Annotated in this window: 54 protein-coding genes and 2 pseudogenes (1 of these 56 cut by a window edge); 25 read left to right on the top strand and 31 right to left on the bottom strand. The window is 68.6% G+C overall.

Annotated features, from left to right (window positions below):
- Positions 1 to 719, bottom strand: partial view of a hypothetical protein gene (locus V5E28_RS43655; protein WP_336215997.1) — the start only. The gene continues 1,036 nt to the left of window position 1, outside the view; the window shows 719 of its 1,755 coding nt (coding positions 1-719); the start codon lies at positions 717 to 719; the stop codon falls past the left edge of the window.
- A gap of 65 nt (positions 720 to 784) precedes the next feature.
- Positions 785 to 1,450: a hypothetical protein gene (locus tag V5E28_RS43650; RefSeq protein WP_336215996.1), complete on the bottom strand. Its 666-nt coding sequence runs from the start codon at positions 1,448 to 1,450 to the stop codon at positions 785 to 787.
- Between the two features lie 38 nt (positions 1,451 to 1,488).
- On the opposite strand from V5E28_RS43650, the gene V5E28_RS43645 reads away from it, so the two are divergent.
- The 3 genes from V5E28_RS43645 to V5E28_RS43635 all read left to right on the top strand — a co-directional run bounded on the left by V5E28_RS43645 (position 1,489) and on the right by V5E28_RS43635 (position 3,108).
- A complete protein-coding gene (locus tag V5E28_RS43645) occupies positions 1,489 to 1,842 on the top strand; it encodes a hypothetical protein (RefSeq protein ID WP_336215995.1) in 354 nt (117 codons plus the stop codon).
- Between the two features lie 142 nt (positions 1,843 to 1,984).
- On the top strand, positions 1,985 to 2,545 hold the full coding sequence (locus V5E28_RS43640) for a hypothetical protein (protein ID WP_336215994.1): 561 nt from the start codon (positions 1,985 to 1,987) through the stop codon (positions 2,543 to 2,545).
- Positions 2,546 to 2,934: 389 nt separating this feature from the next.
- Positions 2,935 to 3,108 carry a hypothetical protein gene (locus V5E28_RS43635; RefSeq protein ID WP_336215992.1) on the top strand — a complete coding sequence of 58 codons (174 nt, stop codon included), beginning with the start codon at positions 2,935 to 2,937 and terminating at the stop codon, positions 3,106 to 3,108.
- Positions 3,109 to 3,210: 102 nt separating this feature from the next.
- Here the strand turns inward: V5E28_RS43635 and V5E28_RS43630 are convergent, their stop codons facing one another.
- Positions 3,211 to 6,762 (bottom strand): hypothetical protein, encoded by a 3,552-nt coding sequence (locus tag V5E28_RS43630; protein WP_336215991.1) that lies wholly within the window; start codon positions 6,760 to 6,762, stop codon positions 3,211 to 3,213.
- A 13-nt stretch (positions 6,763 to 6,775) separates the two neighbouring features.
- Positions 6,776 to 11,491, bottom strand: a complete 4,716-nt coding sequence (locus tag V5E28_RS43625) for a hypothetical protein (RefSeq protein ID WP_336215989.1) — start codon at positions 11,489 to 11,491, stop codon at positions 6,776 to 6,778.
- 673 nt (positions 11,492 to 12,164) lie between these two features.
- Between V5E28_RS43625 and V5E28_RS43620 the strand changes: the two genes are divergently transcribed.
- Positions 12,165 to 13,865, top strand: coding sequence for a hypothetical protein (locus V5E28_RS43620; RefSeq protein WP_336215988.1), 1,701 nt, complete (start codon positions 12,165 to 12,167; stop codon positions 13,863 to 13,865).
- Positions 13,866 to 13,935: 70 nt separating this feature from the next.
- Here V5E28_RS43620 and V5E28_RS43615 read toward each other — a convergent pair whose 3' ends face one another.
- The gene (locus V5E28_RS43615) at positions 13,936 to 14,133 is read right to left on the bottom strand and encodes a hypothetical protein (RefSeq protein WP_336215986.1); all 198 of its coding nucleotides are present in this window, start codon (positions 14,131 to 14,133) and stop codon (positions 13,936 to 13,938) included.
- A 95-nt stretch (positions 14,134 to 14,228) separates the two neighbouring features.
- On the opposite strand from V5E28_RS43615, the gene V5E28_RS43610 reads away from it, so the two are divergent.
- From V5E28_RS43610 to V5E28_RS43600, 3 genes are read left to right on the top strand one after another with little or no spacing between them, the layout of a single operon-like run.
- Positions 14,229 to 15,011: a hypothetical protein gene (locus V5E28_RS43610; RefSeq protein ID WP_336215985.1), complete on the top strand. Its 783-nt coding sequence runs from the start codon at positions 14,229 to 14,231 to the stop codon at positions 15,009 to 15,011.
- Positions 15,008 to 15,277 (top strand): hypothetical protein, encoded by a 270-nt coding sequence (locus tag V5E28_RS43605; protein ID WP_336215984.1) that lies wholly within the window; start codon positions 15,008 to 15,010, stop codon positions 15,275 to 15,277. The genes V5E28_RS43610 and V5E28_RS43605 overlap by 4 nt, the downstream gene beginning before the upstream one ends.
- Before the next feature lie 11 nt (positions 15,278 to 15,288).
- Positions 15,289 to 15,723 carry a hypothetical protein gene (locus V5E28_RS43600; RefSeq protein WP_336215983.1) on the top strand — a complete coding sequence of 145 codons (435 nt, stop codon included), beginning with the start codon at positions 15,289 to 15,291 and terminating at the stop codon, positions 15,721 to 15,723.
- A gap of 4 nt (positions 15,724 to 15,727) precedes the next feature.
- On the opposite strand, the gene V5E28_RS43595 is transcribed toward V5E28_RS43600, so the two are convergent.
- The 5 genes from V5E28_RS43595 to V5E28_RS43575 form a co-directional block, all read right to left on the bottom strand.
- Positions 15,728 to 16,840 (bottom strand): serine hydrolase domain-containing protein, encoded by a 1,113-nt coding sequence (locus tag V5E28_RS43595; RefSeq protein WP_336215981.1) that lies wholly within the window; start codon positions 16,838 to 16,840, stop codon positions 15,728 to 15,730.
- A 150-nt stretch (positions 16,841 to 16,990) separates the two neighbouring features.
- A complete protein-coding gene (locus V5E28_RS43590; protein WP_336215980.1) occupies positions 16,991 to 18,052 on the bottom strand; it encodes a serine hydrolase domain-containing protein in 1,062 nt (353 codons plus the stop codon).
- 220 nt (positions 18,053 to 18,272) lie between these two features.
- Positions 18,273 to 18,821 carry a hypothetical protein gene (locus V5E28_RS43585; RefSeq protein WP_336215978.1) on the bottom strand — a complete coding sequence of 183 codons (549 nt, stop codon included), beginning with the start codon at positions 18,819 to 18,821 and terminating at the stop codon, positions 18,273 to 18,275.
- Complete coding sequence (locus V5E28_RS43580; protein WP_336215976.1) at positions 18,821 to 19,408, bottom strand: RNA polymerase sigma factor; 588 nt, start codon at positions 19,406 to 19,408, stop codon at positions 18,821 to 18,823. The genes V5E28_RS43585 and V5E28_RS43580 overlap by 1 nt, the downstream gene beginning before the upstream one ends.
- A gap of 352 nt (positions 19,409 to 19,760) precedes the next feature.
- Positions 19,761 to 20,390: a TetR/AcrR family transcriptional regulator gene (locus V5E28_RS43575; protein ID WP_336215974.1), complete on the bottom strand. Its 630-nt coding sequence runs from the start codon at positions 20,388 to 20,390 to the stop codon at positions 19,761 to 19,763.
- Between the two features lie 218 nt (positions 20,391 to 20,608).
- Here V5E28_RS43575 and V5E28_RS43570 point away from each other — a divergent pair, with 218 nt between their 5' ends.
- The gene (locus tag V5E28_RS43570) at positions 20,609 to 22,204 is read left to right on the top strand and encodes an MFS transporter (protein ID WP_336215973.1); all 1,596 of its coding nucleotides are present in this window, start codon (positions 20,609 to 20,611) and stop codon (positions 22,202 to 22,204) included.
- 110 nt (positions 22,205 to 22,314) lie between these two features.
- Positions 22,315 to 23,210, top strand: a protein-coding gene (locus V5E28_RS43565; RefSeq protein ID WP_442945969.1) for an IS5 family transposase whose coding sequence is annotated in 2 segments (ribosomal slippage) — positions 22,315 to 22,705 and positions 22,705 to 23,210 — 897 coding nt in all. Because the reading frame shifts where the segments join, the coding sequence is not laid out codon by codon here.
- 240 nt (positions 23,211 to 23,450) lie between these two features.
- Here the strand turns inward: V5E28_RS43565 and V5E28_RS43560 are convergent.
- Positions 23,451 to 24,887: a serine hydrolase domain-containing protein gene (locus V5E28_RS43560; protein WP_336215971.1), complete on the bottom strand. Its 1,437-nt coding sequence runs from the start codon at positions 24,885 to 24,887 to the stop codon at positions 23,451 to 23,453.
- A gap of 411 nt (positions 24,888 to 25,298) precedes the next feature.
- On the opposite strand from V5E28_RS43560, the gene V5E28_RS43555 reads away from it, so the two are divergent.
- Positions 25,299 to 25,457 (top strand): hypothetical protein, encoded by a 159-nt coding sequence (locus tag V5E28_RS43555; protein ID WP_336215970.1) that lies wholly within the window; start codon positions 25,299 to 25,301, stop codon positions 25,455 to 25,457.
- A 149-nt stretch (positions 25,458 to 25,606) separates the two neighbouring features.
- Here the strand turns inward: V5E28_RS43555 and V5E28_RS43550 are convergent, their stop codons facing one another.
- A complete protein-coding gene (locus V5E28_RS43550) occupies positions 25,607 to 26,779 on the bottom strand; it encodes a hypothetical protein (protein WP_336215969.1) in 1,173 nt (390 codons plus the stop codon).
- Between V5E28_RS43550 and V5E28_RS43545 the strand changes: the two genes are divergently transcribed.
- On the top strand, positions 26,759 to 27,283 hold the full coding sequence (locus V5E28_RS43545; protein WP_336215968.1) for a TetR/AcrR family transcriptional regulator: 525 nt from the start codon (positions 26,759 to 26,761) through the stop codon (positions 27,281 to 27,283). The genes V5E28_RS43550 and V5E28_RS43545 overlap by 21 nt on opposite strands.
- A gap of 374 nt (positions 27,284 to 27,657) precedes the next feature.
- Here the strand turns inward: V5E28_RS43545 and V5E28_RS43540 are convergent, their stop codons facing one another.
- From V5E28_RS43540 to V5E28_RS43530, 4 genes are all read right to left on the bottom strand, one after another.
- Positions 27,658 to 29,229, bottom strand: coding sequence for an ISL3 family transposase (locus tag V5E28_RS43540; protein ID WP_336216010.1), 1,572 nt, complete (start codon positions 29,227 to 29,229; stop codon positions 27,658 to 27,660).
- Between the two features lie 622 nt (positions 29,230 to 29,851).
- Entirely contained in the window at positions 29,852 to 30,169 is a 318-nt protein-coding gene (locus V5E28_RS49840) for a hypothetical protein (protein WP_442945966.1), read from the bottom strand.
- Positions 30,170 to 30,920: 751 nt separating this feature from the next.
- Positions 30,921 to 31,238 (bottom strand): DUF6223 family protein, encoded by a 318-nt coding sequence (locus V5E28_RS49835; RefSeq protein ID WP_442945965.1) that lies wholly within the window; start codon positions 31,236 to 31,238, stop codon positions 30,921 to 30,923.
- Between the two features lie 84 nt (positions 31,239 to 31,322).
- A complete protein-coding gene (locus tag V5E28_RS43530) occupies positions 31,323 to 31,958 on the bottom strand; it encodes an SDR family NAD(P)-dependent oxidoreductase (RefSeq protein WP_336216009.1) in 636 nt (211 codons plus the stop codon).
- Here V5E28_RS43530 and V5E28_RS49830 point away from each other — a divergent pair.
- On the top strand, positions 31,887 to 32,297 hold the full coding sequence (locus V5E28_RS49830; protein ID WP_442945968.1) for an isochorismatase family protein: 411 nt from the start codon (positions 31,887 to 31,889) through the stop codon (positions 32,295 to 32,297). The genes V5E28_RS43530 and V5E28_RS49830 overlap by 72 nt on opposite strands.
- A 123-nt stretch (positions 32,298 to 32,420) precedes the next feature.
- Here V5E28_RS49830 and V5E28_RS43525 read toward each other — a convergent pair.
- From V5E28_RS43525 to V5E28_RS43510, 4 genes and pseudogenes are all read right to left on the bottom strand, one after another.
- A pseudogene (locus V5E28_RS43525) lies at positions 32,421 to 33,587 on the bottom strand (IS630 family transposase); the annotation flags it as partial.
- Positions 33,588 to 33,967: 380 nt separating this feature from the next.
- The gene (locus V5E28_RS43520; protein ID WP_336215966.1) at positions 33,968 to 35,158 is read right to left on the bottom strand and encodes a MalY/PatB family protein; all 1,191 of its coding nucleotides are present in this window, start codon (positions 35,156 to 35,158) and stop codon (positions 33,968 to 33,970) included.
- A 202-nt stretch (positions 35,159 to 35,360) separates the two neighbouring features.
- Positions 35,361 to 35,759, bottom strand: coding sequence for a DUF6632 domain-containing protein (locus V5E28_RS43515; RefSeq protein WP_336215965.1), 399 nt, complete (start codon positions 35,757 to 35,759; stop codon positions 35,361 to 35,363).
- Between the two features lie 259 nt (positions 35,760 to 36,018).
- Positions 36,019 to 37,416 carry an MFS transporter gene (locus V5E28_RS43510; protein ID WP_336215963.1) on the bottom strand — a complete coding sequence of 466 codons (1,398 nt, stop codon included), beginning with the start codon at positions 37,414 to 37,416 and terminating at the stop codon, positions 36,019 to 36,021.
- Positions 37,417 to 37,508: 92 nt separating this feature from the next.
- Between V5E28_RS43510 and V5E28_RS43505 the strand changes: the two genes are divergently transcribed.
- Positions 37,509 to 38,087, top strand: coding sequence for a TetR/AcrR family transcriptional regulator (locus V5E28_RS43505; RefSeq protein WP_336215961.1), 579 nt, complete (start codon positions 37,509 to 37,511; stop codon positions 38,085 to 38,087).
- Between the two features lie 73 nt (positions 38,088 to 38,160).
- On the opposite strand, the gene V5E28_RS43500 is transcribed toward V5E28_RS43505, so the two are convergent.
- Positions 38,161 to 38,757 carry a TetR/AcrR family transcriptional regulator gene (locus tag V5E28_RS43500; protein WP_336215960.1) on the bottom strand — a complete coding sequence of 199 codons (597 nt, stop codon included), beginning with the start codon at positions 38,755 to 38,757 and terminating at the stop codon, positions 38,161 to 38,163.
- Between the two features lie 109 nt (positions 38,758 to 38,866).
- On the opposite strand from V5E28_RS43500, the gene V5E28_RS43495 reads away from it, so the two are divergent.
- From V5E28_RS43495 to V5E28_RS43465, 7 genes are all read left to right on the top strand, one after another.
- Positions 38,867 to 39,178: a hypothetical protein gene (locus V5E28_RS43495; RefSeq protein ID WP_336215959.1), complete on the top strand. Its 312-nt coding sequence runs from the start codon at positions 38,867 to 38,869 to the stop codon at positions 39,176 to 39,178.
- A complete protein-coding gene (locus V5E28_RS43490; protein ID WP_336215958.1) occupies positions 39,175 to 40,038 on the top strand; it encodes a hypothetical protein in 864 nt (287 codons plus the stop codon). Before V5E28_RS43495 ends, V5E28_RS43490 begins: the two co-directional genes overlap by 4 nt.
- 16 nt (positions 40,039 to 40,054) lie before the next feature.
- Entirely contained in the window at positions 40,055 to 40,363 is a 309-nt protein-coding gene (locus V5E28_RS43485; protein WP_336215956.1) for a heavy-metal-associated domain-containing protein, read from the top strand.
- A 660-nt stretch (positions 40,364 to 41,023) separates the two neighbouring features.
- On the top strand, positions 41,024 to 41,305 hold the full coding sequence (locus tag V5E28_RS43480; protein ID WP_336215955.1) for a metal-sensitive transcriptional regulator: 282 nt from the start codon (positions 41,024 to 41,026) through the stop codon (positions 41,303 to 41,305).
- Between the two features lie 26 nt (positions 41,306 to 41,331).
- Entirely contained in the window at positions 41,332 to 41,541 is a 210-nt protein-coding gene (locus V5E28_RS43475; protein ID WP_336215953.1) for a heavy-metal-associated domain-containing protein, read from the top strand.
- Entirely contained in the window at positions 41,538 to 42,536 is a 999-nt protein-coding gene (locus tag V5E28_RS43470; protein ID WP_336215951.1) for a hypothetical protein, read from the top strand. The genes V5E28_RS43475 and V5E28_RS43470 overlap by 4 nt, the downstream gene beginning before the upstream one ends.
- A gap of 21 nt (positions 42,537 to 42,557) precedes the next feature.
- Positions 42,558 to 44,789 carry a heavy metal translocating P-type ATPase gene (locus V5E28_RS43465; RefSeq protein ID WP_336215949.1) on the top strand — a complete coding sequence of 744 codons (2,232 nt, stop codon included), beginning with the start codon at positions 42,558 to 42,560 and terminating at the stop codon, positions 44,787 to 44,789.
- A gap of 167 nt (positions 44,790 to 44,956) precedes the next feature.
- Here V5E28_RS43465 and V5E28_RS43460 read toward each other — a convergent pair whose 3' ends face one another.
- The 6 genes from V5E28_RS43460 to V5E28_RS43435 form a co-directional block, all read right to left on the bottom strand.
- On the bottom strand, positions 44,957 to 45,922 hold the full coding sequence (locus V5E28_RS43460) for a recombinase family protein (protein WP_336215947.1): 966 nt from the start codon (positions 45,920 to 45,922) through the stop codon (positions 44,957 to 44,959).
- A gap of 201 nt (positions 45,923 to 46,123) precedes the next feature.
- Positions 46,124 to 46,903, bottom strand: coding sequence for an ABC transporter permease (locus V5E28_RS43455; protein WP_336215945.1), 780 nt, complete (start codon positions 46,901 to 46,903; stop codon positions 46,124 to 46,126).
- On the bottom strand, positions 46,896 to 47,831 hold the full coding sequence (locus V5E28_RS43450) for an ABC transporter ATP-binding protein (protein ID WP_336215944.1): 936 nt from the start codon (positions 47,829 to 47,831) through the stop codon (positions 46,896 to 46,898). Before V5E28_RS43450 ends, V5E28_RS43455 begins: the two co-directional genes overlap by 8 nt.
- Before the next feature lie 11 nt (positions 47,832 to 47,842).
- The gene (locus V5E28_RS43445; protein ID WP_336215943.1) at positions 47,843 to 48,277 is read right to left on the bottom strand and encodes a hypothetical protein; all 435 of its coding nucleotides are present in this window, start codon (positions 48,275 to 48,277) and stop codon (positions 47,843 to 47,845) included.
- Between the two features lie 3 nt (positions 48,278 to 48,280).
- Positions 48,281 to 48,934, bottom strand: a complete 654-nt coding sequence (locus V5E28_RS43440; RefSeq protein WP_336215941.1) for a DUF998 domain-containing protein — start codon at positions 48,932 to 48,934, stop codon at positions 48,281 to 48,283.
- Between the two features lie 152 nt (positions 48,935 to 49,086).
- Entirely contained in the window at positions 49,087 to 49,416 is a 330-nt protein-coding gene (locus V5E28_RS43435) for a hypothetical protein (protein WP_336215939.1), read from the bottom strand.
- On the opposite strand from V5E28_RS43435, the gene V5E28_RS43430 reads away from it, so the two are divergent.
- The 5 genes and pseudogenes from V5E28_RS43430 (at position 49,408) to V5E28_RS43415 (ending at position 52,684) form a co-directional block, all read left to right on the top strand.
- Positions 49,408 to 49,884: an SDR family oxidoreductase gene (locus V5E28_RS43430; protein ID WP_336215937.1), complete on the top strand. Its 477-nt coding sequence runs from the start codon at positions 49,408 to 49,410 to the stop codon at positions 49,882 to 49,884. The genes V5E28_RS43435 and V5E28_RS43430 overlap by 9 nt on opposite strands.
- A 31-nt stretch (positions 49,885 to 49,915) precedes the next feature.
- Positions 49,916 to 50,428 carry a DUF1097 domain-containing protein gene (locus V5E28_RS43425; protein ID WP_336215936.1) on the top strand — a complete coding sequence of 171 codons (513 nt, stop codon included), beginning with the start codon at positions 49,916 to 49,918 and terminating at the stop codon, positions 50,426 to 50,428.
- A gap of 48 nt (positions 50,429 to 50,476) precedes the next feature.
- Positions 50,477 to 51,241, top strand: a pseudogene (locus V5E28_RS49825) (PQQ-dependent sugar dehydrogenase); the annotation flags it as partial.
- Positions 51,207 to 51,671 carry a PQQ-dependent sugar dehydrogenase gene (locus tag V5E28_RS49820; protein WP_442945967.1) on the top strand — a complete coding sequence of 155 codons (465 nt, stop codon included), beginning with the start codon at positions 51,207 to 51,209 and terminating at the stop codon, positions 51,669 to 51,671. The pseudogene V5E28_RS49825 and the gene V5E28_RS49820, both read left to right, overlap by 35 nt.
- A 35-nt stretch (positions 51,672 to 51,706) precedes the next feature.
- Positions 51,707 to 52,684, top strand: coding sequence for an SDR family NAD(P)-dependent oxidoreductase (locus V5E28_RS43415; RefSeq protein ID WP_336215934.1), 978 nt, complete (start codon positions 51,707 to 51,709; stop codon positions 52,682 to 52,684).
- A 595-nt stretch (positions 52,685 to 53,279) separates the two neighbouring features.
- Here V5E28_RS43415 and V5E28_RS43410 read toward each other — a convergent pair.
- The 4 genes from V5E28_RS43410 to V5E28_RS43395 form a co-directional block, all read right to left on the bottom strand.
- The gene (locus V5E28_RS43410; RefSeq protein ID WP_336215932.1) at positions 53,280 to 54,419 is read right to left on the bottom strand and encodes an aminotransferase class I/II-fold pyridoxal phosphate-dependent enzyme; all 1,140 of its coding nucleotides are present in this window, start codon (positions 54,417 to 54,419) and stop codon (positions 53,280 to 53,282) included.
- Between the two features lie 46 nt (positions 54,420 to 54,465).
- On the bottom strand, positions 54,466 to 54,690 hold the full coding sequence (locus V5E28_RS43405) for a transposase (protein ID WP_336215931.1): 225 nt from the start codon (positions 54,688 to 54,690) through the stop codon (positions 54,466 to 54,468).
- A 64-nt stretch (positions 54,691 to 54,754) separates the two neighbouring features.
- Positions 54,755 to 55,375 (bottom strand): hypothetical protein, encoded by a 621-nt coding sequence (locus tag V5E28_RS43400; RefSeq protein ID WP_336215930.1) that lies wholly within the window; start codon positions 55,373 to 55,375, stop codon positions 54,755 to 54,757.
- Between the two features lie 340 nt (positions 55,376 to 55,715).
- Positions 55,716 to 56,761: MalY/PatB family protein (locus V5E28_RS43395; protein WP_336215929.1), on the bottom strand; the 1,046-nt coding region annotated here is incomplete at its 5' end.

The raw sequence follows: 56,761 nt of genomic DNA, 5'->3' as shown, positions 1-56,761 counted from the left end.
GCCAGGAACAGGCGGCTGTTCAGCGCACGGATCCCGCCCAGGAACTGGAGCCAGCGATGCATCTGCGGCAGGTGACGATCGGCGGTGGTCAACGGGCCCTTCGAGGCGATGTGATGCAGGGCGTTCTCCGGCTGTTGCCACCCAGCAAGGGCAGGGTCCTGTCCGGTCCGGGCCAGCCGCTCACCTTCGAGGATGCGGTCGCGGATCGCGCGGACGTCGGCTAAGGCTGCCGCCTGCATGGCCTCGAAGATCGGCATGGGATAGGCGTCCAGCGGCTTGGACACCATTTTGGCCCGCAGCGTGGTGAAGCCCAGCCGAGCCTGCATCTCGGCGTCGAACACGTCTTCCTGTTCCTCGCCGATCTCCCGCAGGAGGCGCACGATATCGATCATCCTCCCGTAGGGCGTGGGACTGTCATCGCCGTATTGGCGGAGAAGGTGCAGCTCGAAAGCTTCCAGCAGTTCGGGGGTGAGGTCGTCCAGGTCGAAGTCCTCGGCGTCGGACTCGACCCGGGCAATGAACTCCACAAAGGTGCGGACATGCTTGATGGTGTGCTCAGTGGTCCTCGGCGACCGCTGCACCGCGTCTTCGCCGGCGACGGCCGCGACCCGGCCGGCCAGGTGACGCACCAGGCGCTGGCAAGGCAGGTCCGACAGGTCGAAGTGGTGCTCTTCTCCCTCGTAGCGGACGGAGAAGGCGACCGGCCCGATGTTGGGCACGGGCAGTGGCGGCTCCGGCATCTGTGCGGCCGACGGGAAGCGGACGCGCCGGCCGCGGTCGGAGCTCACTCGTCCTCCCCGGCGTTCGCCTTGACCTGCTCCAGCACCGCGACCTGGGCGTCCCACTCGGCCAGGGCCGCCAGCACGATCTCCTGTGCCTCATCGAGCACGTCGAGATAGAGATAGACTGTCGACTCTTGAGCATGGCCCAACAGCATCTGGAGCTTGCGTATCGGGTTGCCGATCAGCAGCCGTTTGACCTCGGCACTGGTGAGACGGCGATCCTCCCGCTGACCCAGCGCCCGGACCGTCTGGCGCAACAGCAGGCCCAGCATGTGGACCGCGTAAACATGCCTCAACATATGGGGATGGAACTCCAGCCCCAGCTCGAACTTCGCGCATCGCTCGTTGGCGCGAAGGAACGCCGACTGCCAGGTCGACGCCCGTAGCGGCTGGCCGTCGTCACCCAGCCAGAGCCAGAGCGGCTCACCCGCGTCGCCGGGCTCGCCGGCCCGCACCAGCCGCCGCCGCTCCTCAATAGTGATCTTGGAATAGGACCACGACCCGCGCCGCCCCTCCAAGAACAGCGCATGGCGACCGGCCCGCCGAACCATCAGCGCATCCGCGCACCTCGTGAAGGTGCCCTGGGCGCGGCGGCGCTGGACGAGCTCGTCACGCTCGATCTCGATGTAGTGATGCAAGGCCCGCAGGACCCGGTCAGGCAGGAACACGGTGCGGGGCCAACCGCGGCGACCGCCTGGAACGCTTCATGCCCTCAACCGATCCCGCCCGGCGCGACGGCCGGCGCCGGGTCTTCGTCACCCGCTACATGCGCAACGGCCAGGGCGACGAGTTCAGCGCCCGCGACGCGATGTCAGCGGCCCGAAGCGCGATGACGGCGATGAAAGACATGCACCGCGCCACTGCCTTCGCCGCCGCCAGCCCCGGCTCGATCGCCCGCACCGAGTTCGCCACCATGGCCGGCGCCGCCGACGAGTGCATCGCGAAGATCGCCGGGATCGACACCATCGGTCCTCAGGTCGTCCGGCACCACAACACCGGCCTGCTTACCGAGATGATCGCCGACCTGGAAGCCAGGCTTACCGAGCCAGCCGCAGGATGACCAAGACCGCCTCTGCGTCGGGGGTGGCGTCGGGCATCGAATATAATTGATCAAGCGTCGGCCGCTTTCTCGCGGGCCCGACGCTTTTTTTATGTCCACTGACCATACTCCGCTGCGCGCTCGCGGGCTCCTCTTCCATGCCATGATCACGGATCCACGCGGTGACCAGTTGCTGCCGCTGGCAATGCTTGGAGAACGCTACCCAGACCTCCACACGCGCCACGTCGCCAAGTACGCCGGCCGAGAGCACCGTCTCGGTGAACGAGTGATACCGCTCGAGTGCACCTGGGCCGACGTGGTCTTCCTTTCGCCGCTCAACCCCACAGTGCTGTTCGACGCGATACGGAGCGCCGGGCTGCGCATGCGCAACGTCCCGCTCTGGACACTCGACGCCTCGCAGCTCGACCCAGCACGATGCTGCATCCGCCTCATGCGTGTCACCCCAGGCGCCCGAACTGCCGACCCCGGCACCGAGGACGACTACCTCCCACTGACAACCGCCACACTGCGGGCCGTCTCCGAGGTGACCAACCGCGCTCTTGAGCGGCTCCGGAACCTCGGCCCAGACGAACCGCTGCTGCCATGGGGGGACGTGCCACACGTCCTTCACCGCGGACCAGTGCCACTCAACCTTTTCCAGGAACTGACGCCGCGAACGCTCCCTGCACCCAACCGGGACAACATGACAGGCAACAAGCCCTGACGGCGAGGCCACTCGATCGCCGACCACCAGCGACGTCACCCTACTTGCCTAACATGCCTTACTCGGCATCAACCTGCTGACCAGCACGAACGCTCAAGAACCCAAGATAACGATCGTGCGCGGGCTGGCTGGCCATCATCGGCCCGCACCACTTCCGCGCCCGGCTCAGCGTGCTGAGCGGCCAGCTCCCGGTCGAGGCGATCCACCCCAACACCACCTCACCGCCTGGCCGCCGCTGGTCGACGACCTCAACGAGCTCTTGGAGCGCCGCATCGCCCAGCTCGCCGCGCTGGGGCTCGACCCGGCCGGGCAGGCCGGGTCCGACGCCGGAGCCGCGCGCGGCACGGCGGGGCAACCAACGGCGGGGCAACCAACGGCGGGCGACCTGGGTGGGCAAGTCGTACTACGAGGAGGACGTACGCGAGACCGCGGCCTTCGTCGCCTTGGGCGTGCCCAAGTCCTACCAGTCGACCCCGAGTCTCCTGTTCAAGCGGGGGTTCACCTCCGAGGAATGCGTCTGGCCGCTGACTCCCTCCCTCATCTATTCCTGGTGCGCCATCTGACGGATGCCCTTCGTACGGAGGCTCGCGGAACGTGATCGGGGGTGTACGGACGTGCTGGCGATGACGTCCTGCACCCCCTCGGCGCTGGGCGATGCGCCCGGATCAAGGCATGCACATTCGCGGTACGGCGGTCAGCGCCGACGTTCGCAGGATGCGCACGTGTCCCAGATCGTCGCCCAGTGGGTCGTTCCGGTCGGATGCGTCTCGCCACACTTCGACGGCCAGCACGCTCAACGACGAGTCGGCGTCCAGCCTGAGATCGTTAAGCCTGCGGACGATGTCGTCGAGCGGGAATTGCGCGATCACATGCTGTACTCGGTGATCGGCGTAGCGCTGATTCCCGGCGACGGTATCCATCTGGCCTGCCGCCCGCGCGAGCAGCACGTTGCGGCGTCCGGCGCCGTCCAGTTGGGTCACCTGGGCGTAGATCAGGGCCCAGATCTGGGTATGGGGCGAGGCCGGCCGCAGGTTTCGTTCGTGGTGCACCGGGGTTGCCAGCGGGGCGCTCACCAAGATCTTCTCTGGGATCCGGCTGACCGTGCACACGAGCGGCGGCGCCGGATGCTGGACGCCGGTGACGCGCAGGGGTGGTCCGAAGCGGGCTTGCGCGGTCGACCACCGGTCCTTGTCGTGGCCGAGGCGCAGCTCGTACACGAAGAACCCGAACAGTTGCTCGCTGGTGGCGTTCATGCCTGGCGGCAGCGGTAGGGCGTAGTGGTGGATGGGGGCGTTCGGGTCGTTCGTTCGGGCGGGGAGGAGCGGCTGCATCGCGTCGAGGCCGCTGCTGTCCGCGCTCTGTCCTGGTGTGATGACGCGGATCGGCTCGGGATCGATCGCCAGCGGAGGCTCGGCCGGTGTGGCGATTTCCTCGTCTGTGGCCGTCAGCAGTGGGTCGGGGGCGTAGCCGAGAACCCGCGCGAAGTACTGGTCGCCTGGGTCAGCGGGAGGAAGCGCGAACTCCAGCCACAGCCGCCGCTCGCGTGTTCCGGTCGAGGAGTAGTCGGGAGCCGGGTTGTAGGGCGACTGCGCTAGTCCCGCGGAGACGATCTGTGGCGTTTGGCGGGGCGCAGTGGTGATCGGAAGCCGGAGCTGCCACGTCAGTGGCGGGTCGGCGATGGTGGGCGGCCGCCGGAAGACCGGGCGGATGGTGTAGGAGACCACGAGTTCCCGGGGATGCAGGCCGGCCGGTGGAGTCCCGTCGACGGCGTCGAAGAACACCAGCTCCGTCCCGGTGTAGTCCTTCCTTGCCTGCGTGCCGACCGATCGTGGCAGGCCGATCGCGCCCAGGACGTCGCCCGACTCATTGACGAATTCGAAACCGCGAGACGTCACGCCGCTCCATGTCCAGTCACGACTCAACCGGACCCGGATGGCAATGACCCACTGCTGGGTCAGTTCGACTTTGGAGGCGAACGTGATCCCCGATCGGGCGGATGACAGCGTGTGCGCCAGTCGGGAAGAGCAACCGAAGAGTGTACGGCTGCCGACCTTGCCCACGAAGCTCAGACTCGAGACCTCCAAGCCCAGTTGCTGGGCCAGGCGTGCGGCGACGTCGTCGGGTGCCTCATTCTGCCGCCCTTGCATGGAAAGCTCGGCGGCGCCATGGCTGGTCGGCGCGGGCTCAGGTCTGAGCAGGATCGCCTGAATCGAGGGCCATCCAGGACGTTCGGGCAGCCACAGTGCGTGTTCGTCGGCGGCTTCCCTCCGGAGCTCGACGCCCACGTCCACCTGCGCCATCCGCGCCGCCTCCGAGCCCCAGTAGGCCAGCTCCGGATCGGGGTCGCCGACGGCTCGAAGCCGCAGGCGCACATCCCTGGCGGTAGGGATCACCAGCGGCCCTGATCCCGGATCTACGGACCGCAGGGTGAGCACGTCCTGTACATCCTGGTAAATGAGGTCGATCCGCAAGGGGGTGGAGGGCTCCGGACTGAACCGTCGTACTGCCGTACACAGCCGCAGGTACGGTCCGCCGTCGGCGCCTCTGTCGTCACCGTCCGGCAGTCGCACTTCGACCGTGATCTGGACGGCTGTGACATCTGGATCGTGGACCCCTGCTTCGCGTCTCTCCAGCCTCGCTTGAGGGATGTCGTCGAGTAGCGCCTGGACCGGATCGTCGAAGCCGGTGAAGACCAGGTCGGGATATCCGATCCGAGGTCGCTCGACCAGCAACCAGGTGGGTTCGGCAGTGGGCTCCCCCTCACTCGCGACCTCGGCCGTGATCTTCACCTGTCTCGGCGGTACGTGGCGGCGGAACGAAACACGGTGCACCGGCGCAGGCGCGGGATTATGAGACTGCAGGCCGACCTGGGGCCCACCGCCACTGAGGTCCATCAGCCGCACCCGGAACTCGTAGTCCTGGCCGTACCGCAGCGGTACCACCTGGTCGGCGACGGGCTCGCTGCCGGACTCGCGCGGTGTCTGCCCCGACACCTGCAGCGCGGTGCGGTCACTCGCCACCACCGACCGGCCCGCCCACGAGGTGAAGTAGCTGGGCAACCAGTAGCCGCCGGTCTTCTCGCCGAGCAGCTGCGCCGCCGTGGTCCGGACCGCCAACTCACCCTCGAACAGGCCGATGTCGATCTCGCCGACCCTTACCTGGCTGCGTACCCGCACCATCGAGTTCCAGGCGTCAGTGTCCGCCGACCGGACGTCCACCCGGTAGCCGCCCACCCCGAGCACTGTGTCCTCCACGATGCCCGGGCTGATCGCACGATTGAGCCAGATCGCGACCTGCTCATCATCCCAGCCGAGCCGGATGCCGATGTCCTTGACCGGCAGCGGGTCGTCCGGGTCGAGATCGGTGATGCCCAGCGTACGAGGTTGCGCGCCATGCACGATCTTGGCGAACCCGTCGTCGTACGACGCTGCCTCCATGAAGGACTCGTCGAAGGCGCCCGGCGGCGTGGGCAGCACGGGGAACAGGACTGCGGCGAAGAGCGCACGCGGACCTGACAGCGCGGGGATCCGCGCCGCGTACACCGCCGTCAGCTGCGGATCGGCGGCGGCTTCGGCGGCATACGCGCTCCCCGTCGCCAGGGTCGCGTAAAGCCAGCCGCCCGTTTCGAAAAGGTCTCCCGCGGGCACCGACAAGTCGGTGTGGAGCAATCCAAGCCGTTCGGCCAGCAGCGGGTTCTTCATCCCGAACCCAAGCACCTGCCCCCAGGTGACCTCGTCGGACAGCGGCGGCCGGGGCGGCCGGGTCGCCACGTTCGTCTCGGTCAGGGCGCACTTGTAGCGGTCGTCGATCACCGCGTACTCGGTCCGCGGGCCGCGGAAATCGAACGCATCCCGGTAGCTGGGCATCAGGTACTTCATGATGTGAGTGCCGGGTGGCCGGATCACCTGGCCAGGCGGAGTGGGCCTGATCGTGAAGCCGTTCTCCAACTCGGCGTACAGTGCCGCCCGTCCGGGGTCGGCCGGGCGCGGGCCGAGGCTGATCCGGGCGGACTCCACGCCCGGTACCGGCAGCGCCTCCAGCCCGGCGACGGCCACGACGTCGAACGCGAGTGTCGCGTCGGCGAAGGGCGGTGCGCCCGGCACCAACGGCTCGCGCGGGTTGCCTTTCGGCAGGACGACCACCCGCACATCCAGCTTCGCGCCGTCCCAGTACTGCGGAAAGGTCAGCAGCGTGATGCGCGCATTCGGACTGGTCATGACATGCTCTCTCTCAGGGGGGAATCGGGGGTAGAAAGCCGAAGTACGCCGCCGCCGCCAATCCCCCTAGCACCTTGCTCGGTATCCGGGCTTCGTACTCGATCTCCACAGAGAACTCGATGGACAGCAGGTCGCACAGTTCCACCTCCCCGGCGATCGTCGTCTCAGCGCGGACGACGATCTCGTCGCCGAAACGCTGTATGTAACCGACCACCTCGCCCTCGACAGTGACGCACACTCCCTTGAGCACCTTCGCGAACTCGCATTCCAGCGCGAAGCCGAAGAGAAACCCTGGGTAGTACTTCCGCTCGGCGATGTCGGCGAGCAGCACGTACCCGTAGCGGACCTCACCCTCGACCTTGACGAGATCCGGGATGATGGTGCCGCCCACGGTCCCCACCGCCGCGGCGGCGAGCTGCATCTGGTGTATGACCGGCTCGTTCTCCGAGGGGTCGTGTCCCGCGGCATACTTCAGGCGGAGCATCCCTCCGGCGAAGATCTTCGGCAGGATTTCTACCTGGAGACTTCCCTCGATCTCCACCCAGAGCTCCATGGAGTAGGGGACCAATGTCCCCTCGGCCTTGACCTTGCCGATTTCATACCCGACCGATATCGACCCCTTGAGCTTTCCCGGTGCACTGACCGGCTTGCCAGGCGGTGGCCAGCCGAACTCAGGGGCATGCAGGCTCGCTGTGAGCTTCGGAGTGCGCTCGTAGTCGTCGTTGAACAAGGTGTCGACGACCAGGGCGATCGGCAGACCGAACTCGGCCATCCACCAGAGCAGCTGTTCGACCGGCCGCAACGCTCCGCCGAACTCGATCAGCGGCCTGGCCGCCCTGGGGTGGCCGGCGCTGTTCGCTTCCAGCGTCGTGATCATGCGCATCAGGGGGCCGAACGGCTCGATTTCGGTGACCGTGCTCATCGGCCCGATCGTCAGATCCCAACTGGGCTGCGCCGACGAGTCGAATCGGAGCGCGGCTGTCGCCGGGCCCTTCTGGTGCTTGTCGTCGCTACCTCCCTGGTACTCGGTGTACGCGTGCACTCCCGCCGCCTTGACGATCTCCAGCCTTCGCGCCGGGACCGTCTGGGTCAGCGGCGACGGTGACAGCCTCAGTCCGCCGCCGTCCAGCACCTGAAGCTGATAGGAGTTGCTCGGGAAGGTGATCGCGTGAGCGAGTCGTGGGAACAGGCCTGTCGCGTTGAGCATCGCGTGTGGGTCGGCGAGCAACGGAGCCACGTCGCTGGTGATGCTGCTCGCTCCCTTGTCGATCTTCACTCGCGGGAACAGCACCCGGAAGGTCTGGGTGGACAACAGCAGCGCGTAGTCGGCCGCCGGCTGCGATGGCGTGAGGAGATCCGCGGGGTCGGCGAAGCGGTATGGGTGCAGGTTTGCCTCAGGCGAGAGTTGGGTGTTGCCGGCTCGGACCAACGGCACGCCCAGGCGCGCGTCGATGGGTTCCGGCTCGGGGCTGTCCGCGGGAAGGTTGCGCGTCCGCACCACGCTCCACTGCCCTTCTCGCGGCAGCGTCGGCGCCCCGTACACGGCGAGCGCGAACTCGGCGGATCCACTGGGAGACTTGGCGACCGCCGCTTGTACGTTCGCTACCCGGATGCGCTGTTGAGAGTCACCGATGTGGAGCTCACAGTCGACCGGCCCCCCGACCGGTCCGTGCTCGGTGAGGAGCGCCGCAAGCTGCGTGGAGCCGAGTGGCGTCTTCTGCGTCGAACTCGGGTTGATCAGCTGGACGAAGCCCAGTTGGCGCTGGGAGGGGACCAGACCGATGGGCTGGTCGTGCGGCCCACTGCCTTCGGCTCCGTGGCCCCGGTCGACGTTCTCGAACCCGATGTCGGTGTCGAAGTACACGGCCTGCAGTTCGACGGCGGAGCCGATGGTGACCCGGCGGGACGTTTCGCGGATCTGGCGTATCTGGTACATGCCCCGCACCACGCCGGGGTGGAACATGCAGTCGCTGTCGGGACGATGGAACAAGCCCGGGGTGGCGGCGACCCAGCCGCTGTCGCGGCGGATCACCGCGCCGTGGCCTTCCCGGCGAATCGTGATCCGGCGTACCACCTTCGCCATGCACGGCCACAGGATGCTCTGGATCTCCACGACTTCACAGTGGGCCCGGCCGGTCATCACCCCGAACTCGACCTTCGTGACGTCGACGGGGTTGGGATTGTCGTTCACCCAGGAGCTGAACGTGCTGGCGCCGTATCCGGAGAAGTCGATCCGGGTCAACGGGACGTGCTTGACGCTGTCGTCCATGGTGTTGAAGGTCGCGTTGAAGAACCCTGCGACCACACCTCCCAGGACATTGTGCGAGCCATCGACGCTGTGCTGGGTCTGGACCGCCACACCCGGAAGGCCGTCTCGTGTCGCCGCGCGCACGCTGAGCTGAAGCCCGCCCGTGTACGGTCCGAACGGCGGTGCGATGATCGCCAGCTCAGGTCGTTCGCTGGGCGACTGCCCGGCGTCCGACACGGGTATCGAAGCGACGGCCTTGATGCCGAACGGCAGCGTGAAGCGGATCGCCGCCACGGCGGTGTCGCGGCGGGCGAGCGAGACCAGGCTCTCCAGCAGCGGCTCAGGGGCGATCTGTGACAGGTGCACAGAGTCGGCGGCGACTCCGAGAACCAGCGGCCCGCCGTCGTCGCGGGAGATCAACGGGTTGGGGAACCCCGGCTCCAGGTCGTCCGGATGGGTTCGAACCGGTTCCCAGCTGACCTGCGGCAAGGCGACCGCCCGCAGCTCGGAGATGTCGGCGACCAGAGTCGTCGTGCTGACGGACACCGGCGGCCGGTCACGCCGGACGGCTTCGAACGCCGTGCCCAGCCCCCACTGGTCGGCCTTGCCGGACACGTCCAGCAAGACGAGAGGCGGTTGCGGATCCCGGACAGGCAGCGGCTGGTCGAAACGCTGTTGCAGGACGTTGTCCACCTCGTTGTCGGGAAACAACGCGCGTCCGGTCGGCAGGAGGTCCAGCAGCGCCTCCTCATCAGGGGTGACTCCCGTCATCAGAAGCGCCGGAACAGGCCTGGACGCGGATCCGGCCCAGGTGAACACAGCCGTCAACCGGCCCCCGGACGGCAGGTCAGGGCGTGGCATCGGGTCGAAGTTGGCTGCATAGGGGTCGGGCAGGAACGGGATGATGCCGTGTAGCCCGTGCGTCAGCCGCAACGTCGCATTCACAACATGTGCCCTGTCGGCCAGCATCCCCACGGCGTTCAGGTCGGTGACCGATGTTGTCAGCAACAACGCGTTCTGCAGCGCGAGCGGTGCCAGCTTCTTTGTCGTTGACTCGCGCTGTCCCAGCAGGTGAATCCAGGTTCCGGTGCCGGTGTCCGAAAAGCAGACGAGTGCTTCAGGGAACTCGATGTGCGCGGGCGTTCCGTCGGCTCGCCGGAGTTCGTCCAGGTACTCATCGATCGTGGCCCGTACTGCCAGTATGTCGACGCCTGCGCGCGATGACACGTACTGCAGCTGGAAGCGGCGCTTGTATCGCAGCTCGATCGCCGTGTCGTGCCACAGCGCCAGTTTCTGGTGCGCGATCGGCGGGGTCGACCCGTAGCAGGCCATGGCCAGTTCCTGGGAATCGACCGCGAGAACCGCCTGGGAGGCGGTGTAGCGGCCTGCTTCAAGACCCGGCCAGGTGGCGTCCAGGCCCTTGTCGAACACGAGTGCCATCGCCCCGGCGTCGGCCGCTTCGCCCAGCTCGTCCGGGTCGGTGACGAGGCTGGTGGGCAGCAACCATCCGGCCGCGGTGATATGCCATGTGCCTGTGGGACGCAACAGGTTCGATCGAACGTCGACCGGTGTCAGTTCAGCCTGATCCGGCTGGTACGGCACCAGTATCGCGTCGGTCGGCCATGGCCGCCAGGGATCCTGCTCCTCACTGCGTGACATGGTCACCGTGGATCCGTACGCGGTCAGGCTGCCACCGCCGGCGCGGATCAAGTAGGCGCCTGTGATCCCGAAGTGGAACTCCGCCGTCGTCGGCCGCGCCGCCGACGCGTGGCCGCCATCCTGCCCAGGCCCGGCCCCTGGCGGGACGGCATCGATCGCATCCAAGCGGACCTTCAACACGGAGCGAACGAACGGATCGGAGACAAGCCGGTTGCCGTGCCGAACGGGAGAATGGTCGAACGTGATCGTCCCCGATTCCACCCGGAGGCCGACCCAGCCAGGCGTACCTCCCACCAGCCTGGTCGCCTCGATCCAGATGCTTCCACGACCGAAGGTGTACGTCCGGCCATCATCGCTGACCGCGTCAGCCGGCATGTGCAGGAACGGCTCGAACTCGAAGCGTTCCACACGGACGAAGTCGGTGGCCTCAATGAGATCGAAGTACACATAGCGTTCCTTGGCGTCGAGCATCGGCCCGAAGGAACGCGCGATGTGGTGTCCTCCGCTTCGCGCGGGAAACGACCTCACCTGATATGCGCTGCGCCCAGGCAGCTCGCGCCGGAACACCCGCGAACGCGGGGGGCCCGTGCCGTCGGCGCGCTCGGTGATGACCTGCTCCACGATCGCCACCAGGGTCTCTACGATGCCCTGGTACTCCTCGGTGTGAGGTACCCACGTAGCCACACCGGTGCTCGGCAGGTCGAGGAGGCTGTGCGCCAGCCGACGCCGCAGCTCTCCCAGATCCTCATGAGTTGCCGGAGCCACCGGATCCAGTGCCCCGGTGACACGGAACAACTCGGCGAGGACTTCAGCGGCGTCCATGACGCCCGGTCTCCGACATGCGTGGCCACCTCAATCGTCGCGGTCCTGGACAGACTGCGGAGAAGCCTGGAGGTCCCACGGTGAGTTGAGCCCGGGGCATTGCCGCCGTCGAATGTGGTTGATCGTGCATCGACCGCCGTCGTTGCGACCAGTGGTCGGCCGCGGCGCGTCACGAACACTCTACGTTGCTTGTGACGAGATAGTTACTGTTGGTAGTCGTGCGTGTCTTGGGATCACGGGCAACGCGGCGGCATCCAGTGACCGTGCGACGAGGAGCATCCCGACGGCGCCGAACGCCTCTACCCCGACGGCGTGTTCTGCAGGCCAAGAGCCGCCGCCAGCATCTGGCCAGCCTCGGCTGCTACGTCCTCCTAGACGAGGAGACGTCCGCCCGCATCACTGCCGAGCACGACCCCGCCGCCCGCCGCCGATCCCGCTGAACTGTCACACCGTCCCACGTGGGAGAGACCGCTTGTCGGGCCGTAGCGCTATGGTGCTATCGGAGTCAGGACGCGCACGCTCCTCGCCGTGGTCACCGCACGCCCACGCCATGACGTGACACCGTCGGCCAAGGTCCCTCGGGCCCGCGGACATGATTCTTTCCTTCCTGCTGATCGCATGTGAATCCAGAAGGCGAGGCGGCGTGGGACCCTTGCCGGAACAGGACGACACCATGCCGAAGAGCAGCAGCGCCGCTCGTCGCGAGCAGGCCCGTGCCTTCGCCGCCGCCGAGAGCATCTCCTACACCGAAGCCCTGCGGCGCTTGGACCAAGCACGCGTCGCAGCCGCAAGCATCGGTCAAGAACACCCTGCGGTAGTCCGGAAAAGCAAGAAGGACATCAGGGCCCGCCAGGCCGCCACTGGCGAGGCGTTCAACGCCGCCCGCCGCGCCCTTGAACGTGACCAGGCCCCGGCCGTTGGCCTCCACCTCCCGCCTCACCTTCCACTCTTCGACGACACTGCTTTGCCCGAGGGCGAGCGCCTGGTCGTCGACGGCCTGCGCGCGCTCGCAGCCGAGGGCGAGCCGCTGGCGGTGCGCATGGCCGAGCCGGACCCGGAGGCGGCCCAGGCACTCGCGCAGGCCGGGAAGAAGGGTGTTCGCCCGCAGTGGCAGAGGTGGGCGTCGGTGGAGGCCGCCGTTGACGGCTACGTGCTGCGCGAGACCCGGTACGGGCCGAACCGCTCCGGATATACTCCGACCAACCGCGGGCCCCGGGTGCCGGTGCGCGCCGACGACGGCACCGTGACCGTGATGGCGATGCCCGAGTGGGCGCGCATGCACGACGACGGCCGGTGGATCTGGGCGCACACCGGCTGGCCGGTGGAGGCGCCCGGCCGGATCGTAGACCCGCCCCAGGAGTTCGCGCCGGCGCCAGGGCTGCGCTGGCAGGTCGCGGTCTGGCACGACCTCGGACACGAGGGGCGGGTGCTGGGCGAGGACTACGGCGGCAGCACCTCCGACTGGCGGACGGTGGGCTGGTGCTCCGGCCGGGAGGAAGCTCGCCTGATCGCCCGCGCCCACGTGGCGCACCGCGGCGACAACGCCCGCGCCGACGTCGTGGAGCACGGCACCGACAACGGCGTCATCTCGCGCACCACGGACACCTACCTGCCGGACCCGGACGCTCCCGAGCGCCCCCGCCTCGTCACCGCGCCCGGCCCGCGCCCGGCCTCCCCGCACCGGTCGGAGATCCCCGAGCCCGCCTGGTACCAGCGCCAGGACAACCCGCCGAACTCCTCACTGATCGTGTGGACCGGCACCGGCTGGAGGACCCTGGTCTGGACCAACTGGCAGGCGGCGATCATTGCTCAGCAGCTCGGCATCGGGGCCGGCGGCCCGTACGAGTGGGCGGAGGCCTGGGGACCCCGGCATCCCGACCGCGACCTGCACGACTGGACCCAGGAAGGCCGCGAGCTGACCCACCGGTTCCCTGAGCCCACCTTCGAGGAACGCACCCAGCGCATCAACACCCTCCGCCGCGCCCGTGAGGAGGCGCTCGTGGACGCGCTCGCCGAGCGGAGCGGCATCACCCGACAGCAGGCGGCCGCCCGCCTGGCCCAGGGTGGAGAGAAGTACCGCGAGGTCCTCGACATAGGCCAGGCCACCATCAGCCGCGCCCTGAACACCGCCCGCCGCGCCTTTCCCCAGGGCGCTGAGCGCACCGCCATCCGCCACGCCCTGGACGACCTCACCAACCGGCACCTGCCGCCGGCCGACGCGAAGCGCACCGCAGCAGCCCAGCTCGACAGCGAGATCGAGGCAGAGCGGGCCCCCGACGTGACCGCCTGGTGCCGCCGGGCCGTCGCCGAGTACATCGCGCCAGCACCCGACCCGGTAACGGCCGGCATCGACGGGTTCCGCCCTCAGGAGTGATACACGCCGAAGGGCCGGGGCAGCCTCTTGCTGCCCCGGCCCTTCCGGTTGAGCGTCGCGCTCCGGCGGGTCACCGCCACGTGTGCTTGCGGGAGTTGCGGCCGTAGTGGCGGGCGCTGATCATGTGCCGGGCCTCATCGGCGTTGTCCTGGTGCTGCCCGGCCGCCCAGTCGTGGCCCTGCTCGGAGCGCCGGGCCGTGGTCGCGCTCTCGTCACGGACGATCTTCTGCAGGTCCTTGCGGGTGTACTCACTCGGCAGCAGCGGCATCGGGTTCCCGGTCGGGTTGCTGTCAGCGTGCGCCCATCCGGACCGATCGTCAAGGTTTTCTTGACGATATGTATCCGTCAGGTGATGCTTGACGCATGAGTGAGACCCGACCCCGCACCTTCTCCCGGACCGCGCTGGCCCGCCTGGCCGTCACCACCGAGGCCGCCGACGCCTCCGACCGCTACCGCGCCCTGGCCGCCGACGGCGACCACAGCCCCTACGGCCAGCCGGGCGAGCTGGTCGACTACGCCTGGCGGCTGGCCGAACAGGCCCGCGCCATCCTCCAGGCCGCCGTCGTCACCGAACGGCTGGCCGGCACCTCCTGGGAGACGATCGGCGAAAACCTGGGCGAGATCAGCAAGCAGGCCGCGCATGAGCGCTACGGCGCCGCCGAGACCGTCTTCCGCCGCGCGGCGCTGATGGCCTGGCTGGTCCCCGGCCGCGCCGACGACCAGCTCGGCGAGCTCGCCGACGCCGACGCCGCCCTGGCCCGCCTGACCCGCTGGCTGCAGGCTCCGCACCAGCCGCCCGCGGCCGGCGCCGATCCCGGGACGCGGCCGGCGTCCGCCGTGTCCGAGCCTCTTCCGCCCGGCTACCCGGAGATGAGCGACACCGAGCGGGCCGGGCTCATCATCGAGGCCGCCAATCTGCTCACCGGCGTCGGCACGTACAAGCGCGCTGGAGTGACCGAGCACGAGCGGCGCGATGTCGAGCTGGGCCTGGCCCGCCGCAAAGTCGAGCTGTACGAGGCCATCGCCGCCGATCGCCCCGACGACACCGAGCACGCCGACCTGCTGGCCGGCGCCCGCGCCCGCCTGGCCACGCTGGAAGGCGACGAACTGGCCGCCCGCCGCTCCACCCGAAAGGACCAGTCATGACCGGCTCCTCCGACGACCAGAAGAAGGCGCGCGGCGAGCTCGCCCAGCACGCCTTCGAGACCGCCGGCCGCGTTCAGCTGCTCGCCGAGCGCATGGACATCGTGGACTGGCGGATCGACGGCTACAGCACCGACCAGCTCAAAGAGCTGGCCAACCTACTGCGCGGCACGGCGATCCGAGCCGCGCTGGCCAGCGACGACGAAAAGATCGTCAGCATGGTCATGGGCAAGCCGATGAACAGGCTCGACCCTGACGAGAACGGGTGACGTGATGCCACATGGCCTTGAAGTCGCGCCAGTGGTCGCTGACCTTCTCTCCCCCCGAGGACCTGGACCAGCTCGCCCGCGCGGCGGCCGTCTCCTACGAATGCTGGGTCTGCATGCAGCCGGGCAAACTGCCCGATGTGCCCGCAGCGGTGCTCATCCTCCGAGACGGTCCGGTGGACATCGCCAAGCTCGTTCACCGCTTCTGCGCCCGGTCGGGGGTGATGGACGTGCCCGGCCTGACCGCCGTGATGTACGACCCCGCCAGGGCGATCAGCGTCGATGCGGTGGCGGCATTCCTGCCCTACCAGGCAGGCCACCGCCCGGCCCTGCTGCTCGCCGCCTTCCCGGACCTGGCCGACGAGTTGGCGCCGGTGCTGCGCCTACCAGGCCGGACGCGCCGAGCCGGGCTTCAAACCGTCGGGCCGGGGCTTCAAACCGTGGGGTAGGGCTTCAAGCCGTCGGGCAGAGGACGGCTTCGACGGTTTTGATCATCGCGGGGACGATGGCGTTGTCGTCGGCGCTGCTCCGCGTGATGGAGATGGCGAACTGCTGCCGGCCGTCGGTCGAGGCGAAGGTCAGTGTGGTGAGGCCGGGCGCCGAGCCGCCGAGCATCTGGCCTTTCAGCTTTCCTCCGCACAAGCCCGTGCCCTGCTGTGCGCTGCCACCGGTGAGGACCTCCTGCAGCGACGGCGGCAGCAGCCTGCCCTGGTTGAAGGCCTGCCGGAAGGTGCTGACGTCCTGCGTGGTCGAGACGACGCCGCCGGCGCCGTTGCCCCAGCTGGCGTTGAAGCGGTGCACGTCGCGCAGGGTGCCGGTGGAGTCGGGGTGGTAGCCGTGCCCGTGCGGGCCCTTGATGCCCTGCGGGGGCTTGGTGGCCTGGTAGGTCCCGGTCATGCCGAGCGGGCGGAAGAGACGCCGGTCGAGCTCGCGGGCCAGGGTGTGCCCGGTCACCTTCTCGATGATCATGCCTATGAGGGTGTAGTTGGTGTTGGAGTAGGTGTAGGTCTCGCCCGGCTCGCCGGTGCGCGGCCGGCCCCGCGTCATCTTCACGATGTCGATGGGCCGGTAGGAGGTGGTGAAGTCGAAGACGTCGAACGCCGGGGCGGTCGAGCCGCTCCGGTGGAACCAGTCCGGGATGCCGGAGGTGTGCTGGACCAGCTGCTGGACGGTGATCTCGTGGGCCCGTTCCACCAGCCCGTCGGCGGCCACCTCGGGCAGCAGGTCGGCGAGCTTGTCATCCAGGGCGAGCCTGTCCTCCTCGACGAGTTGGAGGAGCACGGTGGCCACCATCGTCTTGGATTGCGAGCCGATGCGGAACCGGGAGTCCGCTGGGATCGTGCCGCCTTTGCCGTTGAGCAGCCGCGACCCGGCGGTGCCACGGCCGGCGGGCTTGCCGTCCATGTACGCGCCGCCGATGGCGCCCACCACGCCGGGCGTCTCGGCCAGACTCTCCATGGCCTGCTGGACGTCGCCGATCGCGGTGGCGCCGGCGGCCGTCGCGGGCGAGGCGGGGGCCAGCAGCAGGGCTGCCGCGGTCGCGGCGGCGACGGACAAGTTCTTCAACGAACAACTCCCTTGAGGGGCGGAAAGGTGCAGGAAGGTGCGCGGGCGGGTCACGTGATGATCTGCCGTGCGCCGCGGAGAGGTTCTCGATGCTCCAGTCGCACGTGGCGATCGCGGTCAGATCACGCTCGCCATGTGCGGCTGAGGTGATCACTTCGTGGGGCAGAACAGCGATTTGAGGGCGTTGGTGATGCGCGGCGGCACGGCGCCGCGCTCGGCGTCGTCCATGGCCAGGGTCAGGGACACGGCGAACTGCAGGCGGCCGTCGGAGGAGGTGAGGGTCGCGGCGGTGAAGCCGGGGGCGCTGCCTCCGCCACCCGGGGCGAACTCGGGCTTGCCGGCGCACGGGCCGCCCCCTGGCTGCGCCGGCTGGCCGGGCGGCGGGTCGGTGATCACCTTGGTTAGGGAGGCCGGCAGTATCTTGCCCTGGCGGAAGGCGCGCTGGAAGACGCTCATCTCACGCGCGGTGGAGATCACGCCGCCGGCGCCGAGCATGGTGGTGGCGTTGATCTTGTCGACATCGCGCATCGTGCCCGTCTCGTCCGGGGCGTAGCCGTGCCCGTGCGGGCCCTTGATGCCCTCGGACGCCTTCGTGGGCAGGTAGGTCTGGCGCATGCCGAGCGGGGCGAAGAGCCTGCGGTTGAGTTCGGCCGCCAGCGACCTTCCGGACAGTTTCTCGACGATCATGCCGAGCAGGATGTAGTTGGTGTTGGAGTAGTTGAAGGTCCCGACCTCCACGGGCCGGGCGTTCTTGCGCGAGGCCGCCAGCAGGTCGGCCGGGCGGTAGTTACGGGTGGGGTCGGAAGTGGCCGGGCCGATGTAGTCGGGGATGCCCGAGGTCAGCTGAATCAGATTGCGTACCGTGATCTCGTCGGCCCGCTCCACCAGGTCCTTGTCCGCCACCTGCGGCAGGACCTCACTGAGTTTGTCGTCCAGGCGCAGCTTGCCTTCCTTGACCAGCTGCAGCGCCACGGCGGCGGTCATGGTCTTGGTCTGCGAGCCGATCCGGTAGCGGGCGGTCGACGGGATCGCGCCGCCCTTGCCGTCGAGCAGGCGGGACCCGGCCGATCCCCTCCCGACCCGCTTGCCGTCCACGTACACCTCGCCGATGGCGCCCACCACGTGGCCCGTCTTCAGAGCCTGTCTTTGAACCCGAATGGATCTTGTAGATCGGTCACTGTGGGTTGCCGGGGTTAGGACGTGTCGGGGCATGGGAAATCCCCCGGCAGCGTGGTGGGCAGAGGCTGTAGGAGTCGTGCGGCTGGCTGGGGCGTTCACGAGTCAGGCTGGCCTGGGATGGGACAGACACTCAGAAGATCGTTTCCCGGAGTCGGATTGATCGTTTCCCGGAGTCAGGGCCAAATGCGCTTAGGATGTCGCGGTCGGTCATTGGCCGCGTCTGCCCGTACGTGATCGGGTGCCTTGAGCTGAATCACTCGCGGTCTACGCCGCTGAGCTGGGCTGGAACGAGTTCGCAAGGTGCCACCGGTCCGCGGATGACCGAGACGCTGCCTCCGTTGCTCTTCGCCACGTCGCCGTTGGCGGAATGCATCTGGACGACGAGCGTCTCGTCCGACCCGAAATCCTTTGGGTCGATCCAGAAGTCACTCGAGTCCTCGGCGTGTCTCAGGGGTATCCGGTCTGGCTGGGGCACGTTCTGACCCCGGGGTTGGCGGCAGGTCTGGCCGTAGGGGACATAGTCGATCACCGCTGGTACGCCTTCCTCTCTCAGCCTTTTCTCCAGGTCCTTGGGCCTGACGAACTCGTTGATCCGCACGGTGACGGTCCCGTCGGGATTCTTGACGACAGCGAACGCCGGCGTTTCCGACGTCAGCGGTACGGCGACCGCCACTGCGGCGGCCAGCCCTGCCATGGCCACCAGTTGGCGTGCAGGCCGACGTGCCGGACGGGCTTGCCACGAGACCGTGGCGGCCTCCGCGCGCAGTTCTTCGAGCAACTTGTCCTTGAACGACACCGCCATCACAGTCCTTCCGTCACGAGAGCCGCCGCTACGCCGGGCACCTTCCGGAGAGTCCGGCGGGTACGATGCAGCCGGACTCTGGCCGTCCCGACCCAGAGGTTCAGGGCCTGGGCCGCCTCTGCCACCGTCAGCTGGTCGATGACCACGAGCTCGAGCAACGCCCGTTCCCCCTCCGGCAGGTCGGCCATGGCCGACAGTGCACGACGGGCGGGCTCTTCGGCGTCGATGCGGGTCGGTAAGGTCGGCGATATCGTCGCCGTCCAGCAGCCGGCGCGCGACGATCCGTTCGACGGCGCGCGCCTCGCGCTCGCTGCGGCGTCGTTGGGCAACAGCACGTTGCGCGCCACCCCGTACAGCCATCCGGTCTCGCTGCCTCGTCCTGGCCGGTAGGTGCGCCGGGAGTGCAGCGCCGCAAGGAATATCTCCGCCGTGAGGTCGGCCACCGTGTGCGGGTTGGCTATCCGCCGTGCGACGAACCGCGTCATCATGTCGAAGTGGCGCAGGTAGAAGTCTTCGAAAGCCTGCGTCCGTGTTAACGGGTCCGCCGGTTCCTCCTGGTCGGGCCGCACGAGCTGGGCTCCCTTCATTCAACAGTGCTTACACCTTGTACTTGACCGAACCTCGCGATGCATTACGAGGCGGGTGCGGATGCGGGCGAGCGCTGGCCCGCGCTGGCGGGCACGCCAAAGACCTCCGCATCGGCGATCTAGGGGCCTGTTTCATAAGTTGGTGGAGCGAGCGAGGTATTTATCGCGGCGCGGTCGATGGTGTCCTTCGTGGCGTAGGGCCAGGCGGCCGTAAGGGAGCCGAGGTCGCGAATGGCCAGCTCGCGAACGGCTGCCCGTCCGAGGGCAACCTGTTCGATACCAGCACGTCAACCGTGTGTGCTCCGAGCGTGTGGCAGGGGTTGCCTACACGTTGTCGTGGCTATCCGACCAGCTAGCGGGCGTCCTGTGCGGCGGCCAGGAGATCTCGCACAGTGATGATCAGCCCGTACATGGTGTGGTCGAACGCTTCGTCGACGCTCATCAGTGGAGCGGCGGCGACCGCTTCTCGCAGGTGTGGGACGGCCAAGTGGGGATGCGCCGCCAACCAATGCGGCGGTACGGGAGTGTTGTCCATGACCGGGTAGCCCAGGTCATGGCGGTAGTCCATGAGGAGCACGAATCCGAACACTCGTATGGTGAGGTCACGGTGCACGATCTGGGCCTCGGTGACGCTCAGCCCGATCGTCCGCAACATTCCGAGGAGCGCGTCGGTGTGAGTGAGCCGGTCTGGATGGACGGCGGGATCCCGGATCTGCTCATCCAGTGAGACCAGCAAGGCGCGGGGGTAGCGCCGGTAGGCCGCACGAAGCGCAGTCCCGTACTCGGCGATGCTATGTTCCCACGCTTGCGGATCTAGGCGAGGCACCGGCCATTCTGCCGCGAACAGCTGTGACGCACGGTCGACGATCTCCTGACGGTCATCGACGTAGTTGTACAGCGCCCGGACCGTCACGCCGAGGTGGTCGGCGAGCAGGCGCATGGTCACCGCCCGGAATCCGTGCACACCGGCCAGGTTGAGCATCGCCTGACTGATCAGGTCCTTCGTCAGCGTCGGGCGGCCCTTGCGGGTGGGCGAACGCCGACGACGGCGTGGGCCGTCGATGTTGGCGTCGTCGGATTGGCGGGGCACCGTCCGATCTTAGCCAAACCTTAAACTTCACGCACCGTTGACTTTAATGGAACGCTACGCCACTCTAACTAAGGTGACCTTACCAATACGGAAACGCGTGAGGTCCTCGCGTGAACCCCTCGGAAACCATCAACCCCGCGCAGGCCGGCCGTGCACGGGCGATCCTCGGCTTGGTCATTGCCGGGACAGCGCTGGTCGTGATCGACATGACGATCGTGACCATCGGCCTGCCCGAGATCCAAGCCGAACTCGGCGGAACCCTCGCCAGCGTTCAGTGGGTGATCGTCGGCTACATGATCACGATGGGAGCGGTGACCCAGGTCGCCGGGAGCTTGTCCGACCGGATGGGCCGGCGCCGCATGTACCTGCTCGGCATCATCGTGTTCACAATCGCATCGATCGCCTGCGGCGTAGCCCCGAACACCGTGCTGCTCGACCTCGCCCGTGCCTTGCAGGGCATCGGCGGCGCCATCCTGATGGTCAACGCGCTGCCCCTGCTGTCACATCAGTTCGAGGGAAAGCGACGCAACATGGCGATCTCGACCTGGGGAACCGCAGCGACCGCGGCGAGCCTGATCGCCCCGCTGCTGGGCGGCGTGCTCGTCGACGCGCTGAGCTGGCGCGCGATCTTCCTGATCAACGTACCGATTGGTGTGGCAGCCCTGTTGATCGGACTCCGGACGCTTCCCGCCGACGCCCCGGCCGGGCATAAGCGGGGCCGAACCGACTGGGCCGGCGCCGTACTGCTGATCACCGCACTCGCCTTGGCCACCTTCGCACTGCTTCGTGGCGAGCAACAGAGCTGGGGCTCGGCGACGACGCTGGCCCAGTTCACCGTCGCGGTGATCCTGTTCACCGTCTTTCTCCGCCTCGAATCCCGGGCCGACGCGTCGATCCTGGACGTCAAGCTGTTCCGCAAGCCCGCCTTCACCGGTGCCGCCCTCGCGGTCTTCATGTCCCGCGTCCTCACCATCGGCGGGACCGTCTACTTCGTCCAGTACTTCCAAGGTTCGTTGCACCTGAGCCCCACACAGAGCGGCCTGCTGCTGACGCCCGTATTCCTCGCCCAGATGGCGGCGGGCATACTGGGCGGGAAACTGCTGAGCCGGTTCCCCTCCGGCTACGTCATCGCGACCGGATACGCCTGCAAAGCGGTGGGCGCCACCCTGCTGGCGTTAGCCTTCACCCCCACGATCCAGCCGTGGCTACTGACCCTCCCCCTCCTCATCTGGGGCATCGGCGGCGGTATCGCAGGTGCACCGGTCATGGCCGTCGCCATGAACGTCACGGACAAGGACCGAGCCGGCATGGTCGCCGGAATGATCACCAGCCTCGCGTCGATCGGCGCCGGCATCGGCACCGCCGTCCTCGGCATCGTCTACCAGACCCGAATAGCCGGTGCCGTCGCCACCGACTCGGCCCTTCCGGATGGGCCACGCGATGCCATCCTCGCCGCCGCCGCGAACGGCGACATCCAACGCATCATGGAACTCACACCCCCGGAGACCAAGACAGCCGTCAATCATACCCTGGCGACCGCCATCGCCTCCGGAGCATCAGCCGTGCTCTACTGCTCCGCAGGACTGGCCGCCATCACCATGGCTGCCGTGCTGATCCTCATCAGTAAACGCAACCTTCCCACCCCCGACAAGGGCAGAAAACCTGCAGCCGGAACAGACCCCGCGCCCGCGGGCGACCGAGGGTGATCCAACGACCGACAAGCAGTAGCGCGGGTGTGTCTGCATCGTTGGGCCACGGCGAGACCAGCGAGACGCGACGCGTCGCCTTGCCGGCTGACGGGAATCTCATGGCCACCATGCCGGTGACGGGACGGGCGGATCTGACCGACGCGCAATGGGCGCTGCTGAAACCGCTGCTGCCCAAGGGACGAACATCGGGACGCCCGCCGGTCTGGAGCAAACGGCAGCTCATCGACGGCATCAGGTGGCGGGTCCGGGTGGGGGCGCCATGGCGGGATGTGCCACCGCAGTACGGCCCCTGGCAGACGGTCTACGGCCTGTTCCGACGCTGGCAGCGCGCCGGTGTCTGGCCGCGGATCCTGACCGCGCTGCAGGCCCGGGCGGACGCTGCCGGGTTGATCACCTGGGACGTCAGCGTAGACGCCACGATCGTGCGGGCGCACCAACACGCCGCCGGTGCCCGCAAAAGGGGGATCTGCAGCGGGAGTCACCGGGTGGGGTGCAGACCGAGCCTGCCGATCATGGGCTGGGCCGCTCGCGCGGTGGGTTGACCACGAAGCTGCATCTGGCCTGCGAGCAAGGTCAAAAGCCGCTGTCGATCGTGCTGAGTGCCGGGCAGCGGGGCGACAGTCCGCAGTTCACCATGGTGCTGGGCGGCATTCGGGTGCCTCGTCTGGGTGGTGGCCGGCCGCGTACCCGCCCCGACCGGGTTCTGGCCGACAAGGCGTATGCCTCTGCGGCCAACCGGGAACACCTGCGCAGCCGCGGGATCAAGGCCACCATCCCCATCAAGATCGATCAGGCGGCCAACCGGCGTAAGAAGGGGTCGAAGGGCGGACGGCCACCGACCTTCGACCTTCAGGTGTACAAGCAGCGTCACGCCGTGGAGTGCGGGATCGGCCGCCTCAAACGCAACCGGGCGGTGGCTACCCGGTTCGACAAGCTCGCCGTGCGGTATGAAGCCACGGTTTACATCGCCGCGATCAACGAGTGGCTCTGCCCCAGCTTTTGAAACAGGCCCTAGGGCCTGCTTTGCGCTGCGGATTTTGCGGATCAGTCTTCTCCGCCCTCTACAGTTACCCTTTGCAAGCACTCTGCGACAGTTTGCAGTCGCAGAGTTTGCAGGCCGGGTGAGTGTGGTCGCCGAGATCGGAGGCGGGCATGGCATCGCTGTTGGAGCGTTTGACGGCAGATGAGGCTGCGGGCGTACCAGCGTGGAGACTCTGCGGAGGTGCCCGCCGTACGGGCCGGACTACCGTGGCCGTGCGGTGGGGCGGATCCGCGCGGTCACCCGCGCGGTGGCCAGGCCCGCTCCGACGATCGCGAGGGCGAGCATCAGCGCCGTGAGGGCGGGGAACAGGTTGAACACGTCCGCAGGGGTGAAGCTGTTGTCCTGCAGCGTGGGGACGACGAGGAACACGAACACGGCCGCCGCCGGTGCGATGAGCTGGGGGAGGAGCCGCAGGGCGAACCTCCAGGCGGGACGGTCGGTGCGCCGTGCGGCCCAGCGCGGTGCGCGGCGCAGGCCGAGGATGCCCAGGGCCAGGCCCACGAGCGTGAGCGCGCCGAGGAACAGGTCGATCAGGGTCGCCGTCGGCGTGCCGGGGTCGGGTGTGCGCCCCTCGGTCACGTCGATGATGCCGGAGCTGATGGCGTAGGCCTGCTCCGCGGATGGGGTGAAGCTGTTCAGCAGCACCACCACGCCGTAGCCGCTGCCGGGGATCAGGTCCTGCTGGGCGTTGAAGCCGGAGACCACTCCGCTGTGCGAAATCCTCTCGGGTACGATCCCCGCGCCGCTGCGCCGCCAGCCCAGTCCGGCCCGGTTCGCGCTGGGCTGGGGCGTGTGGGAGTCCTGGATCAGCTTCGCTGAGAGCAGGCGCCGGCCATCGGGGCCAAGGCCGCCTCGCTGCTGGGTCGCGAGCCACGCCGCCATGTCGTGGGAGGTGCTGACCACGCCGCCGGATCCGCTGTTCATCGCCTCGGCCTCGGGGATGGCGAGCGCCGTGCCGTACGCGGTGACGTGTCCTGGGGCCAGCTCGCTGACCGGATCGCGCGTGGTGGTGGTGTTGACGGTGTCGTTCATGCCGAGGGGGGCGAAGACCTGGTCGGCCAGGTACGCGTTGAAGTCCTGGCCGCTGACCTGCTCGACGACGCGTGCCGCCAGCCAGTAGTTGGCGTTGCTGTAGGCGTAGGAGGTGCCGGGCTTTGTGGACAGGCTCCAGTTCCCGATCCTATCCGCGCCTTCCTCCAGCGACCGGGCAGGGCCGACGATGACGGGGTTGGGCAGCCCCGAGGTGTGGGACAGCAGGTGGCGGACGGTGATGACTCCGCTGGGCGCGAAGTCGGGCAGGTACCGCTTGACGGGGGCGTCGAGCTCGACCCGGCCCTCGTCCACGAGCCGCAGTACGGCGAAGGCCGTGAACGACTTGGAGACGGATCCGATGCGCAGCCTGGTGTTCTCGGTGAGCCGGCCGCCATCGGAGTCCTCGCCGTACCCCGCCTCGTGGACGATCTCGCCGTCCCGCACCACGGCGACGGCCGCACCCGGCAGGCCGTGGCGGTCGAGGTAGCCGGTGACGAACGCGTCCACCTTCGCGGGATCGAAGCCATCGGGTACGACCGCGGAAGCGGGCGCCGCCACGGGGGCGAGCACGGCCAGCACCAGCGAGAGTACGAGGACCAAACGCATGCAAAAGCTCTCATTCATTGTTGATCGGTACGCAGGGCCTGTTCCTCCGCTCCCGCTATCCTCCCAACGCCCGAAGCGCCGCGGATCGGGGACGGTCCCTGGTCCTGACCGGTTCCACCCTTAGGGGTTCGGCGGATGTACGACCGGCTCGGCTTCTCCGCCGATCACCCGCTCACCAGCGGCGAACTGGACCGCACAGGCACGCATGGCCCACCCCATGAGGCCGCCAGGGTGGGTTGATCACCGCTATTCCCTGTGATCCACGCCTTCTACAAGAGCGATCAGCTGCGACCGCTCCTCCTGCGTGATCCGCGGCGGGCCGGCCCGCCCCCGGCCGATCCCCGAACCCGTCCAGGCCCTCGACCTCGAACCGGCGCAGCCGGCGACGTACGTCACTCGTTCGTCTCCATCATGAGTGACCAAGGCATACCCATCGAGACCATCGCCGATCTCGTCGGGCACGCAGGCACCAGCGTCACCGAAGCGGTCTACCGGCACCAGCTACGGCCAGTGATCACCAAAGGTGCCCACACGATGAACACCATCTTCGGCGACAGCCGACACGGGTAGAGAGTCCGAGTGAGATGGCTCCCCGATTGGCTCCCATCGACTTCCGGACATGAGAAAGGGGCCTCCGGATTCCTCCTAAGACTTTTCCCACCTGCATTTCCTTGTGGCTGTCGGGAGGGGGGCCAGCTCGTCGAGCCACCGCCAGCCTGTTAGCGATCTTCGTAGTGGCGAGCGAGGGCGTGGAAGGCTTGCTTCGGCTCCCAGGGCATGCCGGGGTAGGTGTGGCCTTGGGCGCCGTCGAGCATCCTGACGATACCGTATGAACCGAGGTCGAGGTCATGGCGGGGGTCGGGGCGGTGCGGCAGTTCGAATCCGGCGAAGCTGAACCAGAAGATGGTGTCGAAGCCTTCCGCTTCGAAAATGGGCAGCAGGTCGTTCATGTAGCGGACCTGCTCGTCCTCATCACGTATGGTGCCGGGCTTGACGGTGCCGCCCTCTTCGATTACCGTCCAGCCGCCCGCGCCCCAGTCGCCTGCGCCGCGGAAGGTGCAGCAGCCCGCCTCGGTGACGGCGACCGGCTTGCCGTGTGTGAAGTACTGGCGCAGGTCTTCGCGGAAGGTGGCGGCGTTGTACTGGTTGCGGTAGGCGTCGACGCCGACGATGTCAAAGGGGGTCCAGTCGATGTGCTCGATGGGGATCGAGGCGTAGCTGATCGGGCCGCCGAAGCGAGGGCGGACGGAGGCCACGACGCGGGAGAGGAAGGCGTTGACGCGTTCGGGGATCGCGGCGAGGGCCGCGGCTCGTACCGGCGGCGCGGCGCGCATGGTTTCCATGCGGTCGTTGAAGGTGTCGCCGGGGAGGTAACCGCGGGCGAAGAGGCTCAGCTCGCATCCGGTGACGAACACCACGCGGGCGCCGTCGCGGCGCAGTGCCTCGGCGCGGTCGGCGCAGTCGTCGAAGTAGGGGAGCAACTCCTGCTCGGTCAGTTCGCAGGGGAAGGGTGAGAACCATACCTCCAGCCCGGCCTCGGCGGCGTACCGGGCTGCGACGGTGAGTCGTTCGGGGTCTCCGCCGGTGATGCGAACGGTGGTGCAGTGCAGGTCATCGGCGATGACGCGCATCTCGCGTGCCACCGTCGCAGGGTCGAAGATACTGCGGGTGGTGTCGCCGTTGGGGAAGGTGCCGGTGTCGTACTGCACGCCTTTGCCGCGCATGAATCCTCCATAAGGTTCAGTTTGTATCTTATGATGAATGTTAAGATACATGATGTGTCTAATCGAGATGCGAGCGACCCCACTCCGGGCAGGCGTCGACGGGGTGCCGAACTCGAGGCCGCCCTGCTCGATGCGGTTTGGCAGGAGTTGCGCGCCGTCGGCTACCACGAGCTCACCTACGATGCCGTGGCGGCGCGCGCCCGGACCAGCAGGACAGTGCTCTACCGCCGGTGGCCACACCGCCGCGACCTGGTCTTGGCCGCCCTCCGCCATCAGGCGCCACCTCTGCCGCCGCCCGTTCCCGACACCGGTTCCCTGCGCACTGACCTGTTGAGCCAGCTACGTCAGGTCAGTACGCGCACGACCGAACTCGTCCCGATCCTGCAGGTGATCGGCGACGGCCGGGCCAACGACAGCGATCTCACCAGTTATCTGCATGACCGCGTCAGCCAGGCCGGCAAGCCTGAGATGGATGCCATGCTCGAACGTGCCGTCCTGCGCAGCGAGCTCGACGAGGCTCGACTTCCGGCCCGAGTCGCCATGCTGCCCTTCGCGCTCGTGGCCGCGGAGACGCTTCTCAGACAGCGCCCCCTCTCCGAAGACGCGCTCGCCGAGATCGTCGACCAGGTTGTTCTGCCATTGATCGCGCACCACGGTCAGACGCGACGATGACCGGTCTCAACCCTCTGATCACTTGTGATCATGATCGTGATGCGGAATCCACGGGGCCTTCCCAGGATCGCTACCCGCTGGACGCCACGTATCGGAGTGGGACCACAACCCGCCTTCAGATCACGGCCAAGTGATCGTTAAGTGGTCCCAGCAAGGACGACAATCGGTCCCCCTTTCTCAGTGTCGAAACCACGTGGAGGCCGATCGACACGGTGAAACGCTCTGCGGAACCGCCTTCGTCGTCCATGGGGCTTCATGCTTCCCCAATGGAGACGGCGAGCAATTCTGCTTGAGCGGCAGCGGATCACGTTGTGCGAACTGTCGAAACCATTGTCAATGGCCAAGTGCGTGTGGGTCTGGCCCACTTTTCGTGATCAGTAGCCGTGCAGGACGCGGATGCGGAGGAGGTCGGGGTTGGCTCGCCCGTACATGATCCGTTTGATCATCTTGATGCGGTTCACGTTGCCCTCCACGACCCCGGAACTGTAGGGCAGGGTAAGCCCGGCCTTGACCGCCGCCCAGTCACGACGAAGGCCGACGACGAAGTCTCGCAGTTCACGTGCAGGGCTGGCCTCCGCTCGCGCAGCCCAGCCTTCCAAATCCTGCTCACCGCGACGGTGAACGAGCATCTCGGCGAACTGGCGCGTCAGCTCGGTAATCGAGGCGAGTTCCGGGCAGCGGGCGGTGATCTGCTCGAGTGTGGCCAGGTCTTCGGCGGCGACCTTGCTGGGCGGCTGGACGATCCAGCCGGTGACCTCCCGGATCTTGGGCGCGGGAGGAGGCGCCGGTTTGATGTTTGTTGTGCGCAGCTTGGCGGTGAGGCGTCGGAGCGTGCGGGCGCTGCCCAGATAGCCGCGCTCGCGCAGTTCGGCCAGGAGTTGATCGGTGCTGCGGCAGCCCTCCTCCCAGCGTTCGTGCAGGTAGGGAAGGTAGGCATCGAGGATCGTCCGGCGTGGTGCACGTTCGTCGCTGATCAGGTCGTCGGCGCTGGTGGCGGTGGCATAGCGTCGCACGGTCTTGCGATCTAGCCGCAACTCCCGGCCGATATGAGTGATGGTCATCCCCTGGGCGAGCGCCTGGTGTATCTCGGTGTGCCACGACCTGATGCGGGCTGCCGAGGCTCCTTCCTCGCGGGTCGGCTCCGGCGCGGCAGAAGGTGCCGCGGCCTCGGGCATGTCAGGGTCGCGCAGGCGCGTGCGGTGCCGGGACACCGCCCGCTGGACCACGCCGGACAGGTTGTGGAGCAAATGCCAGCGATCAGCGACCTGCACCGCCAGCGGGGCGCCACGTTGAGCGCCTTCGGCATAGCAGCCGGCCCGGTCCCGGCAGATCACCTCCACTCCAGGATGAGTCTCCAGCCAGACGGCGAAGGAGTCCGCCGATCGATCCGGCAACACCTCGACCACATGACCACCTTCCACGTCCACCAGCACCGTTCCGTAGGTGTGGCCCTTGCGCCAGGCGAACTCATCGACCCCCAGCACCCGCGGGGTCGACACCTGTGGGTCCGGCAAGCTCCGCAACAGCCGCAGCAGCGTCGAACGACCCACCGCACAGGCCAAGCGGGCGGCATGACGGGCACCGGGGCGACCGCCCAACGCCAGCGCCACCGTGCGCAGCATGGATGACAGCCCTGCCGCGCGCCGGCCGTGCCTGCTGGTCAGGCCGGGCACCTGCTCGGCGAAGGTCCGCTTGGCACAGGCGGTGTTGTCGCAGAAGAAGCGGCGCACCCGCACCTGGAGCAGCACCTCCTGCCCGGCCACCGGCAGATCCGACAGGCACCGCTCATAGCGGCTATGAACCCGCACGGAATCACATCCACAGGCTGGGCATTGGCCACTCGGCTCCGTCGTGGTGGCCTTCACCCGTATGGTCGCGCCCACCCGATGCACCCACTCGATGCGAACGGTGGCAAGGTGCGGGAACACGACCGCCGGCAGCTCCATGATCGACACAGAGCAGCGTCCCGGCACTGGTACCGGCCTGCATCCGGCTCAACATAATCGTGATCTTGGAAGTACGGCTCATCACGAAAAGTGGGCCAGACCCACTTTTACATGGCCACGGACAACCATCGGGGGATAGTTCGTCTGGCCGCGTGGTTGGGGACATCCCGTTTGTGGGTGCTGCGCGGCGGTGCGTGGTGTGTCGAGCTCGTTTGCCGGTGGAGTCGTCGGGACGGCGCCGCTATTGCTCGGACGCGTGCCGGTCGAGGGCTCGCCGGCGGCGTGGTCAGGGAGGGGGGTGGTCGTCGAGGCTCAAGGCTTAGCCGCGGCGGTAGCCGTCCAGCCCGGTGTTTCCTACCAGGGGACGAGGGCGTCGGGAGAGGTCTCCGGTTCCGCCACTGGTGTGCCTCGGCGCCAGTCGCCGACGAAGCGGCCGGTGAAGCCGCCCTCGCCAAGCAGCGCGAGCTTACGGGGATTTCGGCGCCCTGTTCCGCGTCAAGCCCGCCGTTGCCCCCTGCGAGTCTAGGCAAACAACCACCTGGCCCGAATGTGTGCCCGCAAGAGAGCGGGCGGCCAGAGCAGGGAATCCTGGGAACGTCGCGGAGTTCCGGTGCGTCGGAGATCACATGGAGGCCATCCCCAGAAGGATCAGGAAAGCGGCCGCCTTGATGCTTTCCCCGGCCCCGGCCGGGATCGCGCTGGTGCTGATCATGTTGCTCGCCCAGGCGCAGAGCTCACTGAGTTTGCCGTACGACGAGAATCCGCAGGAGATCTCGGCGGCGATGTGGCGTTCTGCGGCGAGCCAATCCGATAAGGAGTTCCGCGACCAATCAATCAGCCTCGACATATTCACCGCGGTGGCCACCGTCGTGTTCGGGGTGCTGGCATGGAAGGTACGGCGTGGCACGCGCCGGCCCACGTTTCTGTTCGCGGTCGCCACCGGGTTGACCGCTGTCTATGTGGCCATGCTCTGGCAGGTATTCGTCATGGAGCCGTCGGGAACCCTGATCGTGTACGACGGCGGGGAGATGGTTCACAGCATCCATCTGGAGCTGCCCGGTTGGTATGCCCCGCTCCGCGGGGTCCTGGTCCTGGCCGGTGCGGTCGCACAGATATGGGGTCTCATTCTGCTGACCGGTAGGCACGGAGTGGAATGGTGGACCGCCCACCAGAAGCGGCCCGCCGGGGCGGGCTCCCCACCCCTGTGGATGAGCCCGCTCCGCCAGGCGGCCTTGCTGATGCTGCTCACCCCGGCGTTGTTGCTGGTCTACGCCGTAGCGAACTATCCCGGCGCCGTGGTCGGTCTGGCCATCGAACGCGGCGAACCCGACTTCCTCCCCGGGCTCTTCCTCCAGGACATGGAGGTCCACGTGGTGTTTTTCGGGATCACCGCGAGCCCTGTCGTGGTGGCGGGCGTGATCCTTTGGCGGCACCACGCCCGTGAACGGCTGGCGGCCGGTTTGCTCGCCGGTCCCATCGGATTTCCCTACGCGTGGGCTTTACTGGACTCTGCCGTGCATCACAGCGACACAAGCTATTTCCACAATTACGTGGGTACGGGAATCATCACACCCTGGTGGCACGTGCCCGCGGTATCGACCACCGGCCTCACCATTCTCCTCCTCCACCTGGCCAGCCTGGCCCTCCTCTTCCGGGTTCCCCGCACAAGAGCCGCGTTTCCCGTGGCTGGGTCAGGTGGTGGGGCGGGAGCGGGACCAGGTCAGGCCGCCCAGGATTATGCCGGTCAGGCCGAGCAGCATGGCGAAGATGGCGCCGGCCAGGCCGTTGCCGGTGCCGAAGCCGCCGGCGGAGTTGGCCGCGTGCAGGGCGCCGATGACCCCGCTGATCAGGCCGAGCGCGAGAGCGGTGACGGCGCCGGTACTGCTCGTCCAGCGGGCCCTGGCCAGGCCGCCGACGACCCTGCTGATCAGTCCCAGCACGACGGCCACGCTGGGCAGCGTACGTCCGGAGCCGATGCCGTAGTCCGCGAGCAGGAGCGGGATGGACATTGAGTGATCCTTTCGAAACGTGGATAGGAGTTATCGGGGGTCGAGGTCGCCGTGTGCCTGGGCCGAGAGGTCCTGCCAGTCGGCTCAGGGCTGGAGGCGGTCGGCGTAGGCATGCTTGATCATCGGGTAGAAGCCCTGGCCGAAGAGAACCCGCAGCGGCAGCTTGTCCATGTCGGCGAGCTTGAGCAGCGCCTGGGCCGCGGCGGCCGGGTCGCCGGCGGGCTGGCTGCCCGCGATCCCCGCCAGTCGGCGGCGCAGGCCGTCGTAGGCCGAGTCGGGCTCGGCCATGAAACTGTTGTTGAGCGGGTCGGGGTTCTGGCCGGACCGGGTGGCGAAACCACCGGGCTCGATCACGGTCACCTTGATGCCGAAACCGGCCACCTCCTGGGCGAGGGACTCGTTCAGCGCCCACTTGGAGGCCGAGTACGCGCCGCCGAGCGGCAAAGCGACGAGCCCGACCGCCGACGACAGCTGGACGATGTGCCCCGAAGCCTGCTCGCGCAGGTACGGCAGCGCGGCCTGGATCACCCACACCGCGCCGAACACGTTGGTTTCCATCTGGTCGCGCAGCTGCCGCTCGGTCAGTTCCTCGATCGCGTCGATCTGGGCGTAGCCGGCGTTGTTCACGATGACGTCGGGCCGGCCGAAGTGCTCCTTTGCCCGCCGTACGGTCTCCGTGACCGCGGGCTTGTCGTTCACGTCCATCTCAAGCGGGAGCACCGCGTCATCGCCGGGGTGACCACCGACGTGTGCGTGGTCGTCCCCGTCCTGAGCGCGATCGCCGACAGCTATGAGGTCCAGGTCGTGGTCGACGCGTCCGGCTCGCTCAGCCCGGTCTCGGACGACATGGCGCTGCGTCGCATGGAACGCGCTGGCGCGGTGCTGACCACCACCCGACCGTTGCTGGCCGAACTCGCCGGCAACTTGGACCTCCCCAGCAGGTCGGGCCGTCCTCCAGGTCGACGCCGAACTCCGTACCGAGCACTGACCTTGGGGGTGCCCGGCCGGGCACCCCCAAGGCCACGGCCTGCATATCCCCGTACACACCTCTGCACGTGAACCTGCAGGCCGACACCTGCCCGCAGAGGAAAACCCTGGGAAACGATCAACCAGGATCCGGGAAGCGATCTTCAGAGCTCCAGCACTAGCCAGGTCAGGCCCACTCGTGAACACCCCCTTGAGGGTCCACACGAACGGCTTCGGGCGGGTGTTCCACTGCTCCATCCAGGCGCGGATGTCCGTCTCCAGAGCCCGGACGCTCTTGTGCGCCCCTCGGCGGATCAACTGGCCGGTGAGGTAGGAACCAGCGCTCGACCTGGTTGATCCACGAGGATACGGTCGGGGTGAAGTGCATGTGGAAGCGCGGATGACGGGCCAGCCACGCCTTGATCGCCGGAGTCTTGTGGGTGCCGTAGTTGTCACAGATCAGATGAACGTCCAGCTCGCCCGGCACCGTCTTATCGATGGTGATCAGGAACTTCTTGAACTCGGCGGCGCGGTGCTGGCGGTGCAACTCACCGATGACGGTGCCATCGGCGACGTTGAACGCGGCGAACAGGCTGGTGATCCCGTTCCGCACGTAATCATGCGTTCGCCGCTCGGCATCCCCGGCATCATCGGCAGCACCGGCTGAGACCGGTCCAGAGCCTGGATCTGCGATTTCTCATCCACACACAGCACCACGGCACGCTCGGGCGGGTCGTGATACAGCCCGACGACGTCGACCACCTTCTCCACGAACAGCGGGTCGTTGGACAGCTTGAAGGTATCGGCCCGATGCGGCTTGAGCTCGAAGTCCCGCCAGATCCGCCCGATCGTCGACCTGCTCAGCCCGCTGCGCTCGGCCATCGAGGTCCGCGACCAGTGCGTGGCATTCCCGGGCGTTTCCTCCAACGTGGCCACCACGACCTCTTCGACCTGGTCCAGGGTGATCGAGGGCGGCCTCCCCGGCCGCTGTTCGTCGATCAGCCCGTCCAGTCGCAGTCGCAGAAACCGCGAACGCCACTTGGACACCGTGTCCGGGTGCACCCGCAATTCCGACGCGATCTGCTTGTTGTCCTTACCGTCCGCACACCCCAGCACGATCTTCGAGCGCATCGCCAGGACCTGCGACGATCTGGCCCGCCTGGCCCACCGCTGCAGCGTCACCCGCTCCTCATACGTGACCGTCAGCGCAGCCTTGGGCCGCCCCGTGCGGGGCCTATCGAGCAGGGCGTCCATCCCTCCCCGGGCAAACGCCGCGCGCCATCTGCGCACCGTGGCCACGGCGATCCCGAGGTCCCGCGCCACCTGCGCGTTACTGATCCCTGGTTCGGCGCAGGCCAGCACGATCTTCGCGCGAACCGCCACCCCCGACGTCTCCGCCGACAGGCCGGCCAGCCGACCGCGCTCGGCCTCGGTCAGCTCAATCTCTGCCGCGGACGGACGGACCTGGATTCCCCATGCACATCAAAATACAGATTTATCTGACGAATTTCAGGCGCAGGACACTAGCCCCGTGCAGGGCGTGCCGCAGCCTGCGCGCCCGCGGTGTGCCGGTGCCGGAAATCGCGGCCAGGTTGGTCATCCTCACCGGCCAGAACAAGGGCCGCCACCCCTGCCTGGCCAGCGTCTATCGCGTCATGGGCGAGGACGGCGAAAACTGACGGCAGCCCTCGCCGAAAGCGTGCGTGGCGTAGCTCTGCCTTCAACAGGGGCCCATGCTCAGCCGTGCTGCTCAGCCGTGCTGCTCAGCCGTGCTGCTCGTCCGCCCCGGCATCCGCCCGATCGCGGGCGGTGGCCATGCGGTTGACGGCCTCGACGAGCCGTGCCGGTGCGGTGGCGAAGTTGAGGCGGACGAACCCGTGCCCGGGCGGCCCGAACCTCGGGCCAGAGGACAGTCCGACCCTGCCGTGATCGAGGAATACCTGTGCGGGGTCGGCACCCCAGCCGAGCGCGCGGCAGTCGAGCCAGCCCACATAGCCCCCCTGAGGGGGATGGTAGACGATGCGGGGCAGGCGGTCGGCGAGTTGGGCGGCCAGCAGGCGGCGGTTGTCGTCCAGGTCGTCGATCAAACGTCGCAGCCACAGGTCGCCGTGGGTGAAGGCGGCTTCGGCGGCGAGGACGCCGAACAGGCCGGCGCCCTCGCTGACCTCCTCGTGGATCTGCGCCACGTCGGCGTGCGCGTCCGGCCCGGGCACCGCCAGGGCGGCCTTGAGCCCGGCGATGTTGAAGGCCTTGGAGGCCGAGACCAGAGCGATGGAGCGGGCCGCGGACGGGCTGTCCAGGGACGGGAACGGGATGTGCCGCCCGCCGGGGTAGATGAGGGGTGCGAGGATCTCGTCGGAGACGATCCGCACGTCGTAGCGCTCAGCCAGTGCCGCCACCTGTGCCAGCTCCTCGCGGGTGAAAACCAGGCCGGTGGGGTTGTGCGGGTTGCACAGCAGGTACGCCCGCGCGCCGGAGGCGAAGTCGCGTTCCAGCCGGTCCAGGTCGAGCCGGTGCCCGTTCGGCCCGTCGGCCAGCGGGCTGGGGGTCACCTGGCGGCCGATGCGCTGGATCCAGTAGAAGAAGGGCGGGTATCCCGGGGTGTTGAAGACGATGCGATCGCCGGGCTCGGTGATGATCTGGAGGGCCTCGACGATGCCGGTCATGACGTCCGGGATCAGGCGCGCGGCGCTGGCGTCGGGGTGCCAGCCGTAGTGTCGCGCGGCGAAGCCGGCGAATGCCTCGGGAAGCCGTCCGGCGAGCGCGTAGCCGGTGTCGCCGCGGTTGATGGCGGTGCTCAGTGCTGAGGTGATGGGCTCGGCGAGCGGGGTGTCCATTTCCGCGATGCGCAGGGGCAGGACGTCCGGCGGGAATTCGCGCCACTTGACGCTGCGCCGTTGGCGTAGCTCCTGGGTGGTGCAGGCGGTGAGGATGTCGTGCGGGTCGGTGCTCAACAGTGGTCTTCCTTCACGAGTGGTGATGGGGTGCGGCCTCGACGGCCAGGAGAGGCGATTGCTGGGGTGATCGCGCCGGGTGGCCGCCGGCCCTCCGGCGCGCTCGACGCCCAGGACATGACCAGGGCGAATGGCCCGCTCTGGTCGGGTGCGGCGAGGCGGAGAAGGGTTCCCCGCTCCACCGTCGCGGCGTGTGGACCGTTCAGGGTGTGGACCCTCTGGCCCTGGTAGGTGACGGCAGTCGGCGAGGGGTGAACACGGTGAGCACCACGGCCACGATCACCAGCGCGGGAACGTCGCCGACCAGATGGACCCACGCGTGGAGATTCATCACGGCGTGCACGGCCATGAGGAGGGCGTGCGCCAGGCTGGACCACACGGTGAACCAGATCAAGGACAAGTGGTTGAACGGGTCGCGGGAGGCTCGGATCAGGAAGATCCCCAGCACCGCCATGATCACCGCGATCATCTGCTCGTACTCGGGTTGCGCCGGCTGCCAGCGGAAACCGGCCGGCCACAGGTTGATCAAGGGATACACGCCGGCGACCAGGCCGACTCCCACCACGATGAGGGCGATGCGAAGGCGCCGTTCCTGAGTCATGTTCGCCACCTTCCGGGGGCCGGGCCGCTGGGAGGATTCTTGTCCGCCTCGCCGGCGGCGCCGAAGAGCGGGGTGTACCGCCGCCGGCCGAGCCATCGCGATACCCCCCTTGGGTATTGAAGGAACCTACCATGCCCCCGTGTCCTGAGACGTCCCGCCCCCGATGTGGTGCTCTGCCCACACGGCCGGGGGCGGCCGCCGATCAGAGGTCGCGAAACTCAGGACCTCGCGAGCACGGCCGGGGTAAGCAGGAGCCTGCTTACCCCTGCCGCGTTGAACGGCCGGGCGTCACCAGCGCGGCGGCGACGGCGCCGACCGCCGCCGCGACCGCGGCCACGATGAACCCGCTGGTGAAGCCGGTCAACGTGGTCCCCATCAGGCTCGCCGCCGCGACGCTCGACACGACCGCGGCGCCGATGGAGGCGCCGAACTCGTGGAAGGTGCTCACGATGCCGGAGGCGATCCCGGCCTCGTGCGGCGCCACCTGGCCGAGCGCGGTCGCCGAGGCGATGACGAACATCGCGCCGGTTCCCGCCGCGGCGACGGCCACGCCGACCACGACGCTGACCGGGGTCAACGTCACCACCGGCACGGCCAGGCCGATCGCCGCCACGATCAGGCTCGCCACGGCCAGAGCGCGTGCGCCCCAGCGGCCGAGCACCCGTCCGGTCAGGTTGGCCCCGAGCATCGTCGCCAGTGCCACCGGCAGGAACAGCAGCCCTGTCTGCAGCGCGCCGTATCCCAGGGCGTGCTGGAAGTAGAAGGTGCCCAGGAAGAACACCGCGATCATCAGCGCCGTCGCCATCAGGATGAGGAAGGCGCCGGTGGCCACCGGCCGGCGGACCAGCAGCCGGACATCCATCAGGGGCGAGCGGGTCCGCCGCTGCCACAGCACGAACAGCACGTAACCCACGGCGGCCGCCAGCACGAGCCACCCGGTCAGCGCGCTCAGCCAGCCCTGCTCACCGGCGGCGATGAGGCCGTAAATCAACGACGCGGAGGAGGCCGTGACCAGCAGCGCGCCGAGGATGTCGAGCCGGGGCCGCTCGGCGGCCACCGGCGGCCTGGCCGGCAGCAGAACGGCGAGCATGACGGCGATCACCAGCCCGATGGGCACGTTGACGTAGAAGACCCACGACCACCCGGGGCCGGCGGTGAGCAGGCCGCCCAGCAGAACGCCGAGGGCGGCGCCGGTGCCGCCGAGCGCGGACCAGACGCCCAGGGCCTTGTTCCGCTCTTCGGCGTCGAACAGGGACACCACCAGCGACAAGGCCGATGGGGACAGCAGCGCCGCGCCGACGCCTTGGGCGATGCGGCCGCCCACGAGGATGTCCGCGGACCCGGCCAGTCCGGTGACCAGCGAGGCGAGGGTGAACACCAGCAGTCCGGCGAGCACCACCCGCTTGGCTCCCACCAGGTCGGTGATGCGCCCGCCGAGCAGCATCAGCCCGCCGAAGGTGAGGGTGTAGGCGCTGACCGTCCAGGTCAGCGCCTCCCGGCTGAGCCCGAGGTCGGTCTCGATGTGCGGCAGCGCGATGGCCACCACGGTGACGTCGAGGATCAGCATGAGCTGGGCCACCCCGAGGAAACCGAGGATGCGCCACCGCGCCGGATGCGGCCCGGGGGGCGAGGTCTGCCGTACTGCTTCGTGGGTCATCAGATGCTCCGTGGAGAAAACTCGTACTCTCATATACGAGAACTAGCCGTCACTATAACCCGTATATGGACATACGAGATAAACTGTCCGCCATGGGTTCACCTTCCGCGCGCTCCGGACGCCGTGCCGATGCCGAGCGCAACATCGTCGCCATCGTGTCCGCGGCGCGCGCCTTGCTGAGTTCAGATCCGAACGCGACCACCGATGACATCGCCCAGGCCGCCGGCGTCGGGCGGATGACGCTGTACGGTCACTTCCGCACCCGGGCCGACCTTGTCGAAGCCGCCCTCATGGACGCGCTGCGGGCCGGCGAGGAGACCCTCTCCTGCCTCGATCTGGCCGGAGACGCCCGCGAGGCCATGACCCGGCTGCTGGCCTCGAGCTGGGAGGTCGTGGCCGAATCCGCGGCGCTGCTGAGCGCGGCGGAGGGAGTCCTTCCCGCGGGGCGGGTGCGAGACCTGCACGCCGAACCCGCGCGACGCATGGCCGAGCTCATCGGCCGCGGCCAGGAACAGGGCGTCTTTCGCACCGACCTGACCGCCACCTGGCTGGTCAGCCTCGGCCACTACATCCTGCACGGAGCGGCGAACGAGCTGCGCGCGGGACGCCTGCCCGCACAGGACGCGGCCGACGTGGTGACCAAATCGGTCCAATCGGTGCTGACCGGCTAGCCCTGTCCGGTGCGGTCAGCGCACGTCCTGCGGTGACCTGGGGTTTCGTGGCGGCCGGTGCGCCCGCCGCCCCTTACGTGGCCGGGGGCGCCAGCCCGGATCGGATGACCTGCACCAGGCGGCGGGCGGCGGCCTGGGACGGCAGCTCGCCTGCCGCCGCGACGGCGTGCAGGCAGTAGCCGGCCAGTTCGCCGGTGGGGATGTCCTCGCGGACCACGCCGGCGCGGACGCCGTCGGCCAGCAGGTCGCGGATCAGCTCGTGCAGCCGCCGCTCGGCGTCGGCGACGTGCTCGTCGCGATGCATGAGCGTCACCAGGGCGCCGTCACCGTGGGCGCCGTCACCGTGCCGGCGCGCCTGCTGGGTGATGTGGGCATAAGCCTGCAGCACCGCGTCAAGGGCCGCCGCCGGGTCGCCGGCCTGGTCGCGCACCTGGGCGAGATGGCCGAGGTGGCTGGTGATCTGCCGCTCGTGCCAGGCGAGCAGGATCGACTCGACGTCCGGGAAGTACTTGTACAACGTCGCCCGCCCGATGCCGGTCATCTCCGCGACCTTCGACATGGTGACCCCCCGCAGCCCGTGCTCGGCCACGAGCGCCGAGGCATGGCGCAGGATCGCCTCGTGCACCTGGTGGCGATGCGCCTCGATCGTCTCGCTCCACAGCTTCGGCACACCCTGAGAATACGTCACCCAAGGATCAATACATGCTGTATTGACGTATACAAAGTGTTTCGCAAAACTCGGAGTCCACGCACGCTCCACCCGCTGAAAGGGACCTGTCATGGCCGAAGCACGTGAGCGCCACGGCGGCGACGCCGGTACGCCCCGCTGGGTGAAAGTGGCCGCCATCATCGCCGCGGTGGTGATTTTGCTCTTCGTCGTCTTGATGCTCACCGGCCACGGTCCGGGCCGCCACAGTTCGGGCGGCCACGGTCCCGGCGGCCACGGCGCCACCCGGTCGACGGCGGCTCGGACGCCCGCGCCGCAGGCGGAGACGGTCCGGGCGCGGGTGGTTCAGCCCGTGTCGAGCCGGATCCGAAGCGAGCTGGGCGAGCCGCCGGCCGGGTGGGGGACCGGCTGGGTGGCCGGGTGACGACGATGGCGCCCGCTCTGCGCAAGCTGGTGCTCACCACGCACATCACCACGTCGGTGGGCTGGCTGGGGGCGGTAGTCGTGTTTTTGGCGCTGGCCGTCGTCGGGATCGCCAGCCCGGACACCGCGCTGGTCCGGGCCGTCTACCGGCTCATGGAACCGGCCGCCTGGTACACCCTCGTCCCGCTCGCCGCGGCCTCGCTGCTCACCGGGGTGGTGCAGTCCCTGGGCGGCGCCTGGGGGTTGCTGCGGCACTACTGGGTGCTGTTCAAGCTGCTGATCAACATCGTTGGCCTCGTGGTGCTGCTGATGTACACGACCACGCTCGGCGCCCTGGCCGACCTGGCGGCGGCCCCGCAGGCGGACGTGCAGATGCTGCGCAGTCCTTCTGTGGTAATCCACGCCGTGGTGGCGCTGGTGCTGCTGGTGCTGGCCACCGTGCTGGCGGTCTACAAACCGCGCGGCCGTACCCCGTACGCGCCCGGTGGACGCTTGGTCCCTCCCGCGCCGCGGCCGGGCCTGGCGCGTAGCAAGTCGGGCCTCGCCGCGGCGGTCACCGGGTGGCCGCCGGATATCCGGCCCTTTTTCGGCCGCGGCGAGGTCACCGTCCGTACGGCGTCCCTGCGGCATTACCTCGGGAGGTCCTGCCTCCTCCGACCGCCCTCCGTGGAGGTGACGCATGGACACATGACGTCAGCGATCGCGCCCGTGTGGGCGCATGCCGACCTGGCCGGGGCGACAGTTCGGAGCCTGCGGACCGCTCAGGAGCGCGGTGGCCGCACGTGCCTCCCTTTGACACAACCCCAGGGGGGTATGTTACGTTCCTCCGCGAACGATACCCCAGAGGGGTACATGCCTTAGGGGTGTTTTATGGCGGATGAAGGGAACCACCATGTGCACAGCGTGTTCTTGCGGCACCCAGGACAGCGCCCAGGAGGCCGGCGTCGCCGTTGCGACCTCGGCGGCCGACGAAGGCGTGCGGCAGGTGTATGCGGTCAGCGGGATGACCTGCGGGCATTGCGTGTCGTCAGTGTCGGCCGAGGTCGGCAAGGTTGAGGGCGTCAGCGACGTGCAGGTCGACCTGGCCGCCGGCGCGGTCACGGTGAGCGGGTCGGGTTTCTCCGACGACCAGATCCGCGCCGCCGTGCAGGAGGCCGGGTATGAAATGGCCGGCGCCGGCTCGTAACGAGCGCCTGACCGGGTCTCCGGTGATCGCCCCGGACTGCCGGCCGACAGGCGAGGGCCGCTAGGAACGTGCGGACGAGGGTGGGCGCACAGACCTGCGCGCCCACCCCAACGGGCCGATGCCGGACGTTCCCAGCACCTCCGGAACCCCATCCCCTTGCATCGTCCATCGACGGCGAGAGGACAGGAATCAGCAGGACGACGGCACGGACGCCGTCAATCCGCACCGCTGGCGCTCATCGTGCCGGCCGCGATGGGCGTGGCGGGACTGTCGCCGGCCCGCCCGGAGCAGGCGGGGCTCGCCTCGGCATCGTCAACACCAGCTACCAGATCGCTCGGCCCTCGGCCTGGCGGTGATGATGGCCATCGCGCCTCGCAGGCCGCCGCCGAACCCGGCGACCTGCCCGCGCTCACCGGCGCGTTGGCAGCCGCCTTCCCCGGTATGGGCGCGGTGGCTCCGCGCCCTGGCCGGCCTGCTGCCCCTCCGCAGGCACCCAGCCGGTACCCGCAGGCAGTGATCCTGTACAGCCGTTCCGGAGGTGACAAGCCGATGCGGCCCCGCACGGCGGCCGTCGCTTGGCGGCATCGGAAAGACAGAACGACGAAATACCATAGGGGGGTATAGTGTTCTATTCGAGAGAGATGGTGGAGAGGGGCGGGCATGGCCGGATACATGCACGCGAAACAGGATCATCAGCGCAGGCTGCGCCGGGTCGAGGGCCAGGTGCGTGGCCTGCAGCGGATGGTCGAGGAGGACAACTACTGCATCGACGTCCTGACCCAGGTCTCCGCGGCCACCAGCGCATTGAAGGCCTTCGCCCTGTCGCTGCTGGAAGAGCACCTGGCGCACTGCGTCGCCGAAGCGACCCTCAAGGGCGGGCCGGAGGCCGACGCCAAGATCAAGGAAGCCTCGGACGCCATCGCCCGACTGGTGCGTTCCTGAACCCACGGATTGAAGGAGAGATCGATATGAGCACCGCCACCTACACCGTCAAGGGCATGACCTGCGGCCACTGCGTCAGCTCCGTCAAGGAAGAGGTCAGTGAAGTGGCCGGTGTCACCAGTGCCGAGGTGGACCTGGCGAGCGGCCTGCTGACCGTGAACAGCGACGGCCCCATCGACGCGGCGAAGATCGTCTCCGCCGTCGAAGAGGCCGGCTACGAAGTGGCGAACCAGTGAACACCGCGGCCAAGCTCGGCTCGTACGTCCTGGGGCTGGCCGTCGTCTTCGGCGGCGCCCTGGGCGTCGGCAAGGCGGTCGGGCCGGTCGGGGCGCCCCCGGCAGAGGACCACGCCGCCATGACGGCGCCCACGGCGAACGCGAGTGCGAGACATGGGGAGCACGCCACCGAACAGGCGAAGGACGATACCCCTGGGGGGCTCCAAGTGTCCGAGAACGGCTACACCCTCAATCCGCTCACCACGACGATCAAGTCCGATGAGCCGAGCGACTTCCGCTTCGCAGTGACCGGGCCAAACAGCGATCCGGTCACCGGCTACCAGGTCGAGCACGACAAGAAGCTGCACCTCATCGTCGCCTCCCGCGACCTGAAGACCTTCCAGCACGTGCACCCCGAGATGGCGCCCGACGGCATCTGGTCGGTCAAGCTGACATTGCCGACTGCCGGGTCGTACCGCGTCTTCGCCGACTTCGTGCCCACCGGTGGCAGCGGCCTGACCCTGGGAGCCGACCTGTCCGTGGCCGGCGACTACCGGCCCGAGGCGCTGCCCCAGCAGAGCCGTACGGCGACGGTCGACGGATACGAGGTCACCGTCGACGGCGAGCTGGCCCCCGGACAGTCCAGCAGGCTGACCCTCAAGGTGAGCAAGGACGGCAAGCCGGTCAGCGACCTGCAGCCCTACCTCGGCGCCTACGGCCATCTGGTGGCCCTGCGCGCCCGGGACCTGGCCTACCTGCACGTCCACCCGGACGGAGAGCCCGGCGACGGCAAGACCCAGGCCGGCCCGGAGATCGTCTTCTACGCCGAGGTGCCCAGCACCGGCGACTACCGCCTGTTCCTCGACTTCCAGCACCAGGGGAAGGTCCGCACCGCCGACTTCACCCTTGGCGCGGGTGAGCGGCCGCAGGTCCCGACGTCCGAGCCCACGCCCACGTCAACGCCCACATCAACGCCCACGTCGAGTGGGCACGCCGACGACGGCCACGGCCACTGAGCGAGAGAAAGGAGAACGGTGATGACCCAGGTCACCGATGACCGGCAGAACGCGGTCGAACTCTCGATCGGCGGCATGACCTGCGCATCGTGCGCCAACCGCATCGAGCGCAAGCTGAACAAGATGGACGGCGTGACCGCGACGGTCAACTACGCCACCGAGAAGGCGAAGGTCACCTTCGGCGAAGGTATCAACCCGCAGGAGTTGATCGCCGAGGTGGAGAAGGCCGGCTACACGGCCGCGCTGCCCGCGCCGCCCAAGGCGGAGGGACAGGCAGCCGAGCAGGAGCCCGAGGACGAGCTCCAGCCGCTGCGCCAGCGCCTCATCACCTCGGTGGTGCTGTCGGTGCCGGTGGTGGCCATGGCGATGATCCCGGCGTTGCAGTTCACGAACTGGCAGTGGTTGTCGCTGACGCTGGCCGCCCCGGTGGTGGCGTACGCGGGCTGGCCCTTCCACAAGGCCGCCTGGACCAACCTGCGCCACGGCGCGGCCACCATGGACACGCTGATCTCGGTCGGCACCCTGGCCGCGCTCGGCTGGTCGCTGTGGGCGCTGTTCTTCGGCACCGCCGGCACCCCCGGCATGACGCACCCGTTCGCGTTCACCATCGAGCGCACCGACGGCTCCGGCAACATCTACCTGGAGACGGCCGCGGCGGTGACCGCGTTCATCCTGGCCGGACGCTACTTCGAGGCCCGCTCCAAGCGCCGCGCCGGCGCCGCACTGCGCGCCCTGCTGGAACTGGGCGCCAAGGACGTGGAACTGGCCGACGGCCGGCGCGTCCCGGTCGATCAGCTCAAGGCAGGCGACCGGTTCGTGATCCGGCCCGGCGAAAAGATCGCCACCGACGGTGTGGTCGAGGAGGGCTCCTCGGCCGTGGACGCCTCGATGCTCACCGGTGAATCCGTGCCGGTCGAGGTCGGCGTCGGCGACGCCGTCACCGGCGCCACCGTGAACGCGGGAGGACGGCTGATCGTCCGCGCGACCCGGGTCGGCGCCGACACCCAGCTCGCCCAGATGGCCAAGCTGGTGGAGGAGGCGCAGACCGGCAAGGCGCAGGCGCAGCGGCTGGCCGACCGCATCTCCGGCATCTTCGTGCCCATCGTGATCGCGCTCGCCCTCGGCACACTCGGTTTCTGGCTCGGCACCGGGGACGGCGTCGGCGCGGCGTTCACGGCAGCGGTCGCGGTGCTGATCATCGCCTGCCCGTGCGCCCTCGGCCTGGCCACCCCGACCGCGCTGCTGGTCGGCACCGGCCGGGGCGCTCAGCTCGGCATCCTCATCAAGGGCCCCGAGGTGCTGGAGTCCACCCGCAAGATCAACACGGTCGTCCTGGACAAGACCGGCACGGTCACCGAAGGCAGGATGACCCTCACGTCCGTGCACGTGGCCGAGGGAGAGAGTGAGGAGGAGGTGCTGCGCCTGGCCGGCGCGCTGGAGTACGCCTCCGAACACCCCATCGCCCAGGCGATCGCCAAGGGCGCCGCCGCCCGCGTCGGAGAGCTCCCGGCACCCGAGGACTTCGCCAACGTCGAGGGCCTTGGTGTCCAGGGCATCGTGGACGGGCATGCCGTGCTGGTCGGCCGCCCCCGGCTCCTGGAAGAGTGGTCGCAGCACCTGCCGGCGGACCTGGAGCGAGACCTGCACGAGGCCCAGGCCGCCGGCCGCACCGCCGTCGCGGTCGGGTGGGACGGCCAGGCCCGCGCGGTGCTCGTGGTCGCCGACGTGGTCAAGCCGACCAGCAAGGAGGCCATCGCCCGGCTCCGCGCTCTCGGCCTCACGCCGGTCCTGCTGACCGGCGACAACGAGGCCGTGGCCAAGACCGTCGCCGCCGAGGTGGGCATCGACGAGGTCATCGCCGAGGTGCTGCCCGCCGACAAGGTGGATGTGGTCAAGAGGCTGCAGGCCGAGGGCAAGTCCGTGGCCATGGTCGGTGACGGGGTCAACGACGCCGCCGCGCTGGCCCAGGCCGACCTCGGACTGGCCATGGGCACCGGCACCGACGCCGCCATCGAAGCGAGTGACCTCACCCTGGTACGGGGCGACCTGCGGGTGGCGGCCGACGCCATCCGGTTGTCCCGCAAGACGCTCGCCACGATCAAGGGCAACCTGTTCTGGGCCTTCGCCTACAACGTGGCCGCCCTGCCACTGGCCGCCCTCGGCCTGCTCAACCCGATGATCGCCGGAGCCGCGATGGCGTTCTCCAGCGTCTTCGTGGTCAGCAACAGCCTGCGGCTGCGCCGCTTCCACTGATACACCCGGCCGGTAGCCGACGGGCTGGGCACGCCCCGTCGGCTACCGGCACCGCTGAACCGGTGGCCGGCTCATCACCCGCTCCGGCCCTGCCTGGACCCGAGCACCGCATCTCCCCGTATCTTCCAGCGCCGCACCCCTGCCCGGCTGCGGTGGGCCTGGGGGCGTCACCCGGGCTGACCTGCGGTGTGCAAGGCGGCGAAGTCGGCCTGGGCAGCCTCGACAGCCTCGGGGTAGGCCTGCCGCTTGTCCTGCTCGGCCAGGGCCCGGTAGACGCTGGCCAGGCTGGGATTGCGCCCCTTGCGCCGGCCGCTGGGGATGATCAGATCGGGCCGGATCTGCTCGACCGACTCGCCGGCCGCGCGGCGGCGCAGCACGGTGTGCAGCATGTCGTCGGTGATGACCGGTGGGCGGCCGCCGTGTTTTCCTTTGCGGGCGGCCGCGTCCAGGCCCTCCAGGGTGGCCTCGCGGATGTTCTCGCGTTCGGTCTCGGCCATCGCGGCGAAGAAGGCGAACAGCAGCCGCCCCGGGCCACTCGGGTCATACAGGCCGGGTAGCGGTCCGGCGAGCATCTCCAGCACCAGGCCGTGGGCGGTCAGATGGTCGGCCAGCGCGGTCAGCTCGGCGGCATCCCGGCCCAGGCGCTTCATCTCGTACACCGTGAAGATGATCCGGCAGTGCGGCGCGTGCGCCTTGATTTGGCGGGCCAGCGCGAGCGCGGCCTCGAACTGCGGGCGAACCCGTACCCGGCTGCTGATCTTCTCGGCGAAGATCTTCTCCCGGGGGATGCCGTGCGCGGCCAGCGCGTCCAGCTGTGACTGCAACTCCTGAGTGAGGGTTGAGCAGCGGGCGTAGCCGATACGGATGTCGGCGCTCGGCGCATCCGAGGCGACGGCGGCGGGGACGGGCGTGCCGGGCCGCCATGGCTGGCCGGGCCCGCGGTCGGCAGGGGTGGCCACGCGTAGCAGCTTGGCCAGCCGGGGGACCTTGGTGAAGCGGTCAGTGTGGTAGCCGCCGGCGACAGCGCCGCCGCGCGATCGGCAGGGCGAGCCAGGTTCAGCCTTGCACCGGGGGCATAGGTGCCGCTCGACCTCGTCGGCGTCGCTCGGAGAAGGATCATGCGGGGAGGCCATGCCTCGAATCCTCTCACAAACATTTCGCAGAATGAATGGATCACTCATTTGAGTGAGAACGGGTTCTGAGAGACGTTCGATGTTCTCCGCTGCCCCCGCGGCACTGATCGATCTTGCTCCGACAATGGGACCCCCCCCCGGTTTCTGAGAACAAGCAACGCAACGTCGGCACCAGATGGCTGACAGCAGCGTCAGCTCGGGTCAGCGGTCATGATCGGCGTTGCGCCACCACGCTAGGGTTGCTGCCGCGCCGAGTGCACCGGCGGTCAGGACGAGCAGGATGCTGATTGGCCCGGGTGGGTCGTGGCCTGGGCCGGTAATGCCGGCGTACAGGCCGGGGACCGAGTAGGGGAACCAGGCGCCGAAGCCGAGTGCGGCGATGATCTGGGCGGCGAAGGCCAGTACGAACAGCACGCCGACGGCGGCCAGGTAGCCGCGGCCGATGCTGGCGGCTAGCGCCAGCGGGGTGGTGAGCGCGGCCGACAGCGCGGCCGCAGCCAGAATCTTCACGACCCCGGCAGTGGCTGCCTGCGGCGACCAGCCGGGTAGTGCCAGCAGCGCGCCAAGCAGCATGCCGCCGGCGGCCGTGGCGGCGGCGAGCAGCAGGGCCCAGCCGGCGGCGAGGGTGAACTTGGCGGCCACGATGGCGGTGCGGGAGGTGGGCAGGGCGAGCAGGTCTTTGGCGGTGTGGTCGCTGAACTCGCGGCCGAACAGCCAGATGGCGATCATGCTGTAGACCAGCAGGCCGCCGACGGCGACCGCTTGGGCCAGCAGGGCCAGGTAGCCGGGCCAGTCGGCGGCGGCACCGGACAGCTGGGCCTTGTCGCCGAGTAGCCCCAGCGCGCGGGCGCGGGCAGGATCGGCCAGGATGAACATGAAAAGCCCGCAGACGAGGGTGACGAGGGTGAAGGCGAGCGCGGTGAGCCAGGGCAGGCGGCTGCGTCGGGCCTTGAGCAGTTCGCTCCACAGCGCTTCACGCATGGTCGGCTCCCACGATGCGCAGGAAGTAGGCTTCAAGGTCTTCTTCCACCAAGTGGAGTTCGGTAGGTGGCACGCCGACTTCGACCAGGACGGTGGCCACTTCCTCGGGCCGGGCTAGGGCGCGTTCGTCTGCCAGCAGCAGGCCGGGTTCGGGATGGTAACCGCGATCGCGCAGCACCTGGTGAGCTGTCGCGTCGTTGCGGGTGCTCACCTTCAGGTGGCGGTGCCGGTGCGCGTCCAGGCTGGAGGCGTCGTGTTCGGCCAGCAGCCGGCCCTGGTGCAGGATGCCGATGCGGCCGCTCATGCGGGCGACCTCGGCCAGCAGGTGGCTGGAGATCAGCACGGTGGTGCCGTGCTCGCGGGCCAGGCCGGTCAGCAGGGTGCGGATCTCCACCACGCCGACGGGATCCAGCCCATTGACCGGCTCGTCGAGGATGAGCAGGTCGGGGCTGTGAATGAGGGCTTTGGCCAGGGCCAGGCGCTGCAGGTTGCCCATCGACAGGGTGCGGGCGCGCCGGGCGGCGTAGGGAATCAGGGACAGCCGTTCGATGATGTCCTCTACGTGCCGGCCGGGGTGTTTCAGCCGGCGCAGGCGGGCGTACAGGTGGAGGTTCTCGCGCACGGTCAGCTCGGGGTAGGCGGCCGGGGCCTCGACCAGGTAACCGGTGCGGGCCCAGGCCGAACGCAGCCCGGCTGACCGGTGTCCGGCTGAGACGGCCGCGCCGAGCACCCACGCCGAGCCGGCGGTGGGGGCGATCATGCCGAGCAGCATGCGGATCAGCGTGGTCTTGCCGGCGCCGTTGAGTCCGAGCAGGGCATAGATCTGGCCCGCGTGCACGCTCAGGCCGACGTCGTCGACGGCCACGACGTCGGTGTAGCGCTTGGTCAGGCCAGCCACTTCGATGACCGGGGCCCCTGCACTGCCCATCAGGTCCTCCTTCAAGGGTGGGTGATGAGCAGGAACAACGCCCAGACGAGCAGAGCGCCCTGCATGAGGATGTCGCGCCAGGCCAGCCGCGGATACGCCTGGATGGCATACGACATGGTCTTGATCGGCGTGACGGGCGGTGGAGGCGCGCGGTCCGGCGGGAGCGGCCGGGTGAAGCGGTGGAAGAACACCTGGGTCAGCGTGAGGCCGACCAGCAGGCCGGTGGTGAAGCTGAGGTGTTCCAGGCCGACGGCGGCCAGCAACGCGACCAAGACGATCATGAGCAGCAGCAGAATGTCGTCGAACCACCGCAGGAAGCCGCCGTCGTCGTGCACGGCGGCGATGCGCTTGATGCGAGTCGGGTACGGCACGGAGAACAGGGCGACGAACTTGATCAGGGCCTGCAGGATGTACAGGCCGAGCAGGATCTTCAGCACGATCTCCATCGCTCACACCCGCGTGGCGGTGTTCGCGCGGCGCAACCGGGCGCCGAAGGCGACGATCCAGGCGAAGCCGATCAGCAGAGCGGCGTGTTCGAGCAGCCCGGCGGGTGCGGGCCGGAGCACGTCCTGACCGTCCAGGCGGAAGGCGACCCCTGCGGCGATGGCGAAGGCGATGATCAGCGCGCCCGACCAGCGTGAGTAGGCCGCCCACCCTCGGCTGCCGCCACGCAGGCCTCGCGCCAGCACCAACGGCGCGGCCGCCAGTCCAGCGAACAACACCAAGCCGGCCAGCCCGTGGAGGCGGCCCGCGGTGGTGACCACCTCTGGCTGGCCGGGCGGGTAGCCGAGGGCGGGATCGGTGGGCACAACCCCTGCCACGGCCAACGCCAGGCCGGTGACCGTGAGAAGGATAGGCCCCCAGGTGGCTGCGCGTCCGGGAGGAAGCGCGCGGCGCAGCCCGGTAGCGAAGGCGAGCAGCAGCAGCCCGCCGATCACGAAGTTTGCCGTTTGCAGCCAGCCGCGCTGGCCCGTGCCGAGCTGGCTCGCGCCGTGGTGCCAGAGGCTGTAGCCGGGCCGGGTGGCGCCGTCGAGCAAGAGCAGGGCCGGGACGAGTACACCGGCGGCGATGCCGCAGCAGAGAAGGGTCATGGTCGAGCGCATCGGGAGCAAGCCTCCTAGCTCCGCGATTCCAAGATCGCGGGCCGACCAGGCTTCCCGGCTCACCGTTGTTCGCGCCCTGTCCGGGCGCGGTTCTTTGCAGTCGCCTGGAATGTAGCACCTGGCCGGGTGCCCGGCCAGGTGCCGCACGGCCTTCAACCTTTGATGAAGCGGCGGGTCATGTACCGGCGGACCGGTGGCAGGGAGGCCAGCCGCAGCGGCAACTGGCTCAGCCACAGCAGCACGGGATTGGCGGGGGCGTAGACGCCTTTGACACGGCGGCCGAGCTTCTGCTTGCGCTCGGCCGCGGGCCGGATGGCCGCCTCCCACGTGGCCAGCGCGGCGGGGATGTCTCCGGGGTGGGCGGCCAGTTCGGTGCCCAGACGGTCGGCGCCGCCGACGGCCAGCGCGGAGCCGTACCCGGCGAACAGGGTGACGCACCAGGCCGCGTCGCCGACCAGCACCCCGTCGACGTCGTGGTCCACGCGGCGGGTGTGATGGCGCTGCGGCCCACCCGCGAGCTGGACCTGGCCGAGCCGGACCGGCAGCTGCGCATCAACGTGCGGGGCACGTTCGTCATGGCCAGGGAGGCCGCGCGGCGGATCCGGCTCGGTGGCGCCATCGTCGCCTTCTCCACCAGCGTCACCCGCCTGCACCTCCCGACCTACGGCGCGTATGCCGCGACCAAGGGGGCGGTGGAGGCCCTCGTTCCGATCCTCGCCAAGGAACTCGGCAACCGGGACGTCACGGTCAACGCGGTGGCGCCGGGCCCAACGGCCACGGAGCTGTTCTTCGACGGCAAGTCACAGCAGGTCATCGACCGGATCGCCGGCCTGAGCCCGATGAACCGGCTCGGCACCCCGCAGGACATCGCAGAGGTCGTCGCCTTCCTGGCCGGCCCCGGCCGTTGGATCAACGGCCAGATCGTGTTCGCCAACGGCGGCGCCGCCTGACTCCGCACCCAACCATCGAGAAGGGATTGCCATGAAGCCTCCGACCAGCACCCCCGCCTACTCCGTCGTAGCTGGGCCCACCACCGGCGGGTTCGTCACCTTCACCGTCATCGCGGCCGTGGTGGCGGCGGTAGCCGCCTACACCAGCACCGCCTTGGGCTTGCAGGCCTGGGTCATGTTCGCGGGCTGGGTGGCGTGGTTCTCCCGGCCCGCCTCTGCCCGCCAGGGCGTCCATGCCGTCGTCTGCCTATGGCTCGGCATGGCGCTCGCCGTGCTCGGCCACGGCATCGTTGAGCTGGCCGCCCCATTCGCGGGCGCCGCCGCGCTGCCGCTCGCGGTCCTCGTCCTGGCCTCGGTCGTAGTCGGCCTGCGCGCGACGCCCGTCCTCGACAACATGCTCGCCTGGTTCGTGGGCCTGGTCACCTTCTTCGCCGCGGAACCCGAGCCCGTACTCCCCGGACTGGTCACCCTGATCGCCGGTAGTGCCCTGGGCGCCTTCGCCGGCTTCGCCTGCCAGCGGCTGCAGCACCGGTTCGCCACCTAGCGGCCCGAGCGGGGGACGGCGCGCCCCCCGCTCGCCGCGCCTGACTACATGAAGGACAGATCAGCCATGCTCCTCATCCCGCGTACCAACCGCCGCCTCAGCGCCGTCACCGCTCTCCTCTGCGTCCTGGTCTCGCTGCCCGGTTGCACCACACCGGAGCCCCGCACGTCACAGAACAACCCAGCACAGAACAACCCAGCACAGAACAACACAGCACAGAACAACACAGCGCCGGTCACGCGCGGCCTGGTCCCCGGAGAGGTCACCGAGATCGCCCGCGGCCTGGCCATGCCCTGGGGCCTGGCGGTTCTCCCAGACGGCTCCGCCCTGGTGTCCGAGCGGTCGTCGGCACGGATCCTGCACATCCGGCAGGGCCGGAATCCCGCGCCGATCGGCACGGTTCCCGGAGTCGAGGTGAGCGCCGAGGGTGGCCTCCTCGGTCTGGCCGCCTCGCTGTCTTTCGACAGGGACCGCACCGTCTACGCGTATGTGTCGGCCTCGCCCACCAACCGCGTCGTGGCGCTGCGCCTCGCCCCCGACCTGCGCTCCCTGCGCCAGGACCGGGTGGTCCTGGAAGGCATCGAAACCGCCGACCGCCACCACGGCGGGCGCCTGCGCTTCGGCCCGGACGGCAACCTCTGGATCGGCACCGGCGACGCCTTCTCGCCCGAGAACTCGGCCGACGACGAGTCGCTTAACGGCAAGATCCTGCGGGTCCGCCCCGACGGATCCGTACCGCCGGACAACCTCTCGGGAACCGCGATCTACTCCAGCGGCCATCGCAACGTACAGGGGCATCGCGTTCGGCCCCGACGGCACCGCCTACGCGTCCGAACTCGGTCACCGGACCTGGGACGAGCTGAACGTCCTGCGGCCGGGACGGGACTACGGATGGCCCGAGTCCAAAGGGCGCGACGGCTCGAACGGCGAACCCCCGCTCTTCACCATTCACCCCGACGACGCCTCGCCGTCCGGCATCGCCGTCGCAGGCGGGGCAGTCTGGATGGGCGCGCTCGGCGGACAGCGGCTCTGGCGCCTGCCCATCAACGGACCCCGGCCCGACGGCGACCCCGTCGCCTACTTCATCCAGCGCTACGGACGGATCCGCACGGTGGAGCCGGCTCCCGACGGCTCTTTGTGGATCACGACCTCCAACACCGACGGAGCAACGTGGGGCGGCACCGACGCCCGGCCGGGCGACGATCGGCTCCTGCGCGTCGCCCTCGTCCACCCCACCTCCTGACCCGCCACCGCACTTCCCTCGAACGGAGAACGGCCATGTCCACCATCCTCATCACCGGAGCCGCCACCGGCATCGGCAACCTCACCGCCCGGGCACTCACCCGGGCGGGGCACACCGTGTGGGCCAGCATGCGCGAGCCCTACGGGCAGGACGACGTCCACCGCCAGGAGTTGCTTGACCTCGCCGCACGGCACGGCGGGACACTGCGCGTCGTCGAACTCGACGTCACCTCGCAGGAATCAGCCGACGCGGCCGTCGCCACCATCCTGCGAGACAGCGGCGACCTAGACGTCGTCATGCAGAACGCGGGGCACCTCTACGTCGGATACACCGAGGCGTTCACCGCCGAGGACGTCGCCCACCTCTTCGACATCAACGTCATCGGCGCCCACCGGGTGAACCGGGCGGCCATGCCTCATCTGCGCAGCCGCGGCGGGGGCACCCTGGTGTACGTCGGCAGCACCATCATCGTCACCACGCCGCCCTTCCTCGGCCCGTACGCGGCGTCCAAGGCGGCTTTCGACACCCTGGCGGTGGCCACGTCGTACGAGGCGAACCCGTTCGGCATCGAGACCTGCATCGTCATGCCCGGTGCGATCACCAAAGGCACCCAGCACTTCCCCAACGCTACCCAAGCCGGCGACTCAGCCGTCTCGGCCGCCTACGCCGAGCTCGACCCGCTGGTTGCGCGCAATGAGGAGGTGACCTCCGCGCTCTTCGTCCCCGGAGTCGACCCGAGCCCCGTCGGAGTTGCCGAGGAGATCACCCGGATTCTCGCCCTCCCGCACGGCGCCAAGCCTTTCCGGAGCGTCATCGACTACACCGAATCCGGCGTCGAGTGGGTCAACGACGTCATGCGCGACCCTGATCCTCTCCACCTGGCGACCGTTTTCGGTCTTGATCCCAAGACCGCTATCCGCTACGCCGAGAACGCCCGAGCCCTTCTCGTCGCCCAGGCCGAGGAACAAGACCCCGCCAGTCGAGACGAACCCAAGGGTCCACAGACCATATAGAGCATGAGAACCCATGAGTTCATCCTGAGAACCCTTCAGTTCGCCTGAACTCTGGGCTTTCTCGGCGTCCTCCTCCCGAAGGCGTCCCCAGCCCCAAAGTAGGCCGATCGTTGCAGGCCAGAGGCGTGTTCCGGACGACGCGGAGGCTGGGTTTTCGGCGGCGGGAGGATGGTGCTGAGATGTGGCCGAATCCGCTCAGAGAGCGTGGCCCCGGCGCTGACCCTGACCTGCGGCTATGCCACTTCAGAAACCGGAAAGACTCAAGGTTCTGAGCGGTCGGCGCTAGTTGGCGGCTGGGGACGCCTTCGGGAGGAGGACGCCGATTACTGCGACAACCCGGCGGTGAAGGTCTCTCACCTCACTCGACTCCATGGCGCCTCGTGGCGCACCAACCCGTTACGACAAGGCCCCGGAGAGCTACGAGGCCGGACTCCACCTCCGAGGCTCGATCATGTGGTGGAAGCTCCTCACCTCAGCCACATGATCCGAACTCCGAACAGCTCCTGGCTAGCTAGTGCCCCGTGGCGGACGGCGGCGCCATATCCGCATCGGGCCGTGGCAGGTGATGACTGCGGCGCCTTGAGACGCCTCAAGGTCACCCATGCCGGGGTGACGGGCCTTCGCGCTGCCACTCCGGCCAGGCTCGGGCGAGCGTGGCCATCCCCTCGGGGAACAGCGCCCTGCCCATGCCGAACCGAAGGTGCTGTCCGGCATGCTGGAACATCACGTCAGGAGCCAACAGCACACCGTGACGGTCAACCAGCCACTCGGAGAAAGCCCGCGCCTCCGTCGCCGTCAGCCACGGGTAGGCGCAGGTCCCGCCCACCGGGGGCACCCAGTCCCACCCAGGCGTGGATTCCACGAAAGAGGCCAGCGCACCTGCGTTGGCGCGGACCAGGCCGTTGGCGCGATCCATGAGCGCGGGAGCCGCCTGCAGGCCCGCGATGGCGAGGACCTCGCTCGGTGCGCTCGTGGCCAGCGTCGTCCAGTAACGGTAGTCCAGCAGGCGCGCCGTCACCGCTTCGTTCTGCGTGACCGTCCAGCCGATCCGGACCCCGGCCATGCCCAGTACCTTGGACACGCCCGTGACCGAGATCGCGTTGGACGTCAGCGCCGCCGCGGACGGGAGCCGGCGCTGCGGCTCCAGTTCGATGCCTCGGTAGATCTCGTCGCTCAGCAGGAGGGTCTCGGTGCCGTCCACGAGGCCCACAAGCTCCTCGAAGACAGGCGCTTCCGGCAATGCTCCCGTGGGGTTGTGGGGAAAGTTCGCCACAATCAGCCGGGTGTTCGGCCGCAGGGCGCGCCTGATCTCGTCCACATCCAAGCGCCAACCGTCCTCCCGCCGGAGGCGGAGCTCGGCCACCTCCGCCCCGATCGCGCGTGGCACATCGATCAGCAGCTGGTACGTGGGGCCGATCACCACCACATGGTCCTCGGGGCTGAGGATGGCGTTGAGCAGGACGAACACCGCCTCGGTGGCGCCGGCGAAGACCTGCACCGCCGACCCCGATCGGACACCGGAGGACTGGGCGGCCAACTCTCTCAGCAGCGGATGGCCCGGAGATTCGGTGTAACCCAGCGTCAGGGACTCATACCAGCGGCGCGTGTCCTCGGGGGCGACCTCCCACAGCGCATTCAGCGACAGTCCTTCGGTGTCTGATCCGGTCAGGTTCACCCGGCACGTGAACTCGTGCTTGGCGAACATGCGCTCGATCAAAAACGGAGGCAGTTGCACGTCGCGATCCTGTCTGCTGGTAGGTGTGTCCGCTTGGCGGCTGATTCTAGGCCGTGCTCCAGCTCCCGAATCCGCGCCTGGTCCTGCCCGGAGACCGGCTGCTGCCCGTCCTGAGCGCTCGCGATCCGATGCCGGTCCACCAACTGCCCAAAGTGCTGGCGTTGATGTCGAACTCGCGCGCCACCGACGCGACTGTCCGATCGCCCTCCAGCACCATGCGGATGGCTTCTTCCTTGAACTCCGGCGAGAACTGCCTGCGACGCCTCCTCACGTACCTACCTCTTCCAGACTTCTGTCAGCTTATGTAGCCGACTGTCTGGAATCTGCTGGGCGCCTCACGCGTAATGTGCCCGGCCTGCGTCGGTCAGCCGCAGCCGCCACGCCCACGAACCGCCTTCCGCCGGGGTCTTGTCCAGGAACGGCTCCGGCTCCCGCTCGATCAGCCGATTCCACGCCCCGTCCGCGTACTTAGATTCGAGCCCTTCCGGCCCGGCCTTGTGGACGTCGACCAGCATCCCCCACAGCGCCTCAGACAGCAGCCCCCGCCGCGGCGCCATCGGCCGGCTAAGGTCCAGCCAACCCGCCCGGCACACCGCACGCCCGAACGTCGTCAGCTTGACCTTCAGCGTGTACCCGATCATCGACGGGCCCGTCGTGGTCTCGATCAGCTCCCGCTGCTCCAACGCCTCCAACGTGGACCCAGCGCCCGGGTCACGAACCCCCGCGTCCTGCAATGCCCGCTGCAACCGGCCCAGCTCGATCAGAGTGCCGCCACCGACGTTCCCGTACTCCAGCCACCGCCACACGCTGGCCGGCGGCGCGTCCTCACCCCGAGCCCACGCCCCCTTCCAGAACTGCTCGGCATCCTGGTCCGCGAAGTAGAAGACCCGCATGTACGTGCGCTGCCGCTCGTTCAGGCCGTCCCACGCCTGGACGGCGCGCTGCGATGGGGGCATGGAAGGGACGCTACCAACCACCACCGACGCAGCGGCCCGAACGCGATCGGGACTCTCACCAGGGAAACGTACCTAGCCCGAGGCGAGGGAAGCTGAAAGATTCCAACGTTGGCGCCCCATCCGCTGCGGGACTCGACCGGGTGCTCGACCTCCGTCCAGGGCGGCGTGAGGTCGGTGAGCGCCGATCATGCTTGTCAGACCGGTCGCGCCGCAATGGGTGCACTTCCTGTCGCTCATGGCGCGAGCGTAGTGTCTCGCGACCTTTTGGCATGGGCGGGATGGTGCCGCCGACGGTTGACGCAGGCTGCGTGAACTGGTTCAGCGTCCAGTCGAGGTAAGGTCATGCGTACTGAGCTATCCGAGTGATGGCCTCGTCCAAAATGTCCGGACTACAGGCGAAGTTGAGCCGAAGATACCCCGCACCTTCGGCACCAAAGGCGATTCCGTCATCAAGGGCGACACGGCGTTGTTCGAGGACGGAAGCAGCGACTTTGTCACCCCATCCGAGCTCAGAGCTATCGATCCATGCGAGGTATCCAGCTTGCGGCTGGCGGTACCGGGCGCGTGGGAGGTGCCGGCTGAGGAGATCGGCGAGGTATTGACGATTGAAGTCGAGGGCTTCGCGCACGGTGTCCAGCCATAGCTCTCCGGACGCGAAGGCGGTGGTTGCCGCGATGACCCCGAGGTGCCCAGTACGCCAGGGTGTTTCGGCGGGCAATCGGTCGTGGAGTGCGTCGAGCATTGGATCTTGGGTGAGGATAAGTGCCGTCTTGAGTCCAGCCACGTTCCACGCCTTGCTGGCGGCGGTCAATACGATGCCCCGCCGCGTGGCGATCGGCCCGAGGGAGAGAAATGGGGTGAAGACGGAACCGGTGAGGACGAGCGGTGCGTGTACCTCGTCGCTGATCACGATGACCCCGTATTTGTCCGCGAGTGCCGCCAGGTTCTCGAGCTCCTCGCGTGTGTGGGCGACCCCGACGGGATTGTGTGGGTTGCACAAGAGGTAGGCGACCGCTCCTTGCGAGAATGCGCGCTCGATGGTGTCGAGGTTGAGACGCCATCCTTGTTCGGTCTCCTGGAGTGGGGCTTCGGCGACAACGGCGCCGGCTTCCTTGATCCAGGCTCGAAACGGGGGGTATACCGGCGGGCTGATCACCACGCGGCTGCCCGGTGCTGTCAGCAGACGCAACAATTCGACCGTGGCTACGCTCACGTCAGCGCAGATGGATGATCTGCTGTCAACTGTGTCCCAGCCCCAGCGTCGCGCGGCGAAACCAGCGAAGGCGGTGTGAAGGCCGTTGTGGGCTGAGGCATAGCCGGTATCTGAGCGCTCGATACAGGCGATCAGCGCTTGCACGATCGGCTCGGCGAGGGTGAAGTCCATCT

This window comes from Nonomuraea sp. LPB2021202275-12-8 (genome assembly GCF_037044575.1).
Lineage (GTDB): Bacteria > Actinomycetota > Actinomycetes > Streptosporangiales > Streptosporangiaceae > Nonomuraea.
This window is presented reverse-complemented; position numbering and strand designations above follow the sequence as displayed.

Bases quoted from the DNA above. Each gene is read 5' to 3' on its own strand.
- V5E28_RS43645 (WP_336215995.1), top strand. From the start codon at position 1,489: ATGCCCTCAACCGATCCCGCCCGGCGCGACGGCCGGCGCCGGGTCTTC.
- V5E28_RS43640 (WP_336215994.1), top strand. From the start codon at position 1,985: ATGATCACGGATCCACGCGGTGACCAGTTGCTGCCGCTGGCAATGCTT.
- V5E28_RS43630 (WP_336215991.1), bottom strand. From the start codon at position 6,762: ATGACCAGTCCGAATGCGCGCATCACGCTGCTGACCTTTCCGCAGTAC.
- V5E28_RS43625 (WP_336215989.1), bottom strand. From the start codon at position 11,491: ATGGACGCCGCTGAAGTCCTCGCCGAGTTGTTCCGTGTCACCGGGGCA.
- V5E28_RS43620 (WP_336215988.1), top strand. From the start codon at position 12,165: ATGCCGAAGAGCAGCAGCGCCGCTCGTCGCGAGCAGGCCCGTGCCTTC.
- V5E28_RS43615 (WP_336215986.1), bottom strand. From the start codon at position 14,133: ATGCCGCTGCTGCCGAGTGAGTACACCCGCAAGGACCTGCAGAAGATC.
- V5E28_RS43610 (WP_336215985.1), top strand. From the start codon at position 14,229: ATGAGTGAGACCCGACCCCGCACCTTCTCCCGGACCGCGCTGGCCCGC.
- V5E28_RS43605 (WP_336215984.1), top strand. From the start codon at position 15,008: ATGACCGGCTCCTCCGACGACCAGAAGAAGGCGCGCGGCGAGCTCGCC.
- V5E28_RS43600 (WP_336215983.1), top strand. From the start codon at position 15,289: ATGGCCTTGAAGTCGCGCCAGTGGTCGCTGACCTTCTCTCCCCCCGAG.
- V5E28_RS43590 (WP_336215980.1), bottom strand. From the start codon at position 18,052: ATGCCCCGACACGTCCTAACCCCGGCAACCCACAGTGACCGATCTACA.
- V5E28_RS43585 (WP_336215978.1), bottom strand. From the start codon at position 18,821: ATGGCGGTGTCGTTCAAGGACAAGTTGCTCGAAGAACTGCGCGCGGAG.
- V5E28_RS43580 (WP_336215976.1), bottom strand. From the start codon at position 19,408: ATGAAGGGAGCCCAGCTCGTGCGGCCCGACCAGGAGGAACCGGCGGAC.
- V5E28_RS43575 (WP_336215974.1), bottom strand. From the start codon at position 20,390: ATGCTCAACCTGGCCGGTGTGCACGGATTCCGGGCGGTGACCATGCGC.
- V5E28_RS43560 (WP_336215971.1), bottom strand. From the start codon at position 24,887: ATGCGTTTGGTCCTCGTACTCTCGCTGGTGCTGGCCGTGCTCGCCCCC.
- V5E28_RS43555 (WP_336215970.1), top strand. From the start codon at position 25,299: ATGAGTGACCAAGGCATACCCATCGAGACCATCGCCGATCTCGTCGGG.
- V5E28_RS43540 (WP_336216010.1), bottom strand. From the start codon at position 29,229: ATGGAGCTGCCGGCGGTCGTGTTCCCGCACCTTGCCACCGTTCGCATC.
- V5E28_RS49835 (WP_442945965.1), bottom strand. From the start codon at position 31,238: ATGTCCATCCCGCTCCTGCTCGCGGACTACGGCATCGGCTCCGGACGT.
- V5E28_RS43515 (WP_336215965.1), bottom strand. From the start codon at position 35,759: ATGACTCAGGAACGGCGCCTTCGCATCGCCCTCATCGTGGTGGGAGTC.
- V5E28_RS43510 (WP_336215963.1), bottom strand. From the start codon at position 37,416: ATGACCCACGAAGCAGTACGGCAGACCTCGCCCCCCGGGCCGCATCCG.
- V5E28_RS43505 (WP_336215961.1), top strand. From the start codon at position 37,509: ATGGGTTCACCTTCCGCGCGCTCCGGACGCCGTGCCGATGCCGAGCGC.
- V5E28_RS43495 (WP_336215959.1), top strand. From the start codon at position 38,867: ATGGCCGAAGCACGTGAGCGCCACGGCGGCGACGCCGGTACGCCCCGC.
- V5E28_RS43485 (WP_336215956.1), top strand. From the start codon at position 40,055: ATGAAGGGAACCACCATGTGCACAGCGTGTTCTTGCGGCACCCAGGAC.
- V5E28_RS43480 (WP_336215955.1), top strand. From the start codon at position 41,024: ATGGCCGGATACATGCACGCGAAACAGGATCATCAGCGCAGGCTGCGC.
- V5E28_RS43475 (WP_336215953.1), top strand. From the start codon at position 41,332: ATGAGCACCGCCACCTACACCGTCAAGGGCATGACCTGCGGCCACTGC.
- V5E28_RS43465 (WP_336215949.1), top strand. From the start codon at position 42,558: ATGACCCAGGTCACCGATGACCGGCAGAACGCGGTCGAACTCTCGATC.
- V5E28_RS43460 (WP_336215947.1), bottom strand. From the start codon at position 45,922: ATGGCCTCCCCGCATGATCCTTCTCCGAGCGACGCCGACGAGGTCGAG.
- V5E28_RS43455 (WP_336215945.1), bottom strand. From the start codon at position 46,903: ATGCGTGAAGCGCTGTGGAGCGAACTGCTCAAGGCCCGACGCAGCCGC.
- V5E28_RS43450 (WP_336215944.1), bottom strand. From the start codon at position 47,831: ATGGGCAGTGCAGGGGCCCCGGTCATCGAAGTGGCTGGCCTGACCAAG.
- V5E28_RS43445 (WP_336215943.1), bottom strand. From the start codon at position 48,277: ATGGAGATCGTGCTGAAGATCCTGCTCGGCCTGTACATCCTGCAGGCC.
- V5E28_RS43440 (WP_336215941.1), bottom strand. From the start codon at position 48,934: ATGCGCTCGACCATGACCCTTCTCTGCTGCGGCATCGCCGCCGGTGTA.
- V5E28_RS43425 (WP_336215936.1), top strand. From the start codon at position 49,916: ATGAAGCCTCCGACCAGCACCCCCGCCTACTCCGTCGTAGCTGGGCCC.
- V5E28_RS43415 (WP_336215934.1), top strand. From the start codon at position 51,707: ATGTCCACCATCCTCATCACCGGAGCCGCCACCGGCATCGGCAACCTC.
- V5E28_RS43400 (WP_336215930.1), bottom strand. From the start codon at position 55,375: ATGCCCCCATCGCAGCGCGCCGTCCAGGCGTGGGACGGCCTGAACGAG.